Source organism: Lentzea sp. NBC_00516, from assembly GCF_036346835.1.
Taxonomy (GTDB): Bacteria; Actinomycetota; Actinomycetes; order Mycobacteriales; family Pseudonocardiaceae; genus Lentzea; species Lentzea sokolovensis.
Genome location: NZ_CP107840.1, coordinates 2,233,328 through 2,290,998, shown reverse-complemented (window position 1 = coordinate 2,290,998; position 57,671 = coordinate 2,233,328). Strand labels below are relative to the sequence as shown.

The 57,671-nt window shown below is 68.6% G+C and carries 45 protein-coding genes and 2 pseudogenes (2 of these 47 running past the window's edge); 30 read left to right on the top strand and 17 right to left on the bottom strand.

The window, feature by feature from the left end:
* From OG205_RS10390 to OG205_RS10320, 15 genes are all read left to right on the top strand, one after another.
* Nucleotides 1-1,109, top strand: the 3' portion of a protein-coding gene (locus OG205_RS10390) for an ROK family transcriptional regulator (protein ID WP_330275984.1). Its footprint begins 94 nt before the window's first position; 1,109 of the gene's 1,203 nt are visible here — the last part of the coding sequence; its start codon lies beyond the left edge, outside the window; the stop codon is at nucleotides 1,107-1,109.
* A 90-nt stretch (nucleotides 1,110-1,199) separates the two neighbouring features.
* Nucleotides 1,200-2,051, top strand: a complete 852-nt coding sequence (locus OG205_RS10385; RefSeq protein WP_330275983.1) for a sugar phosphate isomerase/epimerase family protein — start codon at nucleotides 1,200-1,202, stop codon at nucleotides 2,049-2,051.
* Between the two features lie 32 nt (nucleotides 2,052-2,083).
* On the top strand, nucleotides 2,084-5,572 hold the full coding sequence (locus OG205_RS10380) for a ThuA domain-containing protein (RefSeq protein WP_330275982.1): 3,489 nt from the start codon (nucleotides 2,084-2,086) through the stop codon (nucleotides 5,570-5,572).
* 72 nt (nucleotides 5,573-5,644) lie between these two features.
* Nucleotides 5,645-6,331 carry a hypothetical protein gene (locus OG205_RS10375; protein WP_330275981.1) on the top strand — a complete coding sequence of 229 codons (687 nt, stop codon included), beginning with the start codon at nucleotides 5,645-5,647 and terminating at the stop codon, nucleotides 6,329-6,331.
* Between the two features lie 11 nt (nucleotides 6,332-6,342).
* Nucleotides 6,343-7,347 (top strand): polyprenyl synthetase family protein, encoded by a 1,005-nt coding sequence (locus tag OG205_RS10370; RefSeq protein ID WP_330275980.1) that lies wholly within the window; start codon nucleotides 6,343-6,345, stop codon nucleotides 7,345-7,347.
* A gap of 353 nt (nucleotides 7,348-7,700) precedes the next feature.
* Complete coding sequence (locus OG205_RS10365) at nucleotides 7,701-9,215, top strand: sugar ABC transporter ATP-binding protein (protein ID WP_330275979.1); 1,515 nt, start codon at nucleotides 7,701-7,703, stop codon at nucleotides 9,213-9,215.
* Nucleotides 9,216-9,253: 38 nt separating this feature from the next.
* Nucleotides 9,254-10,222: an ABC transporter permease gene (locus tag OG205_RS10360; protein WP_442916815.1), complete on the top strand. Its 969-nt coding sequence runs from the start codon at nucleotides 9,254-9,256 to the stop codon at nucleotides 10,220-10,222.
* Complete coding sequence (locus tag OG205_RS10355; protein ID WP_330275977.1) at nucleotides 10,219-11,202, top strand: ABC transporter permease; 984 nt, start codon at nucleotides 10,219-10,221, stop codon at nucleotides 11,200-11,202. Before OG205_RS10360 ends, OG205_RS10355 begins: the two co-directional genes overlap by 4 nt.
* A 42-nt stretch (nucleotides 11,203-11,244) precedes the next feature.
* Nucleotides 11,245-12,432, top strand: a complete 1,188-nt coding sequence (locus tag OG205_RS10350) for a substrate-binding domain-containing protein (protein ID WP_330275976.1) — start codon at nucleotides 11,245-11,247, stop codon at nucleotides 12,430-12,432.
* Between the two features lie 8 nt (nucleotides 12,433-12,440).
* The gene (locus OG205_RS10345) at nucleotides 12,441-13,220 is read left to right on the top strand and encodes an SCO3242 family prenyltransferase (RefSeq protein WP_330278138.1); all 780 of its coding nucleotides are present in this window, start codon (nucleotides 12,441-12,443) and stop codon (nucleotides 13,218-13,220) included.
* Nucleotides 13,217-14,545 carry an EboA domain-containing protein gene (locus OG205_RS10340; protein ID WP_330275975.1) on the top strand — a complete coding sequence of 443 codons (1,329 nt, stop codon included), beginning with the start codon at nucleotides 13,217-13,219 and terminating at the stop codon, nucleotides 14,543-14,545. Before OG205_RS10345 ends, OG205_RS10340 begins: the two co-directional genes overlap by 4 nt.
* Nucleotides 14,545-15,399 carry a TatD family hydrolase gene (locus OG205_RS10335; RefSeq protein WP_330275974.1) on the top strand — a complete coding sequence of 285 codons (855 nt, stop codon included), beginning with the start codon at nucleotides 14,545-14,547 and terminating at the stop codon, nucleotides 15,397-15,399. Before OG205_RS10340 ends, OG205_RS10335 begins: the two co-directional genes overlap by 1 nt.
* Nucleotides 15,396-16,487 carry a metabolite traffic protein EboE gene (gene eboE, locus OG205_RS10330; protein ID WP_330275973.1) on the top strand — a complete coding sequence of 364 codons (1,092 nt, stop codon included), beginning with the start codon at nucleotides 15,396-15,398 and terminating at the stop codon, nucleotides 16,485-16,487. Before OG205_RS10335 ends, eboE begins: the two co-directional genes overlap by 4 nt.
* A complete protein-coding gene (locus tag OG205_RS10325; RefSeq protein ID WP_330275972.1) occupies nucleotides 16,484-17,872 on the top strand; it encodes a nucleotide pyrophosphatase/phosphodiesterase family protein in 1,389 nt (462 codons plus the stop codon). Before eboE ends, OG205_RS10325 begins: the two co-directional genes overlap by 4 nt.
* Nucleotides 17,869-18,126, top strand: a complete 258-nt coding sequence (locus OG205_RS10320; RefSeq protein WP_330275971.1) for a helix-turn-helix domain-containing protein — start codon at nucleotides 17,869-17,871, stop codon at nucleotides 18,124-18,126. The genes OG205_RS10325 and OG205_RS10320 overlap by 4 nt, the downstream gene beginning before the upstream one ends.
* Before the next feature lie 26 nt (nucleotides 18,127-18,152).
* Here the strand turns inward: OG205_RS10320 and OG205_RS10315 are convergent, their stop codons facing one another.
* The 4 genes and pseudogenes from OG205_RS10315 to OG205_RS10300 form a co-directional block, all read right to left on the bottom strand.
* Nucleotides 18,153-18,893, bottom strand: coding sequence for a FadR/GntR family transcriptional regulator (locus tag OG205_RS10315; protein WP_330275970.1), 741 nt, complete (start codon nucleotides 18,891-18,893; stop codon nucleotides 18,153-18,155).
* A 604-nt stretch (nucleotides 18,894-19,497) separates the two neighbouring features.
* Nucleotides 19,498-19,974, bottom strand: coding sequence for an HIT family protein (locus OG205_RS10310; protein ID WP_330275969.1), 477 nt, complete (start codon nucleotides 19,972-19,974; stop codon nucleotides 19,498-19,500).
* Between the two features lie 252 nt (nucleotides 19,975-20,226).
* Nucleotides 20,227-20,895 carry a response regulator transcription factor gene (locus tag OG205_RS10305; protein WP_330278137.1) on the bottom strand — a complete coding sequence of 223 codons (669 nt, stop codon included), beginning with the start codon at nucleotides 20,893-20,895 and terminating at the stop codon, nucleotides 20,227-20,229.
* Nucleotides 20,896-21,330: 435 nt separating this feature from the next.
* Nucleotides 21,331-21,741: pseudogene (locus OG205_RS10300) on the bottom strand (histidine kinase); the annotation flags it as partial.
* A 526-nt stretch (nucleotides 21,742-22,267) separates the two neighbouring features.
* Here OG205_RS10300 and OG205_RS10295 point away from each other — a divergent pair.
* The 3 genes from OG205_RS10295 (at nucleotide 22,268) to OG205_RS46760 (ending at nucleotide 25,141) form a co-directional block, all read left to right on the top strand.
* On the top strand, nucleotides 22,268-23,707 hold the full coding sequence (locus OG205_RS10295) for an alpha/beta hydrolase (protein WP_330275968.1): 1,440 nt from the start codon (nucleotides 22,268-22,270) through the stop codon (nucleotides 23,705-23,707).
* A 26-nt stretch (nucleotides 23,708-23,733) separates the two neighbouring features.
* Nucleotides 23,734-24,375 (top strand): hypothetical protein, encoded by a 642-nt coding sequence (locus OG205_RS10290; protein ID WP_330275967.1) that lies wholly within the window; start codon nucleotides 23,734-23,736, stop codon nucleotides 24,373-24,375.
* Between the two features lie 568 nt (nucleotides 24,376-24,943).
* Nucleotides 24,944-25,141 carry a helix-turn-helix domain-containing protein gene (locus OG205_RS46760; protein ID WP_442916814.1) on the top strand — a complete coding sequence of 66 codons (198 nt, stop codon included), beginning with the start codon at nucleotides 24,944-24,946 and terminating at the stop codon, nucleotides 25,139-25,141.
* Nucleotides 25,142-25,161: 20 nt separating this feature from the next.
* On the opposite strand, the gene OG205_RS10285 is transcribed toward OG205_RS46760, so the two are convergent.
* Together OG205_RS10285 and OG205_RS10280 are read right to left on the bottom strand one after the other, a co-directional pair.
* Nucleotides 25,162-26,547, bottom strand: coding sequence for an alpha/beta hydrolase (locus tag OG205_RS10285; protein ID WP_330275966.1), 1,386 nt, complete (start codon nucleotides 26,545-26,547; stop codon nucleotides 25,162-25,164).
* A gap of 418 nt (nucleotides 26,548-26,965) precedes the next feature.
* Nucleotides 26,966-27,307 carry a hypothetical protein gene (locus tag OG205_RS10280; protein WP_330275965.1) on the bottom strand — a complete coding sequence of 114 codons (342 nt, stop codon included), beginning with the start codon at nucleotides 27,305-27,307 and terminating at the stop codon, nucleotides 26,966-26,968.
* Between the two features lie 224 nt (nucleotides 27,308-27,531).
* On the opposite strand from OG205_RS10280, the gene OG205_RS10275 reads away from it, so the two are divergent.
* From OG205_RS10275 to OG205_RS10260, 4 genes are read left to right on the top strand one after another with little or no spacing between them, the layout of a single operon-like run.
* Nucleotides 27,532-28,431, top strand: a complete 900-nt coding sequence (locus OG205_RS10275; RefSeq protein ID WP_330275964.1) for an MBL fold metallo-hydrolase — start codon at nucleotides 27,532-27,534, stop codon at nucleotides 28,429-28,431.
* Nucleotides 28,431-29,402 carry an alpha/beta hydrolase gene (locus tag OG205_RS10270; RefSeq protein ID WP_330275963.1) on the top strand — a complete coding sequence of 324 codons (972 nt, stop codon included), beginning with the start codon at nucleotides 28,431-28,433 and terminating at the stop codon, nucleotides 29,400-29,402. The genes OG205_RS10275 and OG205_RS10270 overlap by 1 nt, the downstream gene beginning before the upstream one ends.
* 21 nt (nucleotides 29,403-29,423) lie before the next feature.
* Entirely contained in the window at nucleotides 29,424-30,338 is a 915-nt protein-coding gene (locus tag OG205_RS10265; protein WP_330275962.1) for an AraC family transcriptional regulator, read from the top strand.
* Complete coding sequence (locus OG205_RS10260; protein ID WP_330275961.1) at nucleotides 30,335-31,402, top strand: DSD1 family PLP-dependent enzyme; 1,068 nt, start codon at nucleotides 30,335-30,337, stop codon at nucleotides 31,400-31,402. Before OG205_RS10265 ends, OG205_RS10260 begins: the two co-directional genes overlap by 4 nt.
* A gap of 467 nt (nucleotides 31,403-31,869) precedes the next feature.
* On the opposite strand, the gene OG205_RS10255 is transcribed toward OG205_RS10260, so the two are convergent.
* The 4 genes and pseudogenes from OG205_RS10255 to OG205_RS46755 all read right to left on the bottom strand — a co-directional run.
* The gene (locus OG205_RS10255; protein WP_330275960.1) at nucleotides 31,870-32,463 is read right to left on the bottom strand and encodes a TetR/AcrR family transcriptional regulator; all 594 of its coding nucleotides are present in this window, start codon (nucleotides 32,461-32,463) and stop codon (nucleotides 31,870-31,872) included.
* 107 nt (nucleotides 32,464-32,570) lie between these two features.
* Nucleotides 32,571-33,515, bottom strand: coding sequence for an SDR family NAD(P)-dependent oxidoreductase (locus OG205_RS10250; RefSeq protein ID WP_330275959.1), 945 nt, complete (start codon nucleotides 33,513-33,515; stop codon nucleotides 32,571-32,573).
* Between the two features lie 46 nt (nucleotides 33,516-33,561).
* Nucleotides 33,562-34,452: a patatin-like phospholipase family protein gene (locus OG205_RS10245; protein ID WP_330275958.1), complete on the bottom strand. Its 891-nt coding sequence runs from the start codon at nucleotides 34,450-34,452 to the stop codon at nucleotides 33,562-33,564.
* A 494-nt stretch (nucleotides 34,453-34,946) separates the two neighbouring features.
* Nucleotides 34,947-35,183, bottom strand: a pseudogene (locus OG205_RS46755) (IS3 family transposase); the annotation flags it as partial.
* 1,012 nt (nucleotides 35,184-36,195) lie between these two features.
* Here OG205_RS46755 and OG205_RS10235 point away from each other — a divergent pair.
* Entirely contained in the window at nucleotides 36,196-37,737 is a 1,542-nt protein-coding gene (locus OG205_RS10235; RefSeq protein ID WP_330275957.1) for a hypothetical protein, read from the top strand.
* 178 nt (nucleotides 37,738-37,915) lie between these two features.
* Here the strand turns inward: OG205_RS10235 and OG205_RS10230 are convergent, their stop codons facing one another.
* The 6 genes from OG205_RS10230 to OG205_RS10205 all read right to left on the bottom strand — a co-directional run bounded on the left by OG205_RS10230 (nucleotide 37,916) and on the right by OG205_RS10205 (nucleotide 47,159).
* Nucleotides 37,916-38,713, bottom strand: a complete 798-nt coding sequence (locus OG205_RS10230; protein ID WP_330275956.1) for a leucine-rich repeat domain-containing protein — start codon at nucleotides 38,711-38,713, stop codon at nucleotides 37,916-37,918.
* Between the two features lie 119 nt (nucleotides 38,714-38,832).
* Complete coding sequence (locus OG205_RS10225; RefSeq protein ID WP_330275955.1) at nucleotides 38,833-39,246, bottom strand: hypothetical protein; 414 nt, start codon at nucleotides 39,244-39,246, stop codon at nucleotides 38,833-38,835.
* A 145-nt stretch (nucleotides 39,247-39,391) separates the two neighbouring features.
* Nucleotides 39,392-39,619, bottom strand: a complete 228-nt coding sequence (locus OG205_RS10220) for a hypothetical protein (RefSeq protein ID WP_330275954.1) — start codon at nucleotides 39,617-39,619, stop codon at nucleotides 39,392-39,394.
* Between the two features lie 192 nt (nucleotides 39,620-39,811).
* The gene (locus tag OG205_RS10215) at nucleotides 39,812-40,363 is read right to left on the bottom strand and encodes an EF-hand domain-containing protein (RefSeq protein WP_330275953.1); all 552 of its coding nucleotides are present in this window, start codon (nucleotides 40,361-40,363) and stop codon (nucleotides 39,812-39,814) included.
* 64 nt (nucleotides 40,364-40,427) lie between these two features.
* On the bottom strand, nucleotides 40,428-42,779 hold the full coding sequence (locus OG205_RS10210) for a molybdopterin-dependent oxidoreductase (protein WP_330275952.1): 2,352 nt from the start codon (nucleotides 42,777-42,779) through the stop codon (nucleotides 40,428-40,430).
* Between the two features lie 1,119 nt (nucleotides 42,780-43,898).
* Nucleotides 43,899-47,159, bottom strand: a complete 3,261-nt coding sequence (locus tag OG205_RS10205) for an AfsR/SARP family transcriptional regulator (RefSeq protein ID WP_330275951.1) — start codon at nucleotides 47,157-47,159, stop codon at nucleotides 43,899-43,901.
* A 120-nt stretch (nucleotides 47,160-47,279) separates the two neighbouring features.
* Between OG205_RS10205 and OG205_RS10200 the strand changes: the two genes are divergently transcribed.
* The 3 genes from OG205_RS10200 to OG205_RS10190 all read left to right on the top strand — a co-directional run bounded on the left by OG205_RS10200 (nucleotide 47,280) and on the right by OG205_RS10190 (nucleotide 50,672).
* Nucleotides 47,280-48,440: an SGNH/GDSL hydrolase family protein gene (locus OG205_RS10200; RefSeq protein WP_330275950.1), complete on the top strand. Its 1,161-nt coding sequence runs from the start codon at nucleotides 47,280-47,282 to the stop codon at nucleotides 48,438-48,440.
* Entirely contained in the window at nucleotides 48,433-49,899 is a 1,467-nt protein-coding gene (locus OG205_RS10195; RefSeq protein WP_330275949.1) for an FAD-dependent monooxygenase, read from the top strand. Before OG205_RS10200 ends, OG205_RS10195 begins: the two co-directional genes overlap by 8 nt.
* 65 nt (nucleotides 49,900-49,964) lie before the next feature.
* Entirely contained in the window at nucleotides 49,965-50,672 is a 708-nt protein-coding gene (locus OG205_RS10190) for a DUF998 domain-containing protein (RefSeq protein WP_330275948.1), read from the top strand.
* 62 nt (nucleotides 50,673-50,734) lie between these two features.
* On the opposite strand, the gene OG205_RS10185 is transcribed toward OG205_RS10190, so the two are convergent.
* The gene (locus tag OG205_RS10185) at nucleotides 50,735-51,553 is read right to left on the bottom strand and encodes an ROK family protein (RefSeq protein WP_330275947.1); all 819 of its coding nucleotides are present in this window, start codon (nucleotides 51,551-51,553) and stop codon (nucleotides 50,735-50,737) included.
* A 44-nt stretch (nucleotides 51,554-51,597) separates the two neighbouring features.
* Between OG205_RS10185 and OG205_RS10180 the strand changes: the two genes are divergently transcribed.
* From OG205_RS10180 to OG205_RS10165, 4 genes are all read left to right on the top strand, one after another.
* Complete coding sequence (locus tag OG205_RS10180; RefSeq protein WP_330275946.1) at nucleotides 51,598-51,939, top strand: hypothetical protein; 342 nt, start codon at nucleotides 51,598-51,600, stop codon at nucleotides 51,937-51,939.
* 534 nt (nucleotides 51,940-52,473) lie between these two features.
* The gene (locus OG205_RS10175) at nucleotides 52,474-53,649 is read left to right on the top strand and encodes an ABC transporter substrate-binding protein (protein ID WP_330275945.1); all 1,176 of its coding nucleotides are present in this window, start codon (nucleotides 52,474-52,476) and stop codon (nucleotides 53,647-53,649) included.
* A gap of 155 nt (nucleotides 53,650-53,804) precedes the next feature.
* Nucleotides 53,805-56,588 (top strand): immunoglobulin-like domain-containing protein, encoded by a 2,784-nt coding sequence (locus OG205_RS10170; RefSeq protein WP_330275944.1) that lies wholly within the window; start codon nucleotides 53,805-53,807, stop codon nucleotides 56,586-56,588.
* Between the two features lie 206 nt (nucleotides 56,589-56,794).
* On the top strand, nucleotides 56,795-57,671 hold the 5' portion of the coding sequence (locus OG205_RS10165) for a cellulase family glycosylhydrolase (RefSeq protein ID WP_330275943.1). The gene runs 788 nt beyond the window's last position; 877 of the gene's 1,665 nt are visible here — the first part of the coding sequence; its start codon is at nucleotides 56,795-56,797; its stop codon lies off the right edge, out of view.

Genomic DNA, 57,671 nt, shown 5'->3' with positions numbered 1-57,671 from the left:
CCACGACCGGCCTCGCCCGCTCCACCGTGCGGGCCAAGTTGGACCTGCTCCTGGCCGCCGGACTGATGACCGGAGGCGGCACGGAGGAGTTCACCGGCGGGCGCCCCGCGAGCCGGTTCGTGTTCAACCCCGGCGCGCAGCTCGTGCTGGCGGCCGAGGTGGGCGCCACCCACGCCACGGTCGCCGTGGCCGACCTCGGGTGCCGGTTGCTTGCCGTCGAACAGGTCGGCCTCGACATCGCGGATGGACCGGAGGCGATCCTCGAGCTCCTGGTCACGACCTGGCGCGAGCTGCTGCGCGGGGTGGACACCGCGGAGATCGCCGGTGTGGGCATCGGCCTGCCGGGACCGGTCGAGCACTCCACCGGCCGGCTGAGCAACCCGCCGATCATGCCGGGCTGGGACGGGTTCGACGTGCCGGCGGTGATCGCGGCTGAGTTCGGCGCACCGGTGCTGGTCGACAACGAGGCCAACCTGATGGCGCTGGGAGAGCACGCCGCCTCGCACCCGGATGTGCGGCACATGATCGTGATCAAGGCGGCGACCGGCATCGGCGCGGGTCTGATCAGCAACGGCGTGCTGCACCGCGGCGCGGCGGGCGCGGCAGGGGACCTCGGGCACATCCGGGCGCCCGACGGTGGGGACGCGCTGTGCCGCTGCGGCAACACCGGGTGCCTGGAGGCGGTCGCCGGTGGACCGGCGCTCGCGGCGAAGCTGAGGGGACTGGGACTCCCCGCGCACTCGACGGCCGACGTGGTGCACCTGGTCCGGTCCGGCAACCTCGAGGCCAGCCGCGTCGTGCGGCAGGCGGGCAGGGACATCGGCGAGGTGCTCGCGGGCTGCGTGAGCATGTTCAACCCGTCGCTCGTGGTCATCGGCGGGCTGGTGGCGGAGGCGGGGGAGATGCTGCTGGCGGGGGTGCGCGAGTCGATCTACCGGCGTTCCCTGCCGCTGGCCACGGAGAACCTGAGGATCGTCGCGTCGACGGCGGGTTCGACAGCCGGAGTGCTGGGCGCCGCGGCGATGGTCGTGCAGCACGTGCTGTCGCCGGAGGTGCTGGACGCACGGCTCGGCGCGGTCGTCTCCGCGACCTCCGTCGGAGAGGTCTGAAGGCTTTTGGCAGGACCAGCCATAATTTAGTCCGTTTGCGACGGGCTTTTGCATTGACCCCGCCATATGGTCGGGCTTACGTTCAGCTGCATGTGGGACATCGGTGTCAACACATGGGTTTGGACGTCACCGCTCACCGATGACGGGTTGGCCGCGCTCGCGCCGAAGGTTCGCGAGTGGGGGTTCGACGTCATCGAACTGCCGGTGGAACAGCCGGGCGACTGGGACCCGCGCCGCGCCGCCGACCTGCTGGCCAAGTTGAACCTCAGGGCCACCGTCTGTCTCGTCATGCCGCCAGGCCGTGAGCTGGTCGCGGCGGACACGGTCGCGGAGACCCAGGACTACCTGCGGCAAGTCGTGGACGTCGCGGCGATCGTCGGCAGCCCCGTCGCGGCGGGCCCCGCGTACAGCTCGGTCGGCCGCACCTGGCGCATCGACGACCGGCCGCGGGTGTACCGCGAACTGCGCGCGAACCTGCGCCCCGTCGTCGAGTACGCGGCGCAGCGCGGTGTCCGCATCGCCGTGGAGCCGCTGAACCGGTACGAGACGAGCCTGCTGAACACCGTGGACCAAGCGCTGGAGGCGCTGGACGGGCTGCCTGCGCAGGGGTGCGGGCTGGCGCTCGACACCTACCACCTCAACATCGAGGAAGCGGCGCCGGTGAAGGCGATTCTCGCCGCCGGCTCGCACATCGCGCACGTTCAGGTGTGCGCGAACGACCGCGGTACGCCGGGTCGCGATCACCAGGACTGGCCCGCGTTGCTGGGCGCCCTGGGCGATGCCGGCTACCGCGGTCCGTTGTGCATCGAGTCTTTCACGCCGGACAACGCCGCCATCGCGACCGCCGCCTCGATCTGGCGTCCGCTGGCCGACTCCCCGGACGCCCTCGCCGTCGAAGGCCTGGCCTTCCTGCACGCTGCCGCCGCCGCTCTCGCCCGTTAGCCGACCGCGTCACCACCCCCGGAGGAGTGGCAATGCAACGCAGACTCAAGCGATTACTGGTGGTGTTGGCCGGTGTCCTGGTGGTGATGGGGCTCGTCACGCCGACCACCCCGGCACAGGCCCACGGCCTGCACGTCCTGCTGTTCACCAAGACCGCCGCAGGGGCGTACCGGCACGACTCCATTCCCGCGGGCATCACGATGATGGAGCAACTGGCCGCCCAACGCGGCTGGGAGATGACCAAGTCCGAGGACGCGTCGGTCTTCAACGACGCCACGCTCGCCACGTTCAACGTCGTCGTGATGCTCCAGACGTCGGGCATGGTGTGGGACACCGCCGCGCAGCGCACCGCGATGCAGACCTACATGCGCAAGGGCGGCGGCGTGGTGGCGATCCACAACGCCACGGACATGAACATCGAGCAGCAGTTCCCGTGGTGGGACCAGATGCTCGGCATGACCATGACCCAGCACTCGTCGATCGTGTCCGGCACCGCCAAGGTCGCGGACCGCAAGCACCCGTCCGGAGCGGGCCTTCCGGACCGGTGGACGCGGACCGAGGAGTGGTACAACTTCAGCCGCAACGCGCGCGGCGACGTGCACGTGCTGGCCACCGCGGACGAGTCGACCTACGACGCGGGACCGTCGAAGATGGGCATCGACCACCCGATCTCCTGGTGCCGCAACTTCGAGGGCGGCCGGGTCTGGGCCACCGGCATGGGGCACAACGCGTCGAGCTACTCGGAACCCCTGTTCCGCCAGCACATCACAGGTGGTGTGGAGTCGGCGGGCGGCATCGTGGGCGCGGACTGCGGTCCCACGGTGTGGAACAGCTTCCAGAAGGTGCAGCTCGACAACTCCGTCATCGCGCCGAGCACGCTCGACGTCGCTCCCGACGGCCGGGTGTTCTTCACCGAGTACAACGGCAACCTGAAGATCTACAAGCCGGACACCAGGACGACGGTCGTCGCGGGCACGCTCAGCGTCTACGGCCAGGGGCAGACCTCGGAGGACGGCCTGGTCGGCATGGCGCTCGACCCGGCGTTCGCCACCAACAGGTGGATATACCTGAACTACTCGCCGTCCGGGAGCCAGGAGATAGCCAGGGTCTCCCGCTTCACGATGAACGGCGACAGGCTGGACACGGCCAGTGAGAAGATCCTGCTCACCATTCCCGCGTCACGGCGCGAGGAGCCGGGCCACACCGGCGGCCAGCTGAACTTCGGGCCGAACGGCAACCTCTACATCAGCGTCGGGGACGACACCAACCCCAACGGCGACTCGGCGGGCTACGCGCCGATCGACGAGCGGTCCGGCCGCGCGCTGTACGACGCGCAGGGCACCGCGGCCAACACCAACGACCTGCGCGGCAAGATCCTGCGCATCCACCCCGAGGCCGACGGCACCTACACCGTCCCGTCGGGCAACATGTTCACGCCCGGCACGGCCAGGACCAAGCCCGAGATCTACGCGATGGGCTTCCGCAACGCGTTCCGGTTCAGCGTGCACCCGACCACCGGCGTCGTCTACGCGGCCGACTACGGCCCGGACGCGGGCGGCGACAACGCGAACCGCGGTCCCGCGGGCCTGGTCGAGTGGAACGTGATCAAGTCGCCCGGCAACTACGGCTGGCCGTACTGCGTGGCGAACAACCTCGCCTACAACGACTGGAACTTCGCCAACAACAGCTCCGGCCCGAAGTTCAACTGCGCCTCGCCGGTGAACAACTCTCCCAACAACACCGGCCTGACGACCCTGCCCGCCTCACGGGCCGCGGATGTCTGGTACGGCAACGGCGCGAACGGCAACGCCTTCCCGGAGATGGGCACGGGCGGCGAGGCGCCGATGGCGTTCCCCGCCTACCAGTACAACGCGAACAACCCGTCCACGACGAAGTTCCCCGCCTACTACGACCAGACGCCGATGTTCGGCGAGTGGTCGCGCAACCGGCTCTGGGAGTTCCGGCAGGATTCGTCCGGGAACTTGTTGAAAATCAACAACTTCCTGTCGAACATGTCGTTCGCCTCCCCGATGGACGCGAAGTTCGGTCCGGACGGGTCGATGTACCTGCTGACCTGGGGCACGGGCTGGGACGACAACAGGCCGCTGCCCGGCTCCGGGCTGTGGCGCATCGACTACACGACCACCGGTGAACGTCTTCCGGTGGCGCAGGCCTCCGGCACCCCCCTCACCGGTGCCTCGCCGCTGACGGTGCGCTTCTCCAGTGCGGGCTCCAACGACCCCGGTGGTCTCGCGTTGACCTACCGGTGGACGTTCGGCGACGGCGGCACGTCCACCGAGGCGAATCCCACGCACACCTACACCACGAGCGGCAAGTTCACCGCCCAGCTCACCGTCACCAACTCGGCGGGCAAGACCGGCACCGCGAACGTGACGGTGAGCGCGGGCAACACGGAGCCGGTCGTGCGGTTCACCGGTCCTGTCGACGGCGGCATGATCAACTTCGGTGACCCCGTCCCGTACACGCTGTCCGTGACCGACCAGGAGGACGGCACGATCGACTGCGGCAGGGTGTCCGTCCAGGCGAACATGGGCCACGACACGCACAAGCACCCGATCGGCTCGCCGATGGCAGGCTGTTCGGGGACCCTCCCGACCACCATCGACTCCGGCCATCAGGGTCTCGACGTGCACGTCATCGGCTCGGCCGAGTACACCGACGGTGGCGCGAACGGGCAGCCCGCCCTGACCGGCAGCGGCCAGGTCGTGCTGCAGCCCAAGCAGAAGCAGGCCGAGTTCTTCAACGGCTCGTCCGGCGTCAACGTCGTGTCGCAGGCGGGTGCCGAGTCGGGTGCCAGGGTCGGCGACATCGGCAACAACGACTGGATCTCTTTCAAGCCGGTCAACTTCGCCGGGATCAACCAGGTGTCGTTCCGGGTGTCGGCGCCGTCGGGCGGCGGGGGCACGATCGAGCTGCGCGCCGGTTCGCCGACGGGCACGCTCATCGCGTCGTCGCCGGTCACCAGCACCGGTGGCTCGGACACCTACGCCAGCACGCCCGCGGTGAACGTGACCGCGCCTGCCGGCACCATCGAGCTGTTCGCGGTGTTCAAGACGTCGTCGTCGACCAGCTTCGACCTCGACTCGATCACCTACGTCGGACCGGGCGCGGGCCAGCCCGGTGGTGGCACCGCGAAGGAGATCGTCGGCGCCAGTGGCAAGTGCGTCGACGTCAACGGAGCCAGCTCGACCGACGGTGCGAAGGTGCAGCTCTGGACCTGCAACAGCGGCACCAACCAGAAGTGGACGCAGAACGGCACCACGCTGCGGTCGCTCGACAAGTGCATGGAGGTCAGCGGCAACAGCCAGACCGACGGCGCGATCGTCCGGTTGTGGTCGTGCAACGGCTCGTCCGGGCAGAACTGGACCGCGCAGGCCGACGGCTCGATTCGCAACGGCACGAAGTGCCTGGACGCCAACGGTGCCGGTTCGGCGGACGGAACCCAGCTCATCATCTGGTCCTGCCACGGCGGAACCAACCAGAGGTGGAGCTTCCGGTAGGCGAGGAGCCGGTCAGCGGTCCTTCGAGGCCGCTGACCGGTTTTCGCGGGTATCGGCGTCGAGGAGGAAACGTTGACCAGGACCGTTCGGTCGCGCGCGACCAAGGCCGCCGTCTGGGGCACTCCGCCGCCCAGGCCGACAGGGCGGGTGTGGGCCGGTTTCCTCACCGCTTTCCTGCTCGGCCTGGCGGTCGCCTTCCTGATCGCCTCGGGGACCGGGCCGGACGCGACCCAGCGGCGAATCGCAGAACTGGAAAGGGAGGACGCCGCACGCGACGCCGCGCAACTCGGACCGCTGACCGACCAGGCCAAGGACACCAGGGACCGTCTCGCACCGGTGCTCGCGGCCATGGCGCAGGCGGCTCCGCTCGACGGGTCGGCCCCTCAGGCCCCGCTTACCGCGGACGTCATGAACGGGTGGAACGACGTCCTCTCGGCGGCGGAGAAGTCGTACGAGCAGGCGCCTTCGGCCGGCAACGGGATCAACGTGGCGCGCGCCGGTCTGCGCACGGCCGTGCAACAGCTCGCCGCGGCGGTCAGGGGGTTCGAGACGGCACTCGGCGTGGCCGAGCCGGTCAGGAGCACCCTCGTGACGCTGGCGGGCGAGCAGCGCACGCTGGCGCTGCGCACGTGGTCGGTGGCCGCCGTCCAGCTCGACGTGATCAACATCGACGCGGGGAGGGGACACGTGCACGTCCAGCTCTCCACCGGCGCCGACACGGGTGCGATCGCCCCTGACGGTGCGCCGGAGGGACGGTGATGGTGGGTCACGTGGTGCTGCCGACGTCCGGCCCCGTCCGCCTCCTGGTCGACGCGCGCACGCTGATCGAGCCCGTGCACCGCGCCGCCGTCGACGAGCTCGGCCCGGCGCTGCGTCGCGTCGCCGGCTACCACATCGGGTGGTGGGACGCGGACGGCAGACCTTCACCGCCGGGCGGCAAAGCGCTGCGGCCCGCTCTCACCCTCGCCTGTGCCCGCGCGTTCGCCCACGGGCCTCCGGCGCCGGACGTGATCGCGGCCGCGACAGCGGTGGAGCTGATCCACGACTTCTCGCTCCTGCACGACGACGTCATGGACGGCGACGAAACGCGGCGGCACCGTCCCTCGGGCTGGGCGGCGTTCGGGACCACGGCGGCGATCCTCACCGGGGATGTCCTGGTGGCGCTCGCGCTGCGCCTGATGCCGCCGTCCTTGACCGGCGTGCTCGCCGACGTACTGGTCGATCTGTGCGAAGGGCAGGCGGCCGACGTGGCGGCCGAGACCGCGGCGTCGGCCGACGTCGAGCAGTGCCTCACCACCGCGGCGAGGAAGACCGGTGCCCTGCTGGGCGCGGCCTGCCGCCTCGGTGCTCTCGCGGCCGGAGCCGACCCTGCCGCCGCTGACCACTGCCGGTGGTTCGGGGTGCACCTCGGCGTCGCCTTCCAGCTGGTCGACGACATCCTCGGCATCTGGGGGGACCCGGCGAGGACAGGCAAGCCGGCCCACTCCGACATCAGGGCCCGACGGAGAACCCTGCCCGTCGTGGCGGCACTCGCCTCGGACACGCCGGCGGGGCGCCGGCTCGGACGGATCTACCTCTCCGACCGCGGCGCGGACGAACCCGTCCAGCGCATCGCCGAGCTCGCCGCGGAAGCGGGCGGCCGGGCGTGGGCCGAAGCCGAGGCGGACCGCCGCGTGCGGCTGGCGTTCGGCTGCCTGGACCGGGCGGACCCGCGTCCGGCCGCAGCCCTGGATCTGCGCGGTCTGGCCCGGCTGGTCACGAGCAGGGACCGCTGAATCGGGATGAAGGGCCCTTCATCGACCTCACGCAAATGAAGGCGCCCTCATCCTGGGCTGGGGCTTAACGCCGTTGCTGGTCCACGATGCCGGGTGACAGCACGTGCTGGACCACCCGTGGCCGCCGCCCCGATCACGCCTGCCGCCTCGCCCGCACGGGACGGCACGGTATCGACGTCGCCCGCGCGCCCGCGCGCCCGCCGCACCGACCGCGCCGCGGTGCAGGACGCCGTTGCCGATGAAGCCCAAGCCGTCCCCGGTCTCCACCTTCACGACGATCAGGTGGTCGATATTTGGCGGAGGAGTGTCAACTTTTGATTGACACTCGCCATTAGTCGCCCTACGTTCGCATCATGGCTGTGACCCACGTAACACAGGGGGTGGAACACCCCGTGGCCGTCGTGCGACTGGAGGGCATCGAGAAGAGCTTCTTCGGCGTACGGGTGCTGCGCGGCGTCGATCTCTCGTTGCGTGCGGGAGAGGTGCATGCGCTGGTGGGGGAGAACGGCGCGGGCAAGTCGACGCTGCTGAAGGTGCTGGCCGGCGTCCACCGGCCGGACTCGGGCCGGATCGTGGTGCGGGACGAGGAGGTCTCGTTCGCCGCGCCGCGCGACGCGCAGGCGGCGGGCATCGCGATCATCCACCAGGAGTTCACCCTGCTCGAGCACCGCACGGTGGCCGAGAACGTCTTCCTGGGCCGGGAACCGGTGCGGCGCGGTCAGGTGGACCGGCGCGCGCTGGAGACGGAGACCCGGCGGCTGCTCGACTGGCTGGGCGAGGACGGCATCGAGCCCGGCACCGAGGTGGCCCGGTTGTCCGTGGCCCGCAAGCAGGTGGTGGAGATCGTCAAGGCGCTGTCGGCGGACGCCAGGGTCCTCGCGATGGACGAGCCCACCGCGGCGTTGGCGGACAACGAGGTCGAGCTGCTGTACGGCTTGGTGCGCAGACTTCGGGATCGTGGGATCGCGATCCTCTACGTGTCGCACCGGATGCGTGAAGTGTTCGACCTCAGCTCACGGATCACGGTGTTGAAGGACGGTGCGTTGGTCACCTGTGCGCCGACCGCCGATCTGGACGCCGATCAGGTCGTGCGGCACATGGTCGGTCGTCCGCTGGAGGCGCTGTACCCCGAACGTGCGAGCCACCCCGGTGCGGTGCGGATCGCGTTGCGGGGAGCGGGAAACGAGCGGGTGCGGAACCTGACGTTCGACGTGCGGGCGGGGGAGATCGTGGGCCTCGCGGGGTTGCAGGGCTCTGGTCGTTCCGCGATCGCGCGGGCGATCTGGGGAGTCGAGCCGTTCACCACCGGCACCGTGGAGCTCGACGGCGTGCCGACCCGCGTCACCGGTCCGCGCACAGCCGTTCGCAAGGGCATCGGATACGTCACCGAGGACCGCAAGGGCGAGGGCCTGGCGCTGCGGCAGTCGGTGCGGGACAACACCTTGCTGGTCCGCCGTGCGGCGTGCCGCGGTGCGGTGGCTCGTCAGACCGCGGATCTGACGCGACTGCTCGGCGAGGTGGGTGTCATCGCGCGCGGGCCGCATCAGGAAGTGCGCTACCTCTCCGGCGGCAACCAGCAGAAGGTGGTGCTGGGCAAATGGCTTGCCGTCCGTCCGCGCGTGCTGATCGTGGACGAGCCGACCCGCGGCGTCGACGTGGGCGCGAAACAGACCCTGTACCGGTTGCTGCGCGACCTGGCGGACGACGGCATGGCGATCCTCATGGTCTCCTCGGAGTTGCCGGAGCTGATCGGCATGAGCGACCGGATCCTCGTCATGCACGAAGGCGCTCTGGCAGGTGTTCTGCCCGCCGGTGCTGACGAGGAAGCCGTGATGGGACTGGCCACCGGGCACGGGGCAGTGGCGTGAGCGCCGTGAGCGAGCGGGTCCGTCGGCGCGGCGAGGCGCTGGTGCGGACGAGGACGCTCGTGATCACCCCGGTCCTGGTCGTATATCTCGCGCTGGCCGTGCTGCTGGTGGCCGGCAGTGTGCTGGTGGGTGTCCAGGGAGGCGTGCTTCTCGACCACGGCGGCGTTCTCAACATCCTGACGCGCGGCACGGTGCTCGGACTGGTCGCGATCGGGCAGACCCTGGTGATCGTCACCGGTTCTCTCGACCTGTCGGTGGCCTACCTGATCGGCCTGTGCTCCCTGGTGGCCGCCGAGACGATGGCGGGCAGCCCAGGGATGATCGTGCCGGGTGTGCTGGCGGCGCTGGGGGTCGCGGCGGTGGTCGGGCTGGTCAACGGACTGGTCATCACCGTGCTGAAGGCCAACGCGTTCATCGCCACGCTGGGCGTCGCGCTGGTGCTGCGCGGCTACCTGGAGCACAACTACACCGGTCCGGCGGGCAGCGTGCCGCGCGCGTTCCAGCACATCGGCTACGACCGGATCGGGCCGGTTCCGGTGGCGGCGCTGCTGATGTTGCTGCTCGCGGCGGCGGCATGGTGGTACCTGCGGCGCACCCGCACCGGGTACCACATGTACGCGGTCGGCGGGGATGTCGACGTGGCCCGGCTGTCCGGCGTGCGCACCGGGCGGACGATCGTCACCGCGCACGTGCTGTGCGCGGTCATGGCCGGCCTCGCCGGGGTGTTCCTGGCCGGACGGCTGGGTTCGGGCGCTCCGTACGTCGGTGCCGACGCCGGGTACGACCTGGAGTCGATCGCCGCCGTCGTGCTCGGCGGCACGGCCCTCGCGGGTGGACGCGGTGGTGTGGCCGGCACCATCGGCGGTGTGCTGATCCTGTCCACATTGGACACGATCTTCGACGACCTCGGGCTGGAGTCCTTCTTCAAGGACGTCGTGCGCGGCGTCGTGCTCATCGCGGCGGTGGCGCTGTACGCCCGTAGCAGGACCGCCGGGCGGCCGGCATGAGGGCGCGGCCACGCCTGGCCGACGGCACCGGGCCAGTGCTGGTCGTGTTGCTGATGCTGTTGGTGGCACTGGCGTTCGCCGGTCCCGCGTATGCCGAGCCCAGCGGCTATCTCGCGCTGCTCAAACGTGCGGCGCCGCTCGTGGTGCTGGCCGTCGGGCAGTACTTCGTGATCGCGTCCGGTGGTTTCGACCTCTCCGTCGGCTCGCTGGTCACGGCCGAGGTGGTCGTCGCCGCCCGGCTGGTCGACGGTGACGACGCGAACACCTGGTGGGTGATCGCGTCGCTGCTGGGCTGCGGAATCCTCGTGGGTCTGGTCAACGGGCTGATCACGACGAAACTGCTGGTGCCGTCGTTCATCGTGACCCTGGGGATGCTGCTCGTGCTCGACGGCGCGGTGTTCCTGTGGTCGGGCGGAGCACCGCGCGGCGCCCTGTCCCCGTCGTTTCGCGTCCTCGGCCGGGGCAGTGCCGACGTTCCGGTCCTCGGCCAGGTGCCGTGGTCGGTGATCGTGCTGCTGGTGGTGGTCGTCGCGGCGGCGTGGTTCATGCGCGGCGGAACCGGACGCATGCTGCTCGCGGTGGGGGACAACGAGAACGTGGTCCGGCTCGCGGGCGGCCGAGTGGATCGGCTGCGCCTGCTCGCGTTCGTGCTGTCGGCGCTGCTCGCGTCGGTCGCCGCGATCCTGCTCGCCGGGTTCGCGGGGGTGTCGGCGCAGGTCGGCGACGGCCTGGAGTTCCGAGCCATCACCGCGGTGGTCCTCGGCGGTGTCCTGCTCGGCGGTGGCCGCGGTTCGGTGGTCGCCGCGGCCGCGGGCGCGCTGTCGCTCGAAGCGCTCTTCTCCCTGTTGAACCTGCTGGGTGTCTCGGGCGCGCTCGAGTCCGCCGTGCAGGGCGTGATCATCATCGCGGCCGTGGCCTATGCCGCTCACGGAGCCGGTCTTCGGCGGATGCTGCGCCGGCCCGTTCCCCGCCCCGCCTGAACCCTGCCTGTACCCCCGTCGACGAAGCCGAGGAGCAAGCTCATGAACAGGAAATGGTCCGCCGCGGCCTTGGCGGGCGCTCTCACCCTGGCCGGCTGTTCCAGCGACCTTCCCTCCGCCCCGGCCCCAGGCGGCACGTCGGAATCCGCCAAGACTAAGTCGGAGTTCTTCGACCAGAACGAGTTCGAGCGCCAGCGGCGGTTCCGCGTCGCGAAGGCGGTCGGGCTGGACTCGCAGGACGGTGCCGCGAAGCCCTGGGAGCAGGCGCTCGAACCGCAACTGGTCGACACGGCCAAGTACGCCAAGCCGGGTGGCGGCTACCACCTCTGCTTCTCCAACGCCTCGGTGGACAACCCGTGGCGGCAGGTGGGGTTCAAGACCATGAAGGAGGAGGTGAAGCTGCACCCGGAGATCACCAAGTTCACCGTGCTGGACGCGGAGGCCAAGGACGACAAGCAGATCAGCGACATCCAGTCGCTGGCGTCGCAGGGGTGCAGCGCGCTGATCGTCTCGCCGAACACGACCGCCACGCTCACCCCGGCCGTGGAGGCCGCCTGCGCGACGGGCGTGCCCGTGATCGTCTTCGACCGCGGCGTCAAGACCAGCTGCCCGGTGACGTTCATCCACCCGATCGGCGGGTTCGCGTTCGGCGCGGACGGGGCCGAGTTCCTCAAGGACAAGGTGAAGCCGGGTGGCAAGGTCCTCGCGTTGCGCATCCTGCCCGGGGTCGACGTCCTGGAACAGCGCTGGGCGGCGGCGAACGAGATCTTCTCCGGCAGCCAGGTGAAGGTCGTGGGGGTCGAGTTCACCAACGGCGACGCGGCCAAGACCAAGAGCATCGTCAACGAGTACGTCCAGCGCGAAGGCAAGATCGACGGTGTCTGGATGGACGCGGGCGCCACCGCGGTCGCGGCCGTGGAGGCGTTTCAGGACGCCGGCGCGGCGATCCCGCCGTTCGTCGGTGAGGACCAGCAGGACTTCCTGCGGATGTGGGCCGACGAGAAGATGACCGCGGTCGCCCCGACCTATCCGACCTACCAGTGGCGCACCCCGATCATCGCAGCCCTGCGCGTCCTCGGCGGCAAGCAGGTGCCGCGGGAGTGGGTGCTGCCGCAGCCGAAGGTCACCCAGGACACCCTCGAGGACTTCATCAAACAGGACATGCCGCCGCTGCACTACGCCATGTGCGGCTGCGAGGCCATGCCCGGCTACCCGGCGCCCTGGAAGTAGCCGTGATGATCAAGGCGTACGTGGACCTGGTGCGGGCACCGGCGGCACTCACGGTGCTGGGTGACACGCTGGTCGGCGCGGGGAAACCTCTGCGGGGCAGGGGCTTGTTGCTTCCGCTGGCGTCCGTGTCGTTGTACTGGGCGGGAATGGCGCTCAACGACTGGGCCGACCGCGACCTGGACGCGGACGAACGGCCGGAACGGCCGATCCCGTCCGGCCGGATCAGCCCGGACGCCGCCCTGGCCGCCGCGGCCGGACTCACCGCGCTCGGCGTCGGTCTCGCCGCGGCGGCCGGCCGCAACGCGCTGCCGCTCGCCGCGGCGGTGTGGGCCTACGACACCGTGCTGAAGGCCACGCCAGCCGGGCCGTTCGCCATGGCCGCCTGCCGGGCGTTCGACGTCCTGCTGGGTGGCCGGGCCGTCCTGCCCGCCGGACTGATGGCCGCGCACACCCTCGGCGTGACCGTGTTGTCACGAGGCGAGGTGCACGGGACCTCACCTGGCACGGCGAAAGCAGTGCTGGCGGGCACGGTGCTGACGGCGGTCGCGGCGGGCGCCTGCACCCGGCGGTTCACCGGGATCGCGGCGGCGCTGGGCTACGCGGTCACGGTGGGGCGTGCGCAGTGGCAGGTGGTCCGGCAGCCGTCGGCCGAGTCCGTCCGCGCCGCGACGAAGGAGGGCATCCACGGCATGGTGCTGCTCCAGTCCGCGCTGGCCGAGCACGGTGCCGCGCTGCCGCTGGTACTGCCGCTCGCTCAGGCGCTGAGCAGGAAGGTGAGTCCCACATGACGTTCCACCTCGGCTACGGCACCAACGGGTTCGCCAACCACCGGCTCGACGACGCGCTCGCCGTGATCGCCGATCTCGGCTACACGGCGGTGGCGCTCACCCTCGATCACCACCACCTGGACCCGTTCGCCGACGACGTCGTCAAACAGACCGAACGGGCTGCCGCGCGTCTGCAGGAACTGGGACTGCGCGTCGTCGTGGAGACCGGCGCGCGGTACCTGCTCGACCCGTGCCGCAAGCACCACCCGACGCTGGTGAGCGAGGGCCAGGCGGTACGGGTCGATTTCCTGGTGCGTGCCAAGCAGATCGCGCTGGATCTCGGCGCGGACTGCGTGTCGTTCTGGTCGGGTGTGGGATCCGCGGACGCCTGGGACCACCTGAAGTCGGGCGTCGCCGCGGTGCTGGAGAGCGGGCCATCCGTCCCACTGGGACTGGAGCCGGAGCCGGGAATGGTCGTGGAACGGCTGGACCAGGCACTGCGGCTGCGGACCGAGCTCGGGAACCCGGACCTGCTGCGGATCACCCTCGACGTCGGGCACTGCGTCGCGGTCGAGCCGCAGGACGCGGCGGCGTGCATCAGGCAAGCCGGCGAGCTGCTCGTCAACGTGCAGCTCGACGACATGCTGCCGGATGTGCACGAGCACCTGGAGTTCGGTGAGGGACAGCTGGACCTGCCCGCCACACTCGCCGCACTGACCGGCATCGGCTACACCGGCGTCGCCGCGGTGGAGCTGCCCCGGCACAGCCACGCCGCACCGGACGTGGCGGCGCGGGCACTGCGAGCGCTGCGCGCGGCGGAGTGGCTGGCCGACGCGGAACGGGCGGTCCGCGCCGATCCCGGCGTGATCGACACCCTCTTCCCCGCGGCGGGAAGGGCGGTCGGAGCGGGACAGGACGCCGCACGGGTTCGCCTGCTCACCGCATTCGCCGACGTGTCCGACGATCCGGTCGACGGCTTCACGAGGCTCTACCGGTACGGCACGTCCGCGGAACGGCGAGGTGTCCTGCGCGGGCTCGCCGAGATGGGGGACCGTGCTCCGGCCGCCGGGATCACGTTGGTCGAGGACGCCCTGCGCAGCAACGAGACCGGCCTGGTCGCGGCGGCGCTCGGCCCGTTCGCCACCAGGCACCTCGGCCGGCACGCGTGGCGGCACGGCGTGCTCAAGTGCCTGTTCATGGGCATTCCACTGGCCGTGGTCGACGGTCTCGACCGGCACTCGGACGCGGAGCTGCTGCGCATGGTGGCCGCGTTCGCCGACGAACGCCGCGCGGCCGGCCGTCCCGTGCCCGCCGACGCTCTCGCCCTGCTCGGAAAGGCATCGTGATGCGCATCTTCGACCCGCACATCCACATGACGTCCCGCACCACCGACGACTACGAGGCCATGCGCGACGCCGGCGTGCGAGCGCTGGTCGAGCCCGCGTTCTGGCTCGGCCAGCCCCGGACGAACGTCGGCTCGTTCGTCGACTACTTCGACAGCCTGCTCGGGTGGGAGCGGTTCCGCGCCGCCCAGTTCGGCATCGCACACCACTGCGCGCTCGCCCTGAACCCCAAGGAGGCCAACGACCCCCGGTGCGCCGAGGTGCTGGACGTGCTGCCGCGCTATCTGGCCAAGGACGGTGTGGTCGCGGTCGGCGAGGTCGGGTACGACTCGATGACGCCGGAGGAGGACGACGCGTTCGCGCGCCAACTGGAACTGGCACTGCGGTACGACCTGCCGGTCCTCGTGCACACACCGCACCGGGACAAGCAGGAGGGCACGAAGCGAACGCTGGACGTGGTCCGCGAGTCGGGCCTGGCACCGCACCGCGTCCTGGTCGACCACCTCAACGAGACCACCGTCGCGATGGTGGCGGACGCGGGCTGCTGGATGGGGTTCTCCGTCTACCCGGACACCAAGATGGACGAGGCGCGGATGGTGGCGCTGCTCGCCGAGTACGGCACCGGGCGGATGCTGGTCAACTCCGCTGCCGACTGGGGCCGGTCCGATCCGCTGAAGACCCGCAAGACCGGGTTGGCGATGCTGGACGCCGGGTTCGCCGAGTCCGAAGTGGACACGGTGTTGTGGCGCAACCCGGTCGAGTTCTACGGCCAGAGCGGCAGGCTGGCGCTCGAACCGGTGGCGGCGGGCGCGGTCGACGTGGCCACCGGCAGCTCGGTGCTGCGGGGTGAACGGTGATCGCCTACTGCACCAACGTCCACCCCGCTCCCGACCTCGCGGGCATCCTGGCCCAGCTCGACCGGTACGCGGTCCGGGTGAGAGAGGCGCTGGAGGCGGACACGCTCGCACTGGGACTGTGGCTGCCCGCGCCGGTCGCACGAGGACTCGCGGAGGACGGCACCGCACGGCAGCACTTCCGCGCCGAGCTCGCGAGCAGAGGGCTGACGGTCTCGACGCTCAACGCGTTCCCGTACGGCGACTTCCACGACGAGGTGGTCAAATACGCGGTGTACTTCCCGACGTGGACCGATCCGCGCCGCCTGCGGTACACGGTGGACTGTGCGGCCGTGCTGGCCGACCTGCTGCCCGATTCCGCGTCGTACGGCAGCATCTCGACCCTGCCGCTGGCCTGGCGGGAGCCGTGGACGGGCCGCGACGACGACCGTGCCGCTGAGGCTCTCGCCGAACTCACCCTGTCCTTGCGCGCCGAGACCCACCGGCACGGCAGGCCGATCAGGCTGGCCGTCGAGCCGGAACCGGGCTGTGTGCTGGACACCGTCGCCGACGCGGTCGGCTGGCTGGCCGGCCGGGTCGATCCCGCCCACGTCGGGATCTGCCTGGACACCTGTCACCTCGCGGTGTCGTTCGCCGATCCGGCCGAGGCGGTCGCGTCGATCCGCGCAGCGGGGCTGGACGTGGTCAAGGTGCAGGCGTCGGCGGCACTGGAGGTGGCGGAGCCGGGTACCGCGGCGGGCAGGAGGGCGGTCGCCGCGTACAGCGAACCCCGCTACCTGCACCAGGTCCGGGAGAACACCCCCGGCGGTGTCCTGGCGGCGGACGACCTGCCGGAGGCGTTCGAGACCCTGCCGGCCGAGCACCCGTGGCGCGTGCACTTCCACGTGCCGCTGCACGCTGTTCCGCCCGCACCGCTCACGTCGACCACGGACGTGCTCGTGGCCGCGGTGGCGGCGGTGGACCCCGGCACCCACGTCGAAGTGGAGACCTACACCTGGACCGTACTGCCTGGTGCGGGTGATCTCGCCGACGGCATCGCGGCGGAACTGCGCTGGGCGAAGCAGCACTTGCGGACGGGGGTGGCGGTGTGAAACCACTGGTGGTCCTCAACGTCGTCGGCATGACCCCTGCGCTCCTCGAACACATGCCCACTCTGTCCCGGCTGGGCTGGCAGGCGGAACTGGGCACGGTGCTGCCCGCCGTGACGTGCAGCGCGCAGGCCACGCTGCTCACCGGCCTCACCCCGGCACAGCACGGGATCGTCGGCAACGGCTGGTACTTCCGCGACCTGGGCGAGATTCACCTGTGGCGTCAGCACAACCGCCTCGTCGGCGGAGAGAAGCTCTGGGAGACCGCGCGTCGCGCCCATCCCGGCTACACCGCCGCCAACATCTGCTGGTGGTACGCGATGGGCGCCTCGACCGACATCACCGTGACCCCTCGGCCGATCTACCACGCGGACGGGCGCAAGTCCCCGGACTGCTACGTCCGCCCACCCGGCCTGCACGACGAACTCACCGAAGCCCTGGGCGAGTTCCCGCTCTTCCAGTACTGGGGGCCCACAGCGGCACTGGCGTCGAGCGAGTGGATCATCGGCGCCGCGCGGAAGGTCCTCGTCGAGAAGCGGCCCGACCTGTTGCTGGTCTACGTGCCACATCTGGACTACGACCTGCAGCGGTTCGGACCGTCCTCACCGCAGGCGGTCAAGGCGGCGGCAGACGTGGACCGGGCGCTGGCACCTCTGCTGGCCGACGCGTCGGACGCCACCATCGTGGCGTTGTCGGAGTACGGCATCACCGACGCACGCCGCCCAGTCGACATCAACCGGGCGTTGCGAGCCGCAGGCCTGCTCGAGGTCTACGCACAGGCGGGCATGGAGTACCTGGATCCGTGGACGTCACGGGCGTTCGCGGTGGCCGACCACCAGATCGCGCACGTGTACGTCGCCGATCCCGCAGACCTCCCGAGGACGAGGGCGGTCCTCGCGGACCTTCCCGGTGTCGACGTGCTGTACGACCGGGACGCGCAGGCGTCCGTCGGGCTGGACCACGAGCGGTCCGGTGAACTGGTGGCGGTGGCCGAACCGGACGCCTGGTTCACCTACTACTACTGGACCGACGACCACCGCGCACCGGACTTCGCCCGTGGCGTGGACATCCACCGCAAACCCGGCTACGACCCCGCGGAACTGTTCTTCGACCCGGCCGACCCGTTCGTCAAGGCCAGAGCCGGGGTGAACCTGGCCCGCAAGAAGCTGGGGCTGAGATACACGATGAACGTTGTGCCTCTGAACCCTTCCTGCGTGCGCGGCACGCACGGCAGGCTGCCCGACCGGGCGGCGGACGGGCCGGTGCTGTTGTGCTCGGATCCGGTGGTACCGCGATCGGTCGAGCACACCGGCAGGATCACCGCGACCGAAGTCCACACTCTCCTGCTCGAGCTGCAGGGGATTACAGCGAAGGACCTCAGCCGATGATCAGCTCCCCGATCGAGGCGCACCCAAATCGCGACTTCTCCGTGATGGTGGCCGAGGAGCCCACGGCGGCGACCCAGCGCCTGCTGAGGCTCATGCGAACGGGCGCGTCCGACCCCGCGATCGCCCGCGAACTCGGTATCAGCCTGCGCACCCTGTACCGGCGCATCGCCCGCCTGCAGTCGTTGCTCGGCGTGCAGTCGCGGTTCCAGCTCGGCGTGCTCGCAGCCGAGCTGGGGTGGCTCCATCCGGGTTGAACGAGACGCCAGTCCTGAGCAGGCGGTCACCCGAACACGCGGCGCTGGATCTCCCGCCGGTAGTCCTCGAGGGTCCTGTCGACGTGCACGGCGGCGGCCGCCGCAGCAGCGTCCTCGTTCCCCTCACGGATGGCCCGGTAGATCGCGGCGTGCTCCTCCACCGCCTCCGCGGTGTGACTGCCGACCTCGCCGTTCATCCCGATGACGTTGGACTGGCGCTGCAAGCGGCGCGCCTCACGCACCGCCGCGAGGAGGAACTGGTTGTGTGACGCGGCCGCGATGCCCAGGTGGAAGTCGTCGTCGCCGCGATCGAACAACGCCGCCTGCCCGGTGACATGCCCTTCCCGGCACAGCTCGGCGGCGACCTCGATGGCGCGCAGCTCGGCAGGCGTCGCGCGGGTGGCCGCGATCCTCGCGGCCGCGGCCTCCTGGACCCGGCGGAACTCGAAGAGCATGTAGACGTGGTCGAGGTCGGTGGGTATGAAGGAGCCACCCCACCGGGACGAACTCAGCATCCCGTCGTCGTCGGCCACGTAGAGCCCGCGCCCCCTGTGCGCACGCACCCTGCCGAGCGCCGAGAGAATCTTCACCGCCTCCCGGACCACCGTCCGGCTGGTCCCCATCCGCCCGGCGAGCTCGTTCTCGGTCGGCATGCGATCGCCGGGACGCAACTCCAGCTCCGCGATGAGCTGCAGGATCCGCTCCGCCACCAGCTCGTAGCCCGGCCGGTAGGCGGTGGGCAGTGCGTAAGCGGCTTCAGCGTCCACCGAGGGACTCCTCGTCATGAGTACGAGTTTGCTTCTGGCAACGAGAGTACAGACGCCCTGGACGAGCAGGACCATCCATCGGACGAGGAATCAAAGCTGGAAATGCCGGCGTTCGAACGTCGTTTCAGTACGCGGACAAGTGTGCTCATTCGATGGCGTCGAGCTCACCGGTGCATGGTCGGTGGTGTCGTCGTTGGCTCGTGAGCTCAACGAGCGTGGGGTGGTGTGCCCGTCGGGTGCCGATCAGGTGTGGAATCGAAGCAGCACAACCGGCCACGGGCTGGGAGAAGGGCCATGCGCGTCAAGTACTCGCGACTTACCAAGCGCACTACAACGAGCATCGGCCTCACCGCCCAGGCTTCCCGAGTGCTGACGTTCCCTTCAAAGTGACCACAAGCCGCGCCACGAAAGCGGAAACTGTTATTCATGCGCGGAAGCTACGGCGGTTCCAGCTCCGCTGGGCTGGGACGCCGGAAGCTAGTCGCCGCCGTCCCAGCGGTACGGGCCGACCTGGACGGATTGGCCGAAAGTCGGAGCGTGCACCATCTTTCCGGCGTCGAGGTACAGGCCGACTTGTGCGGGTGATCGAGTCAAGCGCAGTGCGCTATTGCTCTGTGTTGGCGGGCGCTGCTGGTGCGTCGGCGTCGATGACGTCCAGCCCCTGGCGAACGGCACTGGCTTCTTCGTCGAGCAGATGGCGAGCACGGGTGGCCCAGTCCGCGTCGATGCGGAAGCTGTCGCCGCGGAAGCGTGGAAAGACGTGCAGATGGAAGTGGAAGATCTCCTGGAAGGCGGCTTCTCCATCTGCGAGGAACACGTTGACGCCCTCGCAGCGCAGACCAGAGCGTCGAAGGGCGCGGCCGACGCGGTGGCCGATCCTCCAGACGTGTGTGCTCGTCTCCTCGTCCAGGTCTTCCAGCCCGACGGCATGCAGCCGTGGCACTACGAGGACGTGCCCCGGCGTCACCGCGCCGAGGTCCATGAACGCAACGACTCGATCATCTGCATATGCCACGCTCGCCTCGGCCTCTCCGGCGACGATGGCGCAGAAGACGCATTTCTCTGGCCTCTGGTCATTCACGTGCAAAGCGTTGCAGCTGCGTCGTGGGCGACGCGAGCGAGTTTCACTCGGTCTGAACGCATGGTCAGGGTCTGTCAAACGAACGGTGTAACTCGAGTTGAAGAAGACTACTTGCGTCCGGCGGCCAGACGAACCTGCAGCAGCTTGATCCTCAGGTCAGACCCGTTGGGCCATGTTTTGGCACACCACAGGCTACGACACCATGATCCTTCTTGCTGGACGACGCTGGACTGTCGCCACGGTCTGACTATCTCAGTTCTCCGCGTCGCGGACCACAAGTGCAATCTGTACCCGGTTCTCCACCGCCAGCTTGGCGAACAGGTTGCCGGTGTGCGCTTTCACCGTGGCAACACTGATGTGCAGTCGTTCGGCGATCTCCGGGTTGCTCAGTCCGTCCGCGATGGCCCGTGCGGTGTCGAGCTCGCGTTCGGTCAAAGTGGACAGTCTCGCTCGCGCGGCCTCACGGCGGGGTTTGGAGGGCCGTGGCCCGGTGGCGGCGGCGATCACCCGCGCTGTGGCAGCCGGGGACAGCACAGGGTTGCCCTCGGCGACTGTGCGCACCGCGTCCACGATGCGCGCGGGTGGGGTGTCCTTGAACACGAAGCCGAGTGCTCCGGCTTCCAGAGCGCTGAGCACCAGGTCGTCGGAGTCGAAGGTGGTCAGCATGAGCACCTTGGGCGGTGACGGGCGGGTGAGCAGTTCCCTGGTGGCGCTGAGTCCGTCGCGGCCGGGCATGCGCACGTCCATCAGCACCACGTCCGGCCGTTGCTGTTCGACGACGGTGAGCGCGACCTCTCCGTCGGCTGCTTCCGCGACCACGGTCAGGTCCGGCTCGCCGTCGAGGAGCAGCCGCAGGGCCATCCGCACCAACTGGTCGTCGTCGACGATGACCACCCGCGTCGGTTCGTGCTCGCTGTCCACTCGGCCTCTCCCAGTCCGGTTCTGCCAGGGTAGTCGCGCGGCGAGGAGATAGCCGTTGGGCGTCGGGCGGTGGTTCAGGGTGCCTCCGGCGAGGGCGACGCGCTCGGTGAGTCCTGGCAGCCCGAATCCGGAGGATGGTGGCCGGGCGCTGGTCTTGGTGGCTGGTGAGTTGTGGACGCTCACGCGCAGTTCGTCGCCGGCCGTTCCCTCCAGGGTGACCTGTACTTCGGCTCCAGGAGCGTGTTTGGCGGCGTTGGTCAGTCCTTCTTGGACGATGCGGTAGCAGGTTCGCCCGATGAGCTCAGGTGGTTCGCCGACCACGGTGCTCGTCAGCGTGACGTCCATTCCGGAGGCGCGGGAGTCGGCGATCAGGGCGGGCAGGCGGTCGAGCGAGGGTTGCGGTGGTTCCGGGCGGTCAGGATCGCCGCGGAGCACACCGAGCACGTCCCGCAGTTCTTCCAGTGCGAGCTGGGAACCGTCGGCGATGCCGCGGACCAGCAGACGGGTGTCCTCTGCCGTCAGGTCGGCGCGGTGGTCCAGCACACCGGCCTGCATGGCCACCAGCGAGATCCGGTGTGCGAGCACGTCGTGCATCTCCCGGGCGATCCGGTTCCGCTCCTGGGCGCGGGCCTGCGCGGCTCGTGCGTGCTGTTCCCGTTCCGCGCTTTCGGCTCGTTCCAGCAGGGATCGCGCTTCGACCCGCTGGGCGCCAACAGCCACGCCGATGGCCACTGCGGTGCCCGCGCACAGCAGCGGAAAAACGAGCGCGAGCCACACCGGAACCGATGGGACGCCGATCGGGTAGATGCCCGCGAGCACCTGCGAGGCGGTCACGAAGGCCAGCATCACCACGCCGATCTCGACCGGGCGGCGGCGGGTGGAGAGCGAGCACAGGGCCAGCAGCGCCGCGCCCGCGGCCAGCGTCGACGCGCTGGAAGCGACCGTGACCGCGGTGGCCACCGCGAGCGGGAAACGCTGTCGCCACGGCAGCAGCGCCAGGCAGGCGAGCGCGACCAGCGGATCACCGGTGACCAGCCAGGAACACGTGTTCGCCGCGCATCCCGGCGGTACCAGCACCGCGGTGGCGAACCAGAAGGGGATGCCCAGCAGCGCGGCCACCACCAGCCGCCACGCCTGCCCCCACCACCTCGCCGACCGTGGTGCCGAATCCGTGCTCACCTGGTCATTGTCACGAAAGTCCGAGGCCGTCGCAGGAGCCCCAGGTCCAGTCCACCTCCGACCTTGGTCGCATCGGCGCACTCGACCCAGGTCGGGGGTGGCCGAGCCGCAGGACCGATGTGGTCGCGGAGCGGAATGGACAGAGTTGTTCCCAGCCGGGCACGTACCCGCGAGCTTCGACAGGAGGACAAAGATGCGCAGGACCTTGCCGGTCGCCCTCGTCGTGACCGCCCTGCTGGCCACCGCCGTTCCCGCCGGCTCCGCAGCGGCGCAGACCTTGACGTGGGGTGCCTGCCCAGAGGGCGCGGCCGCACCACGGCTCGAGTGCTCGACCCTCGAAGTCCCGCTGGACCACCACAACCCCGGCGGCGAGCGGATCGAGATCGCGATCTCCCGCCTGGCCAGCGAGAACCCGGCCAAGCGACGTGGTGTGTTGCTGACCAATCCGGGCGGCCCTGGCGGAGGAGGGCTCGGCTATCCCGCCTTGCTCGCCAGTTCCGGCCTGCCGCAGGAAGTGCTGGACTCCTACGACATCATCGGGTTCGACCCGCGCGGTGTCGGCCGCAGCACGCCGGTGACCTGCGAGCTGACCCCGGAGCAGCAGGCACGAGGCGCCTTCGCGTCCTACGCGCACACCTCGGCCGATGTCACCCGCGAAGCCGGCTATGCGCGCTCCATCGCCCAGCAGTGCACCACTTCGCCGACCGGCAGGATGCTGCCGCACACCACCACCGCGAACACCGCTCGCGACATGGAGCGGATCCGGAAGGCGTTGGGCGAACAGAAGATCTCCTTCCTCGGCGCGTCTTACGGCACCTACCTCGGTGCCGTGTACGCGACGATGTTCCCCGACCGCGGCGATCGCGTCGTGCTCGACAGCAACCTGGGGCCCGGCGGGTACGACGTCACAGCCATGCGCAGGTTCGCCCGCGGGTTTCAGGACCGGTTCCCGGACTTCGCCGCCTATGCCGCGGCGCACCCCGAACACGGGCTGGGCACGACCCCGGAGCAGGTGACCGCCAAGTACTTCGACCTGGCGAAGCGGCTGGACGCCAAGCCGGTCCAGGGCGTGAACGGGATGGCGTTCCGCGGGATCACCTTCGAGTACCTCTACAGCGACGCCGCCCTGCCCGCTCTGGCCAAGACCTGGCAGGCGATCGAGGCGAACCAGCCGGTGCCCCTGCCGCCGACGACCGACCGCGACAACTCCATGTCCGCCCGGCTGTACGTGATCTGCGGTGACTCACGCTGGCCGGACTCGGTCCACGACTACCAGCGCGCGGTCGCCGTCGACCGGGTGAAGTACCCGATGCTCGGCGCGGTCACGGCCAACATCGGGCCCTGCGCGTTCTGGCCGGACCAGCACACCGAGCCGCCGGTGCGCATCGGGGACCGAGGCCCGTCGAACGTGCTGCTGCTGCAGAACGAGCGCGACCCCGGCACGCCGTTGACCGGTGCGCAGGAACTCCGGCGGGCACTCGGAAATCGGGCCACGCTGGTGACCGCCGATGAGGGCGGGCACGGCATCTACCCGTGGGGTGACAACCACTGCGCCAAAGACGCGGCGACGAAGTTCCTGACCACCGGCCAACGCCCGCAGGACCTCGCCTGCGCCGCGGCACCGGGCCGATGAGCGGGAGGCCGGCCGTGTTCGAAGAAATGCGAAACCGCCGAGCCGCCCGCCGGATCAAGTCCGGTGACGGGCACGCGCTGCCGCGGTTCCGGTGGTGGCAGCTGCTCGGCCGCTCCCTGTTCTACCTCCGGCTGCCCGACGGCGACGGTGGCCACACCGTCTACTCCGTCGACGTCCGGCACAACCGCACCGACGACTCCGGTTTCGCCAACGCCGACCTGTACGTCGACGGCAGGCACCACGCCCGGTCCCGGCTACCGGCCGCGTTTCCCGTCCCAGGCGGCAAGATCGAGGTGAGGAAGAGCGCTTTCGGGCTCAAGCGGTGCCACTACGTCACCGCCGACGGGTCCGAGCACCGGCTCCAACCGGACCGCTCCTCGGCGGAAGGGCGCCGGGAGCACCTCGACCGCGCCCACCCGGCGCTCAGCCGCGGGATCAGCTACTCCTCGACGATCGTGCTCCTCGTCTCGCTGGCAGTCCTGGTCATGCAACTGCTCGAAAAGCTGACCCAGCCGGCACCGATCGCGGCGCAGATCGGAGTCTTCACCTCACCGATCGACCTGCCGACGTGGCTCAACATCGCGTTGGGGGTCGTGGCCGCACTGGCCAGCACGGAACGGGCGTTGAGGCTGCGCTTCAACTGGCTGCTCGACGGCGGGGCCGGATAGTTCTGTTGTTCGGTCACACGGATGTCGAGAACAGCGAGAGGGTTCCACCGTTCGCGGATGCAGGCCGCAGGGCCTGGTCAACTGGCGATCGAGGGACGACTCCTCTTTCGTGAAGTGTCGATGATCGGGGTGGCGTTTGGGTTTCTGGTCAGTGCGTGCGCTGGTGTTCCTCGCACGTCTGGATCGGGATCCGGGGCCGTAGTCGGGGCGGTGGTTGCCGAGGCCGTTGAAGCCGAGGTAGTAGTCACCGACCTGGTTCTGGGCCTGGTTGATCACGTGGGTGATGGTGAACCGGTACGTGGCGGCTGTACGAGGCGCCAGGTCAGCACCGGAGGTTGGTCAATGCGATGGTTGTTGTTCCCTTTGTTCTGGCAGTGGGACAGCGCGAGCGCAGTGCCTTTGGCCAAGGCTCGGACATGGCTGACAAAGCTCTGACACAGCGATGAGCAGAGACGGTTCCTTCTGCCAGCAGGAGTTGACGGGCCCTGTTCTCTTCTGCCGTTGCGCTTCATCCCTGCCCGACATCGGCCGTCCTGGATTTGTCCTCGGATGGCCGACACCTTGAGTCCTGACAGCGTGTGCTGTTGGGCGAAAGGAGGCGTCCCGCCGGGATGCGGTGGACTTGATGCTGGCCGATGATCGGCCGATCCGACAGATCGCGGAGCAACTGGGGTTCTCGCACGAGACGTTGCGGTCGTGGGTGCGGGATGCGCGGCGGGCGGGAGACCCGAAGCTACTGATTGATCTCCGAGCACCGTGCCGTTGAAATCTATGCGCATCCTCGGGTCAGCCCACGCACATCTGCCCGGCCGGAGGCAGTGTGCCGTCGACGAAGAACCGGTCGACGGCTGAGGTGATGCAGTCGGTTTTGCCGTAGGCGCCGTGGTCGGTGGCCTGGCGCGTCAACAGCCTGCCCGCGCCCAGGTTCTCGGCCGTGCGCACCGCCCAGTCGTACGGGGTGGCGGTGTCGTGCGTCGTGCCGACGACCAGGACCGGAACCGGCGAGGTGATCCGGTGTGGTCGGTAGGTGGCGGGCGCGGGCCACTGGTTGCACACCGTGGTGGCGGCGAACAACCTGCCGAAGAGCGGATAGCGGGCCGCCGCGACCTCGCTGTCGTCGATGACCTGCTGTGCCGACCGGTGATCGGGCAGGTCGAGGCAGTTCACGTTGTTGTTGAGCACTTCGCCGGAGACGTCGGGTCCTTTGTCCGGCTGGTAGGTGCCCGCGAGGACCTTGGTGAGGTGCTCGTCGATCTTCGGCCAGGACGAGGGGGAGGTCAGGTTGCCGACGATCTCGCCGCCGACGGCGGGTTCCTCGGCGATGAGCGGGGCCAGCCGGGACTGCACGTCCGGCAACGTCATACCGGTCAGCGGGCAGCCTGCGCGATCCGCGCAGGTCGTGACGTAGTCGGTGAACGCCTCTTCCCTGGCGCGGGTCGCGCCGTCGATGAACTCGCCGTTCTCACTGGTGGTGTCGACCACCGAGTCGATCGTCATGCGACCGACCCGGTGCGGGAAGAGGTCGGCGTAGAACTGCCCGATCCGGGTGCCGTAGGAACCGCCGTAGTAGTTGAGCTTCTTCTCGCCCAGCTGTGTGCGCAGGTGGTCCAGGTCCCGCGCGTTGCTCATGGTGTCGACGGTGTCGAACAGCGGTCCCACGGCTTTGCGGCACGCGGTGGCCCAGGCGGCGGTGATCTGTTCGAACTGCTCCCGTTCGCTGACCGATGTGGGGATGCCATCGGAGTTCTTGGCGATGCCGGGGCATCTGATCGGCGCCGAGCCGCCGACTCCTCGCGGATCCCACGAGACGATGTCGAAGGACGACCGCAGCGCGCTGCCGAACCTGCTCGCGAAACCGATCAGGAACTGCGTGCCGGGGATGCCGGGGCCGCCGGGGTTGACCACGACCGACCCGCGCCGCTCACCCGTCGCGGGGAGCCGGGCGACCTTGAGTGAAATGCTGTCGTCGTTGGGTTTCTGCCAGTGGACGGGCACCTGCACCTGGCCGCACTCGAGGGCGACGTTGCCCGCGGGGCAGGGCTGCCAGGTGATGGCGCCCGTGTGGTGCTCCACGGTGCTGGCGGTGTCCGTGCCGGCTAAGGCCACTCCGGCTGCCGCTGCGGCGGCAGCGGTGACGCCGGCGACGATCAGCGCCGTCGTTCTGCGGATCATGATGCTCCTTGGAATTGCTTGCAGGACAAGACGAGGATCGAAGGCCACGGCCGGACCGAGGACTGCTGGCGACTAGCGGTGGTGAACCGGCGAGGAGTCCTGCCCGCCGCCGAACCCTTCCGGGACAACAGTTCCGGGGTGTCCGTGATGAACGTTGTCGGCCAGTGGAAGGTGACGGTCTGTACGGGACAGACAGTGCTTGCCGGACGGATCGTCGAGCGTCCGACTGTGGTCGCGTTCTCACGTACGACTTCAGGATGATTTTGAATGGGTTGTTGACCCGCGCGACCTCCGCCTCACGTTCGGTGTCGCTGTGCCGATCGCATGCCCGCCTCAGCACATCGCCGGCACCCCACGTCTGCACCACACTCACGGCCTCGTGTAGCGCGGCACGTTCGCGATCGCGTCGACGAAGTGGTCACGTAGCCGGGGGCGCCATTCCCGTGGTGGTGAACGGGAAGCTCGGCGTGGTGCGGTATGAGCCGGGTGGTCCGTTGGGAGTGGTGAGCACGCTGTTGCTCGTCGAGGTTGGCGCTTGCAGGGACGGGCCGGGATCCACGGGCGTGCTGGGTGTGACGGGCTGTAATGCCAGTGCCAGCACCAGGATCCCCGCGGTGGCGATGACACTTCCCATCACCGCGTCGTTGCGGCGCCGCGCTCGGCTGCGCCGGATCAGGTCGGCGGCGGAGCTGGAACCCGGCGGCGATGTCCGTGACCGCAGTACGGAGAAGATCGCTCTCAGTTCGTCCTCGTGCACCATCAGGCCTCCAGCCTCGACCGGCAGAACCCGGGGCCGAGCTTGCGCCGCAACGTCACCCGGAAGGCCAAGCCGAAGAACACGTCCGTCTGCTACGAAGAGGCCGCTCAGGGCGTCGACTGGCCCCGCTCACGGTGGAAGGCTCTCTGTCGTGGGTGAGACGCTGGATTAACCAGCGGAGACGACAGAGCATTTCCCGTCTCACTCGAGCTGCCTACTTTGGTGTCATGAACAAGTTGACTCTAGGAGACGTCGAGGTCTCCCGCGTAGTCGAATGGCAGGGCCAGTTCGCTCCTGCGGACGTCCTTTTCCCGTCCGTCCCCGACGAACTCTGGCTGGAGCACGAGTCCTGGCTGGACCCGGAGTTCCGGGACGCGACCACCGGGTTCTACTGCGCGTACATGCAGACCTGGGTCCTGCGCAGTGAGGGCCTTACGGTTCTGATCGACACCGGCATCGGCAACGACAAGCCGCGCGAGCACCCGGCTTTGGACCGGCGTGACGGCGACTTCCTCGCCCAGTTGGCCGAAACGGGGGTGCGTCCGGAGGACGTCGACATCGTCGTCAACACCCATCTGCACGCGGACCACGTGGGATGGAACACGCGACTGGTCAACGGCGAATGGGTACCGACCTTCCCCAACGCCCAGTACGTCATGAACAAGATCGACTACGACTACTGGAACCCGGTCAACGGTCACACCCGTCAGGCCACGTTCGGTTCGGTCATCGACGACCGCGCCACGTTCGCCGACAGCATTCTGCCGGTGCACCAGGCGGGGCAGGTGGTGCTGTGGGAGGGAGAGAACTACCGCATCGACGGCGATCTGTCGCTCGAGCTCGCGCCGGGTCACACTCCCGGATCGGCGGTGCTGCGGCTCGAGTCGGGCACGGACCGGGCGTTGTTCGTCGGCGACGTCGTCCACATTCCGATCCAGTTGATCGAACCGGACCACGACACTTGCCTCAGCGAGGACCAGGTCGTGGCTTCGCGCACCCGGCACCGCGTCCTCGAGCAGGCGGCCGCCACGAACAGCCTGGTGGTGCCGGCGCACATGGGCGGAGCGGGTGCGGCTGAGGTCGCGCGGGAGAACGGCCGGTACTCGATCAAGAGGTGGGCTTCCTGATGACCGGCGGCACGAACCAGTGGCAGTTGGATCGCGAGCTCTTCTCGGACGCGGCGGTGAGCCCGGCAACCCGTGAACTCAACCAGAAGGTCGCCGCCGCGGCGGCGCTGCGTCCACACCGGACCGAGCTGACCGTCGAGCAGGAACGGGCGTTGCCTCCCGGAGGTGGTGTGATTCCCATTGCGACCAACTCTGCCAGGGCGTCGACGATCGAAGCGGCGTTCGGGAACGCACCTGCGGTGCCGGTCAGGGTTGTGCCTCCCCAGGGGCAGTCTCGCGGGGTCTATGTGCACTTCCACGGTGGTGGCTGGGCGTTCGGTTCGGCCGCGAACCACGACGACGTCCTCGAACGCATCGCGGACACCGCCGGTGTCACCTGTCTCAGCATCGACTACCGGCTGGCGCCCGACCACGTCTTCCCAGCACCTGTGCAGGACGGGCAGACCGTGTTGAGCTGGCTGCTCCACGGGACGGCATCCGTGGAGCATCACGATCGTGTGATTCTGGGCGGAGAGTCGGCAGGTGCTCACCTGGCGTGCTTGACGGCGTTGTGGTTACGCGATCGCGGTGGGCACGGTGTCCTACGCGGGTTGAACCTCTCCCAAGGGATGTACGACCTCCGTCTGACCCCAGGGGCTCGTCTGTACGGCCGCGGTTCACACGTCATCGACACGCCGACATTGGTGCAGATGACCACGCGATTCCTCGCCGATGCCGACGCCGCGAGCCCGCAGGTGTCCCCGCTGCTGGCAGATTTGCGCGACCTGCCACCGGCGCTGTTCACGGTCGGCACGCTGGACCCGTTGCTCGAGGACAGCCTGTTCATGTACGCGCGGTGGGTCGCCGCAGGCAACGCCGCGGAGCTGAAGATCGCCCCCGGAGCCATCCACGGCTACACGTTCATGGACTACCCGCAAGGCCGCGAGGCCGCCACGCGGATCGAGCGGTTCGTAGCGAGTTGCGCTTCCTGATCTGAAGGGAATGATTCCGTCATGGACGTGCTCAGCGACGCGATCGGCGCCATGCGCACAGGCAGGCCCTATTCAGCGCTGACGAAGGCGGAGCCGTCGTGGGCGATGGAGTTCCCCGCGTTCCAAGGCGCCCGGTTCCACGTCGTCACCGCCGGTGTGTGCCACGTGATCCGGGAGAACGGCCCGACGGTGACGCTGGGGCCCGGCGACGCGGTCCTCTTCCCGCGTGGAGCGGCGCACGCCCTGGAAAACGCGATCAACGGCGACGGCCAGCTCGTGTGCGGTGCGTATCAGCTCGACCAAGCCCGTCCTCACCCGCTCATCGATGATCTTCCCGAGCTGGTGCACCTGCCGGCACACGCCGGCCGCTACGCCGGCCTTGAGTCCTCGATCGCCCTGTTGCGGAATGAACTCACCGAACAGGAACCGGGGAAGGACGTGCTGGTGCCGGCATTGCTCGACGTACTGCTCGTGCACCTGATCCGTGCCTGGTTCACCGAGCGCGCGGGCCAGCAGCACACAGGTTGGTGTGTCGCCCTCGGCGACAACCTGATCGCTCCAGCACTGCGGGCGATCCACGACAGCCCCGACGACGCGTGGACAGTGCAGTCCTTGGGCGAGCGCGCCGGAATGTCGCGAGCCGCTTTCGCGCGACGGTTCGTCGCGTTGGTCGGCATGCCGCCACTGACGTACTTGACCTGGTGGCGGTTGACCAGTGCCGCTCGCTTGCTCCGTACGACCGACGCGCCGTTGGGAGCGATTGCACGACACAGCGGTTACGGCTCCGTCTACGCCTTCGCCAACGCCTTCAAGCGCGAATACGGCATCGCCGCCGGCCAGTACCGGCGTCAGCGAGCAACCGATCACCACCACATCTCCGAGTGGACCCCCGCGTCAGCCGACCTCCCGCCCGAACTCGTCCAGGAGGCGCAGTGAGCTCCGAGCTGGCCTCTCTTTCCACGCCTGCGCTGGTGCTGGACCTCGACCGGCTGCTGGAGAACTTGCGGGGCATGCAGGAATGGGCTGACGAGAACGGGATCGCGCTACGACCGCACGCGAAGACGCACAAGAGTCCGTGGATCGCCGCGCAGCAGATCGCGCTGGGCGCGACCGGGATCTGCGTCACGAAGCTGGGCGAAGCTGAGAAGATGGTGCAGGCAGGCATCCTGGACGTGCTGATCACCTGTCCCGTTCCGCGAAGCAAGATCGAGCGTTTGCTGGACCTCGCGCTGCTGGGTGAACTGACCGTCGTTGTCGATGACCGAGACGCTGCGGCGTTCCTCAGCCAGGCCTGTACGCGTCGCGGCGTGGAACTGGCGGTGCTCGTCGACATCGATGTGGGACAGGGACGGACCGGCGTTCGCAGCACCGTCCAGGCGCGAGAGCTCGCCGAGCTCTGCGTCCGCAGCCCAGCCCTGCGCTTCAGGGGAATCCAAGGCTACGGCGGGCACAACCAGCACATCCGCGACATCGCCGAGCGCGAAGCGGCAGCTTCGGCGGTGTACGAGAGACTGCGGGAGATCGTGGCAGATCTGAAGGCTCACGGCTTGCCCGTCGAGGTCGTGACCGGGGACGGCACGGGAACGTGCTCCTTCGCACCAGGGGCGGACGTGCTCACGGAAGTGCAGCCAGGCTCGTACGCGGTGATGGACTGGCACTACTCGTCGGTCCGCGGACTCGGTCACCTCCCGGCTCTGCATGTCGTGTCCCAGGTGGTCAGCAGGCCTGAGCCGAACATGGCTGTAGTGGACGCCGGCTGGAAGGCGGTGAGCACCGAGGACGGGATGCCACAGGTCGCGGGGGAACAAGACTTCACCTTCCAGGTGGCCGGTGACGAACACGGCGTCGTCCGCAGTGCGGGCCGCCCGATCGACGACCTCGTCTGGCTCTCTCCAAGTCATTGCGACACGACGGTCAACCTGTACGACACCTTCCACCTGACCAGTGGAGGCAGGCTGGTCGGCACGCTTCCGGTGGTGGCTCGCGGCGCAGTGACGTGATCTCACCGTCGAAAGTGGTCACCGCGCGACGGGCGCCTGCGGTGTGGGGCCCTGTCTCAACGCGGTCGTGACTCCAGTTGATCGACGGATGACGCGGTGAGTACGGCGAAAGGCCACCGTCGGCGTCGGCAAGAGCGCGACCAGCTGGCCAGTTGAGTCGTGCCTGTACGTGAGCTTGCCGTCCATCTGGGACGGTCGAGAAGCTGCCGATCCATGACGCGATCCCGTGCCGGTCCGCTTGGCCTCGCGCAGCAACAGATCGGTGATGAGCTAACCGGAAAGTGCGAAGAACATGTCCACGCCGAGGAAACCGCCCGGTACGAGGCGTCCGGTGTGGAACAGCAGCACACCGATGATCGCGATCCCGCGCAGAGCGGCACCCGGACACGACGAAGTCGGCGATCCTCAAGATCGTCGGCGCCGTACGGTCGCCTTGACGTCGTCGATGGCCGGCGCGTCGGAAGGCTTCACGTGGTCCGGGTGCTGAGCCCGTCGACGAAGAGAGTCAGCAGGAGTTGTGCGCGTGAGCCGTGGTCATCTTCTGGTGGGGTCGTGCTGAGAAGGGCGCAGATGCCCATCACGACGTCCATCGGTTCGACACCACTACGAATGCTGTGGTCGTCCCGGCCCTCGCGCAGGAACTGGTCGATGACGTCGGCGATCCTGGCGGCGGTGTCCGAGGTCGTGATCGTCCCGGACTGCCACCCCTGCCGGAGGGTGTCCATCATGCCGCGCTTCGAAAGCATGAACGATGCGAACTCCTGCACCCAGGTGCGCAACGCCGTATGCGCGTTCTGCGTATGGGTGCGTTCGGCCACCCGTGCCGTCAACTCGTCGAGTTTGCTCTGGTAGACGGCCTCTGCCAGGTCATCGCGAGTGGGAAAGTGGCGGTAGAGGGTGGCGACGCCCACCTGGGCGGCACGCGCGATGCCGTTCATGGACACCGGCACACCCTTTTCGTCTGCTTCGACGAACGCTCGCCTCGCGGCGGCGACGATGATGTCGCGGTTCCGCTCGCGGTCCGCGCGGGGGCGTTGTGCGGGACGGGAACCGGTGGACACGAAGAGCGCGCTCCTTACGGGACAGTACAAACGGAAGGCAATCCGTTTTCACTGTTGCACGTGGTGAACCACGGGTCAACCGCACGATCACGGAGGCGCGTCCGTCGTCAGTCCTGCTTCCTGGACGGGGCGAAGATGGTCTCCGCATCGCTCAAGCCGGACAGTTCCATGCTGCCTGTCCACAGCTCCCTGGCCTTGTCCATGTCGTAGGACAGGGCGGACGAGGGCACTTCCACGCCCCGGTCGAAGTACTTCCCGGTAGCCGTCCCGAACGACGGCTCGGTGACGAGCGAAGCCAGCACCGGTCCCGACTCGGCCGCTGTGCTCGCCTTCCCGATGACAGTGCCCATGATGCCGCCGACCACCTTCACTGCGCCTCGCACGAGAACATTCCCCGTCGGCCTGGTGAAGCCGGTGTCCGACATGGCGCCGGGGTTGAAGGAGTTGACGGTGATGCGGCGATCGGTGTGTTCGGCCAGCAGGCGTGCCATCTCGTGGCAGCAGTAGATGTTGCACAGCTTCGACGTGCAGTACTGGGTCATCCCCGACTTTCGGTTCGCGATGGAGCGCGCGTTGTCGTAGGCGGGTTTGGCAGGAAAGAACCGTGGGGGATCGTGCAAGTCGCTGGTCACGAAGACGATACGTCCGTCGTCCCCCATGTGATTCAACAGCAGGTTGGTCAGCAGGAAGTGCCCCAGGTGGTTCACGCCGAAGATCATCTCGATGCCGTCCGTCGTACGAGGTGTGCCGGGTGTGCCAGCGGCGCTGAGGCCGGCATTGCAGACCACGGCATGCAAAGGGGGCAGGTCCGCTCGGGAGAAGCTGTCGCAGAAGCCGCGGACCGATGACAGGGAGGCCAAGTCCAGTTTCATGGCCGAGATGTTCGGATTGCCCGTCACGGTCCTGAGGGTTTCGGCCGCAGCGTCGGCCTTCGGCAGGTTCCGGCAGGCCAGCACGACGTGGTACGCGTGATCGCGTTCGGCGACGCTCTTGGCGCAGTGGTACCCCAGCCCGGTGTTTCCGCCCGTGACGATCGCGGTCTTGTGCTGCATGTTCGCCTTTCGCGGAATCGTTCTTCCGTCTTGTTGAGCAATCGATTCAACGCGCGAGGACCGCATGGACGCGAGGAGCGCACTCGCGCCCCCACCGCTGTCCTGCGGAATGCGCCTCGCTCATGAGGCCGATGTCCATCGCGGCGGCACCGCCTCGGCTGAGGGTCGCGAAAGCCGCGTCCGGTTCGATCAGTTCCACGATGGGAACACTGGTACGGATCCTGTGCAGCGCGGCTCGTGCGGCGTCGAGTCCGATCTGCAACTGCTGTCCCTCGTCATCCCCGGTGAGCGAGAAACAGGACACAGCGATGACCGCGTCGTGCCCGGTCGCCAGGTCGAGGTTGAGCGAGTCGATCACGCCACCGTCGAAGTACGGCATCCCCCGAACCCTCACAGAGGGAAAGACCATCGGGATCGCGGCGCTTGCGGCGACGGCGACGAACAACGGCACGCCCGTCGACGCGTTCAGCGCGCGTACGCGGCCGGTTGCCACCTCCGTGCTGGCGCAGCAGAACCCGACGGGCCATTCCCGACCTACTAGTGCCTCGAACGCCGCGCAGTAGGTGTTTTCGGGAATAGTGGCCGCCAGCAGAGCCTCTTCGCCGAGACGACGGGCACTCATGTGCGGGTCGGTCGTGTCGACTGCCGCCATTGCGTTCAGCAGAACGGCAACGGGATCCCGGCCAGGATGTGTGCCACCGGCCGGTGCCTGACTGGCCGCCAGAGATGCGGCGCTGGCCTGCAACCGCTCCACGAGTTCCGGTCCCAAATGGACACCGGTTCGGAGCAGCGCTCCGACGATCGAACCGGCCGACGTTCCGATGACGGCGTCGACCGCGGCAAGGCTGACACCGCTTTCCTGTATCCCGTGCAGGAGCCCGGCTTGCCATGCTGTGCCGAGCATCCCTCCACCTCCCAGTGTCATGACGACGCTCATCGTGTTTCCTTCCCGGTCGGCGAACGCCCAGGTGCGCGCGATGCGTTCTGGTGGATGCAGGTCCTCTGCGAGGGGAGGCGGCTGCGTCTGTCTCGATGCAGGTGGAGCACGCCCCTTCCGGTGCGTGGCGCGAGATGACCTGGGTTGGCTTGATCTGTTGCAGCTGCACCGCGCAACGAAACGGAATGCATTCCGTTTCGGGCTCAGCCTAAGCGAAGCGCACTTCGTTTGTCCAGGGCGCACCCTTGACAGGCTGATGCCAAGCAGTTTGGTCAGCTCGTCGATGGTCATCGAGCGTGCCGTGGTGGCTCTTCTCGCTGTGGTAGCGCGACCGTGAACAGCCGAGCATCCAGGCCACCGACAACGTCGGCGGCGGCCCGCCCACGATTCACCGCCGTCGCCGGAGATTCCTTGCCTAGGCCAGGGAGACCGTGGTGATCTCGATCCTGGCCGCAGCGGCGGGACCGGCGGTCTGGGACCCCTGTCGGATCGGCGATTCGGTTGGAACATACGTCCTTGACCGCACACAGATGCAACTTTCCTTCTGTGGTGCGGTGTTCGGTGATGTCGGCCAGCCACGGCCGGTTCGCCGCGGTGGCGGTGAAGTCGCGGCGGACCAGATCGTCGTGGACAGGCGGGCCGGACTTCTTCTCGTTGCGGCCGCGTTTCTTGCCGAAGCCGATGTCGCGCGCCTCGTCGGCCAGGAACCGATAACCGAACTCCGGATCGTCGCGGTGCGCGTCGAACAACGCGTTCGCCCGATGAGCCCGCTTGAGTTCCGTGACGTCACCGGCCTGTCACGCCATCGGTAGTGCGGCTGTCGAGCGATGTTCAAGACCCGGCGCGTCGCCGTGACGGGGATGTCGTCGGCGGCGAACTCGTTCACGAGGGTAGGGCCTTGTCCCGGCGGGTTCGCCTGCGACAAGTACGCCGTCGCGCGGCGCAGGACCTCGTTCTCCTGTTCCAGCAGCTTGATCCGCTTGCGCGCCTCGCGCAACTCGGCCGAGTCGCTGCGGCTCACACCGGGTTTGCTGCCCTCGTCGGCGTCGGCCTGGCGCATCCTGGGGGTAGGGCTGGGCACAGCGACATCGCCCAGCCCACCGTCACGGCAAGCCACCTCGGATGAGCTGGCTTGCCGTGATGGCGAGGCTGCGAGACAAGCGTCGACGCTCTGTCTTGTAGTTCTCGTGGTGCTCACGGCTATCGTTAAGTGCCAACAAGTTCTCCGAAGTCAACGTAGTGCGCGCGCGCTCAGGATGGACGCGACCACCGCAGCGGGATGCGCCACCAGTACTGCGTGTTGGGGGAGTGGATGAGAAGTAGACGGTCGCCCGCGTGGAGGTTGAAGTGCGCTTGGGCTCCTGCCGGTATGAGGACTTGTCGCCGTGGGTCGATCGGCGAGTTTGGCTGTTCGTGGCGTGCTTTGCGGATGATGATGGCGTCAGCGGCTACGGACGTGTGGGTGTGGTCGCAGGTGTTCCAGTCCAGCAGTGTGAGTAGATCCCTCAGCCCCTGAAGGCTTCGGCTGGCAGGGGCGAGCCTGCCGTCTGTTCTCGCAGCATCAGCGAGAGATGGGAGCACCATCGTCCGGCTTACCCAGCGAGGACGCGCCTCGCGGCATGAGCGCGTCTTCGTTCGGCACACGATCAGCGGTAGGACAGGATGTTCTTCGGCTGGCCTGGCAAGGGCGCCGCAGGTTCATTTCGGATGACCGTTGGACGCGAAGCCGTCAGAATCGTCTGCATGCTGACCCCGCCGCAGATCCGCCGCCGACTGAGTGAGGGTGCCGTAGCGGCCGCACAGGGCGGCCGGCTTGTTCTGGACGAGACCGCGTCCTGGCTCACCTCGGTGACCGCACGTGAGTTCTTGCGGATCGACCACGATGCTCGTCAGTTCCGGTACGAACGGCCGGCGCTGGGAAAGCCGGAGAAGTGGACGAGTGAGGTTCTGGCGAGTCCGTTGCCCGTCGTCGCGGTACTGGCCAGCATGCACCCCGACGGATACGTGCGTGAGCGCGCCGTTCGGTCCTTGGTCACCTCTCTCCACGCGTTGAGCGATCGTGCCCTGGCAGTCCGAGTCAACGACCACGTTCGAGTGATCCGCGAGGTGGCTGCGGGCGAGGTGCTGCGACGACGGACGTTGGATCACGCCGACCAGTTGGTGCCACTCCTGCGTCGGATCGAGCAGCGCGGCCGGGGCTTCGAGGTCTTGGCGCTGTACCTGCACGCACTGGTGACCGAGCACGGCGAGGCGGACGTGTGGGCCCGCTTCCGCAGGTCCACGGACTACGACCTCCGGCGCGCCGCCTTCCAGCACAGCTTCGACTCCGGACTGCTCGGTTTGCCGGACGCGGTCGTGCTGCTGCCCGGAGAGAGGGACCAAGTGGTCCGCCGGCGGCTCATCGAGGTCATCGCCGACTCGGCGACTCCTGATGTGATCACCAGGGTGCTGCTTCGCGACCGGTCCGCCGAGAGCCGCACCCTGGCATTGGTGAAGCTGACGGCTGCGCGGCTCGACCCCGCCGACGTGGAGCGGCTTCTGCTCGACTCCTCCGTGCTCACCCGGTTGTGGGCTCGTCGCCGCTGGCAGGAGATGGGACGCGATCCAGCCGTTGTCTATGCCGCGTGCGCACATTCCACCGCCAAACCCATCGTGCGCGCTCGCGCCTACACCGGGCTCGCCGAGACTGGCACCGCCATCGAACGGCAGGAGATCGTCGGCCTGGTCCGCAGCACGGAGCTTCCGCTGCGGAAAGTAGGCCTGTCGTTGCTCCGGGGCGGTGCCACCGCCGAGGACATCCCGCTGTTGCTCCGGTCGGTAGCCGGCGACCACTCGCGAGTGGCCCGGCTGGCCGGCGAGGTCCTCATCGGCAGCCCTCGGTTGTGGTCTCTCACCGACCTGGCCCCGCTCAAGGCAGCGAAGGATCCGGAACGTCGCCGCCGGGCATGGTGGCTCCACCGCCGCCGCGGCGGGTGGGAAGCAGTCATCGCTGATCTCGAGCTCCTCCACGACTCAGACCCGCGGTTTGCCGCCTTGGGCCGGCAGCGCGAGTTGCCGATGTACCTGCAGCCGACCGTCACCCAGCAGCGCCGCATCACGGAGCTGCTCTCCACCGTCCCCATCGGGCGCGATCAACGCAGCTCCATCGCGTTCGCTGCCGGACTTCCCGACCTGCCCCGCTCCTCTGCAGCGCAGGACTGCGTACCGGTCCCGCACTCCGAATCGATACCAGTCACGTCTCACAGGCAGTGGTGGCGCATCTGGAACCGGCCGTCGAGCAGGTGACAGACGCAGGAACTGACTGTGCTCTGGGTTGAGCCATCCCGCCGCACGGGGGCCATGCTCACCGACAGCGAGCGGTGCCTGGTCGCGCGCATCCAATGATCAAAGCCTCCCGCTGCGATTCGGCGCCCACGACCAGCGGCATGAGAGTGCGTCGTGCGGGTTGCCGGCTGTTGCTCCGCTACCTGCCGACGGGCTGGACGATGTCCGGGCCGCCGGTGTGCGGCGTCGGGACGTAGCCTTGTGCCGGTTCCGGTAGTGCGGCCACGCAGTTCGCGGAGCAGGCGTTCACCAGCAGTGGCAGCACGTCTGTGCCGACCCAGCGGGAAATCCATACCTGGTGCAGTTCTTGGTCGACCGGCCCGTCACAGACGCTGCAAATCCGTACGGCGGTGGTGCCCCACACACCCGGATCGAGCGCGGCGAAGTCCACCTGGTCGGCGTAGGTGACCGGCCGCAATGCCGGAAACGGCGGCCGGAACTTGACGTTGCCGTACAGGACGCGGGTACTCACCGTGCTATCGGCGACCTTCGCGCACTTGGTGAGTTCGTACGGGTACCAGTGCAACCGGTGCGAGGTATAGGGCTCGAACAGCTCGAGATTGGTCATCGCTCCGATCTCGGGTGGCAAGCGCACCAAATTCGTGCCGTAAAGGACCAGGCGCGTGACTGCGGTCAGCTTCGCGATCGTGGACGGCAGGGTGATGACCTGCCGCCGTTCCGCGCCGCTCATCTCCCTGAACGGGGCGAACTCCGTCCGCTCATCCGCGGCGGCCTCGTCGACCAGTGCCAGCAGGTGCCGCCAGCCCGCTGCCGCGTGGTCCTGCTTGTCCTGGTGGAAGGAGACGGTCAGCGGTCGGGTCGACTTCGAGTAGCCGACGCACCGGCATGGATCCCGGTCGGGTCCACCTGACGGGGGTCCGATCGCGTCGGCGAACCGATTGTGGAATACCTGCGGTGTGCTCTCGTCGGTCGACACCTGTGAAGCGTATCGATGATGATCGGTGACCGGTGCGCACCGCGACGACCCACGGTGCGCAACCTCCTGTCATCGGCATGAGCGCGCTCGGGCAACGCGATCAGCGGCATGAGAGCAAGTCAAGCCGTTGGTTCGGGGGTTCGGCGTGCTTGTGCCAGAGCATCAGTCCACGCGTTGGTGTACTCATCTGCCACGACCCAGTGCAGGCTGTGGAACAGTTTTTCGCCGTTGCACTCCGCGATGTACACCCGATCTGCTTGGCGCCAGATCAGGATGCCCCAGCCCTGGTCGAGGTCCGTGTACGGCTGCGGGATGTTGCCCAGAGGGATGTTTTCCACAGTCCACCTACGGAGATCCTGGTCGACGTCGTCCCACCAGGGGAAGCTGGCGATCTCCTGGCCTTGGTCATCGGTGAACCGCAGCGCAGTACTGCTGCTGTTGCGCTGAAACAGCTTGATCTTGAATCCGTCAACACGCGTGAAGAGTTCGAGATTGCTCTCCGCGACCACCTCCTCGATGCTCAGTTCGAACATCGGACACCTCCAGTTCGATCGAGCCCCATCCTCGTGCAGCGGAGTCATCATCCGCCACCGCGACCGAGGTCGTACCTACGCTCCTTCGGGCGCACGCTCATCGGCATAAGCGCGCAGTGCGAACGAAACTGCCTTCGATACCTGATCAGATGGTCATCTGTGCACGGAGTTGGTCAAATGTGCAACCGATAACTGAGCCGACTTCTTGCGCTCGCAGGCTGAGGCGGTCCTGGCGATGGACTTCATCGAGACGGTCACACTTACCGGTCAGCGCCAGTACGTTCTCGCCGCCATCCACCACACGGCCGGCGTGACGCATCTTTGGTACCACCGCTACTTGGAAATCACCGCTCGCGACGTCCAGCAGCCTCACCGTCGACATGCGAGCGAAGGCATAGACGGTGAGGCTTACCGCCGGCCGCCAGCGGCGACGTTGGGCCGTGATCACACTGATGACACGACATCCCGCTCGGCCGGCCGGTGGTCCGGGAACCACGGCGGCGGCGCCGCGTAACCCACCGCCGGTGCGCGACGGCACGGTCGGTCAATCGGAGAGCACGGCCGGTCAGCTGGCGATCTTGCCGAACAGATGCGTGGCGGGGGCGTCAGGGTCGTCGCCGTAGAAGAACTCCGTGAGCGCCTGGTGGAACTCGGTGCGATCCAGCCCGCCCGAGCCGTTCAGGTCCAGCGCGTCGAAGACCGCGACACAGTCCTCGGAGGGCACGTTGCCGGCCAGGCTGAAGATCTCCTTGAACTCCTCCTGGTCGACCCTGTCGTCACCGTCGAGGTCGATCAGGTCGAAGTAGCAGTCGGCCACCGGTCCGACCTGCTGCGGGTACAGGGTGGGATCGGCCAGCGCCTGCCTGAACCCCTCGGTCATCTCCCGCAGGTCGACCTTCCCGTCACCGTCGTGGTCCATCGGCGCGATCACGTTGGCCCAGAACGCGTCCAACCCGTCGGTGAGTCGGCGGGCGGTCGTGGACTCCGGTGCGGCACCGCGGGCTGCGATGTAGCGCTCGCCCATCATTCGGACGTCTCGACGGGTGATCACCCCGTCGCCGTCGGCGTCCGCGCCGTTGAACCACTGGCGGTACTTGAGATCCTGAACTGCAGTCATGATCGCGCAACGTATTCAAGCCAGTACGTGGGGTCCAGCGGCGTGACCCGAAGGGGAGATCGGATCATTCGTTCGGGTGGTGCCGATCACTGTGCCGGACTTCTGTTGGCGGTACGAGGCTTGGTGGCGCGAACGCGAGCACGTCGGGAAGGGGGCCGTCGTAGCGCTCGACGTCGACCAGCGCGCTGTGGGCGCTCGGTCCTTGGGACAGGCGCGAGCACGGCCGGTCCGCGGTGAGAACGTTCGGGTTGCCGTGGCGGTCCATCGTCCCGCTCATGCCCGGCTGGATCGGATCCCACCACGCTCCCGTGGACAGCTGTACGACGCCTGGCATGACAGCGTCCGACAGGACCGCACCCGCGAGACAGCTGCCGCGGTCGTTGTGGACTCGCACGATCATGCCGCTCTCGATGCCGCGTGCCGCGGCGTCCGACGGGTTGAGCGTCACGGGCTCGCGATCACGGATCTTCGAACTGAGGCTGTGGTCACCGTTGTCGTACTGGCTGTGCAGGCGTGAGGCGGGCTGGTTCGAGATCAGGTGCAGCGGGAACCGGTCCGCGAGATCGGCATGAAGCCACTCCGCCGGTTCGAACCACTTCGGGTGTCCGGCGCAGTCGTCGTAGCCGAACGAGTCGATCTCCTCGGAGAAGATCTCGATCCGGCCCGACGGTGTCGACAGGCGAAAACCCTGCGGGTCAGAGCGGAGGTCCTCGAAGCTGCCGGGAAACGGTCCGGTCGACGCCGGCAGCTCGGCGGTGGAGCTGTGCCAGAAGTCGTCGAAGCTCGGCAAGGCGTCATCACCGCCGAGATCGGCCCTCGTCTGCTCGTAGAGGTGCCGGACCCATTCGATCTCGGAGCGCGACTCCGTGAACTCCTGCTCGAACCCGAGCCGGGAGGCCAGGGCGGCGAAGATATGGTGATCGGTACGCGATTCGCCCGCCGGTTCGCGGACCTTCGGCATCGCGACGATGTGGGGGTCGGAAAATCCGGCGGCGAAGTCGTCGCGCTCGAGGCTGGTAGCGACGGGCAGGACGATGTCCGCGAACTTGGCCGTCGTGTTCCACCAGGCTTCGTGAACCACCACCGTGTCAGGGGCCTGCCAGGCGCGGGTCAATCGGTGGAGGTCCTGGTGGTGGTGGAACGGGTTCCCTCCGCACCAGTAGATCAGGCGGAGCTCCGGCAAGGTGAGGCGCTTGCCGTCGTAGTCGATGACCTCGCCCGGACGCAGCAGAGTGTCGGCGATCCTCGCGACGGGGATGAAGTCCGGAACCGGGTTGGGAACCGCCGGTATCGTCGCCACGGAGGCGCGGTCCGGGGCGACGCCCGTCGCGTCCATCGTCGCGTAACCCGCACCCCAGCCGCACCCAGGCCGACCCATCGAGCCCGTCATGGCGGCCAGCACCACGGACATCCAGATCGGTTGTTCGCCGTGGTCCGCCCGTTGCACCGCGTAGTTGACCATGATGAGAGATCGTTGAGTGGTGAGGCGGCGAGCGAGGTCGGTGATCGCGTCGCGGCTGATGCCCGTGATCTTCGCCGCCCAAGCCGCGTTCTTCGGAACGCCGTCGAGCTCGCCGGTCAGGTAGGAGGCGAAGCGGTCGAACCCGACGCAGCACCGGCGGAGGAAGTCCTCGTCGTGCCACCCGTTGACCAGCATCGTGTGTGCGATGCCGAGCATCGCGGCGGTGTCGGTGTTGGGCACGACGGGCAGCCATTCGGCGTCGAGGAAGTCGGCGACGTCGCTGCGGATGGGGCTGATGTTCACGAACCGCACTCCGGCCTCACGGCACCGGCGTTGCAGGTTCTCCGTCTGGTGCTTGGCCAGTCCACCGGGGTTGATCTGGCTGTTCTTGAGGGCCAGCCCTCCGAACGCCACCACGAGCTCACAGTTCTCGGCGATCTCGTCCCACATGGGCATCCGGCTCTGGTAGCTCCACGGATGACCACCGATCACGTGGGGGAGGATGACCTCCAAAGCTGCGGTGCTGTAAGTGTTGCGGGAGTCGGTGTAACCGCCGCCCAACGCCAGGAACCGGTGGAGTTGTCCCTGCGCGTGGTGGAATCTGCCCGCACTCGCCCAACCGTAGGATCCGCCGAACACCGCGCTGTCTCCGTGCTGTGAACGGACTCGGCGGAGTTGATCGCTCACCAGCGTGATCGCATGGTCCCAGCTCACCTCCACGAAGGTGTCCGAGCCTCTGGCCGCGCCGTGGGCGCGAGGCTCGCCGTTCAGCCAGCCCTTGCGCACAGCGGGATGCAAGACGCGAGCGCTGTCGTCGGCGGCTGTCACCATTCCGGGGCCGATGGGCGATGGCACTGGGTCGTCGTGCCGAGGTTCGATTCGTACCAGCCGGCCGGAATCGACTACGGCGACGAAACTTCCCCAGTGCGTCGCGACCGACACGCGTCGTTCCATCGCACATCAACTCCAGCTCTGAGAGTCCTTGATCTGGGACAACAGTCGCTCACACCGCCAGGGTGATGTGTCGTTGCGGGAGCCTGCCCTTCGCCTTCGTTCGGTCGAGGCGCATTCCTCGACCAGCGGCCGCCAACTCGAACATGGTGGCACGGAGCGGTCATGGTTTCCCGCACTCGATGCCACCTTCATCAAGCTGGCGTAGCGCCTGCAGGCCATCAGGCTGCCAACCTCCGTCACCAGTTCCGCGATCGTGATGACAGCGGCGACCATTGCTCCGTCCCCAGGAAGTGCTCGTTGCCTGATCACCTTCGAGTGGTCTCGGGTCGCCTGCGCCGAGATGGATCTGGTGACGTGATCGCCGTGGTGGTCGAGACGATTGCCGCTGTCGAGAACGCGGCCGGCTGAAGTTGCTCCGCCAGACCGTTGCGGGTCAGCGCGCGGAGGGCGAACTCGCCTTCCGGGGTCGTCGAGGACGGCGTGCGCGAGACCGCCGCCTCGCTGGCCGGTAGCGCCGACCACGGTGATGGTCTGCTTGCCGGGCATCGGGACTCGTGGCAGCAATCGCCGGCAACGTCGACCCGGTCACCGAGTCGACCGGACATCGCGGTCCGGTGAGGGCCTGCGACGTCGCGCTGGTTCACGGGTGCCGCAGCGGGAGGATCCCCACGTGGTAGGCCAGTGCGACCGCGTGTGCGCGGTCGTGGGCGCCGAGGCGTCGTCGGACCTGCTGGACATGGGTTCTCACCGTGGCCACGGTGCGTTCAGGTTCAGCGCTATGTCCTGGTCGTTCTTTCCTTCGGAGACGAGTGCGAGTGCCTGGCGTTGCCGCGGGGTGAGCACGGGATCCGATCTCCGATCATCCGCTTTAGGTGGCAGGTGGCTGTGAGCGGGGAGCGGGGAGCGCATCTGATGTCGCCTCAGGCGCGTGCGGTCTCCTGACAACCTGCTGCGTCGTGCAGGTCGACGCGAAACCACGTTGATGCCGGGAGTTCCAGATGTTGGCATGCTGGCTGATGGGCAGCCGGTCGTGTTCGCCAGGGGATTCTGGCCTGCTCACCGCGGAGGAGTTGAGTGGTGAACCGGACCACAGCGCACGGGCCGGGTGACATCCCTGCCTCACAGGCCTGCGGTCATGCCGTGCGGATCGGCCGCGCTCAAAGCACTCGTCGCGTCCAGCTCCCAGCCTTTCGCGTACGCCGCGGCGAATTCCTCGCCCAGCGCGGCTTCTCCTTCGCGGGTGAGTGCGCGGATCTGCGGATCGGTGGTGTCGTGAGCGCCGCGGAGCCGGGCCGCGACGCCGAGGAGAAACGCTGATCGGTGTTGTTGTCCGCACGTCGCGGCAAAGGCGGCCGTGTGCACGGTCACCGAGGACAGGACCGGCAGTTCGTTCGTCGTCAGTGCGGCCGCGTACGCCCGGCGCAGTGCCTGGTCTGCGCCGGGCAGGTCGCCTGATGCGAGGCAGAGTGCGGCCCGCGCGTTGCCGGCCTGCGTTCGTGCGTGGCCGGAGGGAGAGGCGGCGTCGGCCAGGGCCCGTTCGGCGCCGTCGAGCAGGCCGGCCGCCTGGACGAGGTCGCCGAGCCGGATCTGGAGGTGCGCCTCCCAGACGTCGAGCAGGACCGGCATCTCCGCCGAGGACGCGCGCAGCGCACGCTCACGGGCGGCGCGGATCAACGCCGCGGCCTCTTGGATGTCGTCACGCCGCAGGTGCAGGTCGATCCAGCGCAGGTCGCGGTAGAGCTGGTCGCCGACGCTGAGTGATCCCAGCTCATCGGCCAGCGTCCAGGCCTCCCGCAGGTCGGTCAGCGCACCGTCGAGGTCGTCGTAGCGCCGCAGTTGGGCGCGCATCGGCAGGACGGCGGCCTGGGCCCAGCCGTCGCCGGCTTGCCGGAAGCGCGTCAGGGAGGCCTCGACGTGGGCTCGCATCCGGTCGAGCGCGCCCGCGTTCTCGGCGAACTCGGCGAGGAGCATGTGGGCCAGCCCGGACAGCCACACGTCCTCTCCTTCCGCCAGGTTCCGCAGGATCGCGGGTGCGGTCTCCTCCTCCAGCAGGAACAGCAGGACCGGGCCGTACACGCGGTGGTGGGCGGGCAACTGCTCATGTCCGAGCAGGCGGTGGGCGAGCTCCAGCATCTCCGCCTGGTCGTCGGCGGCCTGCGTGGCGGCGTCTCCCGACATGGCGTCCGCGCGGTTGAGCAGCTGGACGGCTCGTGCGCAGTCCCGTTCGGGCGTCGTGTCGCCACCGGGCACGGCCAGCGCCTTGCCCAGCCAGTGGGCGCCGTCCAGCTGGCGGCCGAACACCTGCCAGTACCAGACCAGGCTCAGAGCCAACGTGATCGCGCCGCTGGAGTCGTGGGTGGCGCACCGGTGTCGCAGGGCTGCGAGCGTGTTGTCGTACTCGGCGCTGAGGACCTCCATGGTCGCCAGCTGGTCGTGCCCGCGCAGCAACGGATCGTGGTGTGCCGTGAGTTCGGTGAAGTGGGCGGCGGCGAGGTCACGGGCGGTGCCCAGTTCCTCGGCGGCGGTCAGGCGTTCGATGCCGTACTCGCGGAGGGTCTCCAGCATGCGGTAGCGGCCGGTGCCGGGATCGAGTTGGAGCAGGGACCTGTCGACGAGTGCGGCGAGCAGGTCGGGGACCTCGGCTGTGGGCACGGTGGTGCCGGAGCAGACCGCCGCCGCGGAGGCGGGCGTGACGCCACCCGGCAGGACGGAGATCCGTTGTGCGACAGTGCGTTCGCGCTCGTCGAGCAGTTCCCAGCTCCAGGCGATGACCGCGCGCAGGGTGCGGTGCCGGGGTGATGCGGTGCGGCTGCCGGTGGTGAGTAGCCGGAACCTGTCGGAGAGTCCGGCGGACAGGTCACGCAACGACAACGTCCGCAGCCGGGCGGCGGCCAGCTCGAGCGCCAGGGGCATGCCGTCCAGGCCGCGGACGATGTCCTTGATCAGCGGCAACGTGGACGGATCGACCTGGATGCCTGGCCGGACGGCGGCGGCCCGGTCGACGAACAGGTGCACCGAAGCCGTACGACGGGACTCGTCGACGTCGTCGCCGGGGTCGGGCAGTTCGAGCGGTCCGAGCGGCACGAGCGCCTCGCCGTCGACCGCGAGCGGCTCGCGGCTGGTGGCGAGCACGTGCAGGCTGGGGCAGCGCGTCAGCAACGCGGTGACCAGGTGGGCGACGGCGTCGACCAGGTGCTCGCAGTTGTCGACCAGCAGCAGGACCTGCGTGCCGCCCAGCTCACCGGCCAGGACGTCGAGCTCGTCACCGTCGGCCCGCCTGCGCGGGGCGAGCGCCCCGCCCCGGGACCCGATCGCGGCGAGCACGGCCGCCGCGATCTTCGCGGGTTCGGTGACGGACGCGAGATCCACGAACCACACGCCGTCGCGGTACTGGTCGCGGTGACGACGGGCGGCCTCCAGCGCCAGCCGCGTCTTTCCCGCACCGCCGGGGCCGAGGACGGTCACCAGGCGGCCGGTGGCGAAGAGGGCTCCGATGCGGGTGAGGTCCTCGGTCCGGCCGATGAAGCTGGTCAACGGAGCCGGTAGGTGCGCGGGTCGGACCGGAGCGGGTTCCGCCCGGCGGTGCGTCTCTGCCGATACCGCAGTTGCCGCGCCCGTTTCAGGTCGCAGCAGGCGCAGATGCCGTTCCCGCAGGGCGGATCCCGGCTCGGCGCCGAACACCTCCGCGAGGGCTTGGCGGATCTTCTCGTAGACGGCCAGCGCCTCGGCCTGACGCCCGGCGACGGCGAGTGCGTCCAGCAGCAGCGCGGCGGCCCGTTCGTGGACGGGGTGCTCGGCCAGCAGCGCGGTCAGCCGGGCGACGGCCGCCTCGGTGCGTCCCAGCGCCAGTTCCGCCTCGGCGAGGTCCGTGACCGCCTCGATCGACACCTGTGCCAGCCGGGTCGCGACCGCGGGTGCGACCGCGGCGATGACCACCTGCTCGGCGCCGGGGTGAGCACCCCACAACGCCACGGCCTCGGCGAGAACGGTGCCCGCGGCCTCCGGGGCCTCTGTCCGCAGCCTCTCCCGGCCGGCGGCGGCGAGCTGTTCGAAGCGCGACACGTCCACGTCCGCCGCGTTCACCGCCAGCCGGTAACCGCCCGCGACCTGCACGATCACGCCACCGGCCGGGTCTGCCGGGCTGAGCGCGCGGCGCAGCCGGGTGACGAGGGTCTGCAGGGCGGAGGCGGTGCCTGCGGGCGGGTCCTCGCCCCAGATCGCGTCGACCAGCACGCCGGGTTCGACGGGGCGGCCTCCGGCGAGTGCCAGGCGGACGAGCAGGCCACGCAGTCGCGCGCCCGGCACGGACAGGATGTCCTCGCCGCGCGACACCTGGAACTCGCCGAGGAGCGAGACGCGAAGCCGTCCACCTGCGTCCATTCCGCGATCTTCGCGTGCCCGTCCGCCCAGGCCAAATCTGGGTGGGCTTGTCAGCGCATGTGCGCGCGATGTCAGCGCCGTGTGCGTCCCGTGCAAGCGACGCGCCGCACTCTTCGCCCCATGACCGAGATCGAGAACGCCGGCTGGGTCCGGACCTGGGGCACGTCCCCACAGATGACCGACGCCGTGTTCGCCGACGTGACGCTGCGCCAGGAAGTGCGCATCAGCGGCGGTGGGCGGCGGGTGCGAGTCCGCTTCACCAACGAGTACGGCACCGCCCCTCTGACCATCGGTGCGGCGCGGCTGGGCGTCGCGGTGCCCGGCGGAAGCGTCGCACCGGGCAGCGACCGGGTGCTGACCTTCGGCGGCCGGGCTGCCACCACCATCCCGGCGGGGGCGCCGGTCCTCAGCGATCCGGTGGACCTGCCCCTCGACGCGCTCACCCGGTTGTCCATCAGCCTCCACCTGCCGGGCAGGGTCGAGGCCTGCACCGGCCACGACATGCCGCTGGAAGTCGGCTGGGCGATCCCGGGCAACGCCGTGGCCGACGCCGTTCTGCCCGCGAACGCCGAGCCACTGGAGGTACGTGCCCTGATCTCGGCGGTCGAGGTGGTGCCCGACGGCCCGGCGAAGGTGGTTGTGGCGCTGGGCGACTCCCGGGTCGACGGCGCCGGCTCGACCGTCGGAGGCGCCCGCAGTTGGCCGGACCGGCTGGCCGAGCGCGGTCTGTTCGTCTCCAACCAGGGGATCAGCGGCAACCGGCTGCTGAACGACGGGCTGGGCGCGTCAGGTCTGGCCCGCTTCGACCGCGACGTGCTGGCGACGCCGGGCCTCACCCACGTGGTGGTGTCCATCGGCGGCAACGACCTCGCCATCTCCCTCGCTCCGCGCGACGACGGGCCGCTCGCCGAGTTCCTCGCGATGTTCCCCGGCGATCCGGTGACGGTGGACGACGTCATCGCAGGCCATCGGCAGTTGATCGCCCGAGCGCACGACCGGGGGGTGAAGGTCTACGCCGCCACGATGGCGCCCTACGAGGGCGACGACATCTTCAGCCCGGAAGGCGACGCCGCGCGTCACGCGGTCAACGACTGGATCCGGACGAGCGGCGCCTTCGACGCGGTCCTCGACTTCGACGCCGTGTGGCGTGACCCGGCACGGCCGAGCCGGATCCGGGACGACCTGCACGCGGGCGACCACCTGCACGGCAACGACGCCGGCTACCGGGCGTTGGCGGACTCCATCGACTTGTCGCTGTTCAAGGAGCTCTCGCATGCATGACGTGGTGATCGTGGGCGCCGGCCCGGTGGGCCTGTTCCTGGCGTGTGAGCTCGGCCTGGCCGGCTGCGACGTGCTGGTGCTCGAACGGGAGCCGGACCCGCGCACCGCCTGGAAAGCACTCCCGCTCGGGATGCGCGGCCTGAACGCGGGATCCGTCGAGGCGTTCTACCGCCGGGGCATGCTGTCCGCCCTGGGCGTCCCCGACGACCCGCACACCTCTCCGCGCGCTCTGAGCCATTTCGCCGGTATGACGCTCGATCCGGCGAAGGTCGACGTCACGACGCTGGCCAGCCCGGCGCTGGAAGGAGTGATGACGAGCCTCGAAGCGGTCGAGTCGATCCTGTCCGAGAGGGCGGTTGCGCTCGGCGTGCGGATCGAACGCGGCGTGGTGGTCGACGCCGTCGTGCAGGACGACGAGGGCGTGGAAGCGAGAGCGGGCGAGCAGGTCTACCCGGCTCGCTGGCTCGTCGGTTGCGACGGCGGCCGCAGCGCGGTGCGCGGCCTCGCGGGCTTCGGCTTCGCCGGCACCGAACCGCAGCTGACCGGCTACACCGCCCTCACCACGATCGCCGACCCGGAGAAGCTGAACGGCGGCTTCTCCCTGACGCCGCAAGGGATGTACCTGCGGACACCGATCGAGGGACACATCGGCATCATGGACTTCGACGGCGGGGTGTTCGACCGCTCGCAGCCGCCGACGCGCGATCACCTGCAGGAGGTGCTGCGCCGGGTCTCGGGCACCGACGTGACGCTGAGCGAGGTCCACCTGGCCTCCAGCTTCACCGACCGCGCCATGCAGACCACCACCTACCGGCAGGGCCGGGTGCTGCTCGCCGGCGACGCCGCGCACGTCCACTCGCCGCTCGGCGGGCAGGGACTGAACCTGGGCATCGGCGATGCGCTGAACCTGGGGTGGAAGCTGGCCGCGACCGTGCACGGGCACGCCCCAGAAGGCCTCCTGGACACCTACACCGGCGAACGCCACCCGGTCGGCGCGCGCGTGCTCGACTGGTCACGCGCCCAGGTGGCGGTCATGCGACCGGGCGAGAACGCCCCGGCGCTGCAGAGGCTGGTCCGTTCTCTGCTCGAGACCGGCCACGGGACGACCTACGTGTTCGAGCAGACCTCAGGCCTGTCGAACCGGTACGACGTGGGCTCCGGGCATCCGCTGGCCGGCCGGAACGCCCCGGACTTCCGCCTCGAGGACGGCACTCGGCTGGGAGAGCTCCTCGCAGGTGGACAAGGTGTCTTGCTCGACTTCCGCGGCGAGCTGGACCGTGTCGCGCGGGGGTGGGAGGACCGGATCCGTCATGTGGCCGGGCGAGCTCAGGACGACCTCGGACTCGACGCCGTACTGGTCCGGCCGGACGGCGTCGTGGCCTGGGCCGGTGAGCCCGGGGAGTTCGAGCGGGTCGCTGAGCGCTGGTTCGGCACGTCGCTGCTGTCGCTGTTCAGCTGACTCGACCACGTCCGCCCGGCCAGACCGCAACTGTTCCAGATCGATTCGGACCACAGGAGAGAACCGTGAACGCCACCGAGCCTGAAACCGCTGTCCAGCAACCACTTCACCCACCCTCGGTCCCGCAGCGCCGGGGCGCCGGGGCGCTGTTCATGGCCAGCGGCGGGATCTACCTCACCGCGGAGTTCATCGCCGCCGCGGCGTGGACTGATCCGGCGTACAGCTACACCCACCACTTCACGAGCAACCTCGGGGTCCGCGGCCCTGTGACCGCGTTCGGGCAGTTCATGTACTCACCCCTCTGGTGGGTGATGAACACCGGCTTCTTCCTTTTCGGACTCGTCGCCCTGGCCGGTGTCATCGCGCTGAGGGGACTGCCCGCGAAGCGTCGCGTGCCGGCGGTCCTCATGGCCGCACTGCTGGCCATCGGCGGCATCTTGCTGTCACTCTTCCCCGGATCCGGGGAATCGGCGGACAGCGGCGGGACCGACTACCACGCACTGGGTGCCTTCGTGGGGTTCTTCAGCGCCAACGTCCTCATCATCCTTCTCGGCAGGATGCACGGACACCTGGGAATCACCCGCAGGCTGGGGAGGACCCTGGTGGGGGCTGGAACCTTCGGCTTCGTCTCGCTGGCGGTCCACATGGCCGTCCTCGCATCGGAAACCGGCGTCCTCATCGGACTCACCCAGCGCGGCATCATCTACCCGTTCCTGATCAGCATGATCATTGTGGGGGTGGCACTGCGGAAGCGCCGGCTTCCGGCAGCGTAGAAGCGAATTTCAACCACTGACAAACGACGTCGACCACGCCGTGAGCGCGTTCGTGCCAACCGTCAGCGAAGGTTCGCGTTCTGGGACGGCGGACCGCTGACGGCCACGTTCCACTTCGGACGCCGCCGGGTCCCGGCTGGTGCAGTATCGGATTCGTTCACCCTCGGTCGCGCACGGGGTGGGAGGCCGGCGCCGGTTCGTCCACGGTGAGACTCTCCGGCAGCCGCTGGACCGCGTGCAGGGGCACGAGCTCGGACTGCAGCACCATGGCGGCGGCGCCGATCGCAGGGTGCCGTCGCAGCCGTGTGGGAAAGCCGCACCTCGACCTTGTGGACGCCGCGTGCGAAGAAGCCTCGGTCGAGTTCTTCACGCACGATCGGCAGGTACACCGATCCCGCGATGGCGAAGCCCGGTCCGGTGAGCACGAGGAACTCGACGTCCATGACGTTCGCCAGGGTGCGGGTGGCCACCGCGACGTACCGGGCGGAGCGTTCGAGGATCGCGGTGGCCTGTGGTTCGCCCCGGCGGGCTGCACGGCTCACCGCGGCGAACTCCGCTGTCAGGGAGTTGCGGGATCCGCCGGCGCCGACCAGATGCGCCAGTGCCCGGTTCGCGCGCGCGGCCGCGACGACGGCGACGGGTCCGGCAAGTGCCTCGACGCATCCGCGAGCCCCGCACCAGCACTCGGGACCCGTGATGTCGACGCACATGTGTCCGATCTCGCCGGCGTTGCCGCTGCTGCCGCGATAGGTGATGCCGCCGATCACGATGCCCGCGCCGATGCCGCTTCCCATGTAGAGCGCGGCAGAGGTCGAGGCACTTCCCATGCCGCCCGACCAGTGCTCGCCGAGCACCGCGGCCGTGGCGTCGTTGTCCAGCACGACGGGCAGGCCGGTCGCGGATCAGCGGACGGGCGCGGTTCGACGTGGTGCTGTGGGTGCCGGCGTGGGCAGGGGAGTTCACGGTCACGGTCAACGGTGAGAAGCAGCGGCTGAACGCCTTGCCCGGCACCTACGTGACCTTGTACTTCCGCCGGGTAGAGCCGAAAATCATGTTCGCGGGCGTCGACTCCGGTGTCGCGAACCCCGTGCGCGCGGACGGGTCCACGCTCCTCGACGAGGTGTGGGTGGCCGCGCCGTTCTCCGCCAAGAACGTGTTCGTGGACCGGGTGAACGCCGTGGCACGGCGGTGGGTGGGGGAGGGCCTGATGTCCGTCGCCGACCACGACGGCGTGATCCGCACGGCACGCAACGCGCCGATCCGATAGCGCTCCTGGGTGGTTCGGCCGCTGGCACCGCGCAATATGAGCGTGCGCGCGCATACGGCACCCAGATTGCGCCTATAGCGTCGATTCGACTACCCCCGTCGAATCGACGTCGAATTCGACACTGGCGGAGGTTGGTCTCCGTCATTCATTGTCAAGTCAGGTCCGCCGCACACGCGGTGTTGCCTGTTCAGGGCCACCCAAGATCATGGTTGATTGTGCAAACACACTGGTGAGCGAGGGTTTATTACATTTGCGCTGACCATGGGAAGAACTACTTCAAAAGCGAATTAAGATCACGTACTGTGCCCGATCGGAGCGCGGTACGGGGAACAGGTTCATACGACTGAGTGCGCTCGTGACCTCTTTCGAGGCGGCGACCACGCACGTCTTCGAAACCGACCTGTTCGACTGAACATCCGAGGGGATCCATCCATGGGGCAACGCCGCTCGTTCAGAGCCGTGTCCGCGGTAGTGGCGTGTCTGGTCGCGTCCGCATGTTCCGCCGCAAAGCCTGCGCCGACGCCAGAACGCGAGGTGACGGTCGCGGTGTGGGGCAGCGACCTGGACGCCAGGACCTACCAGCAGCGCGTCGACCTCGCGAGCGACCGCGTCGACGGGGTGACTGTCAAGCTGGTGCACATGAAGGACGGCGACTACGGCGCGAAGATCCAGAAGATGATCTCGGAGGGCGACCCGCCCGACATCATCCAGGTCGCCGAGTCCGTGCACAGCTACAGCAGCAAGAACCAGTTGCTGCCGCTGAACCCCTTCATCGACGCGGAGAAGCTCGACCTCGTCGGGAGGTTCGGCGAGCGGGCCGCGCGCTCCTACGACCGCGAGGGCAAGACGTGGGCGCTGCCGGACCGCAACGGCCCGATGGTCCTGTACTACAACAAAGATCTCTTCGACAAGGACGGTGTCGCCTACCCGACAGCCGACTGGACGTGGCCTGACTTTCTGGCTGCGGCGCAGAAGCTGACGGTCAAGAACGGCGAGAAGGTCATGCGGTACGGCTTCGCCGCCGGCGACTGGTGGCCGTGGTGGATGGCCTTCATGCTGCAGAACGGTGGCAGGATCCTCGACGACGCGGGCAAACCGGTGATCAACTCGCCGGAGAACGTCAGGGCGATGCAGTTCTACGTCGACCTGGTGCACAAGCACCACGTCGCGCCATCCAAAGTGGACTACGAGGCGCTCAAGGTCGGGAACCCCGACGAGCTCTTCGCCCAGGGCAACGCCGCCATGATCATGACCGGCTTCTGGAACATCGCCTCGCTCAAGGACGCTCCGCAGGTGCGGTGGGGCATCTCGCCGCTGTTCAAGAACACCAAGCAGGCGACGATCTCGTTCCAAAGCGGCTTCGCGATCACGAAGTCGAGCACGCGTCCCGAGCTCGCGTTCAAGGTGCTCGACTTCCTGACGAGCCCGGAGGGGCAGAAGCCCATCGCCACCAACGGCCAGGACGCTCCCGCCAACCGGGAGGTGCAGGACGGTGAGGACTTCCTGCGCCCGGCGTGGGCCATCGGCGACGTGAACATGGACGCCTTCAAGCAGTCGGCCGAGTTCGCCTACGCGCCACCGATGACGCCGGAGTGGGGCGGCATGCAGAAGGCGTTCGGGACGATCATCGGTGAGATCTGCGACGGCGTGGTCACGCCGAAGGACGGCTTGGCGGCGGCCCAGCGCTCACTGGAGAGCCTGGGCAAGTGACCGCTCGGAGGGCGGGCCTTCTCCCGCCCTCCGAGGTTGCATTGACCAGCTATCGAGTGCCAGCTATGTTGGCGCTCACATCAGGGACTGTCCGCGTGTTCCCCTTTGTCACCCGTGTTCTGGGCACCTTCGCGTGCCCGTCGGGAAAGGCCGGCATGTCCTTTCGTCCTCTCACTTTCACGTCGGCGCTCGTCGCCGTCGGCCTCACCGCGGCAGGGCTCGCGATCTCGGTCACGACCAGCTCCGCGGCCACGCTCGACGACGGTCTGGTCGTGCACTACGACCTGACCCAGGCCTCCGGTACCACGGTGGTCGACACCTCGGGCACCGGCGGTGACGGCACCGTCAGCGGTGACACCACCTGGCTGGGCGCCGAGGGCCTCCGTCTCGGTGGCGTCAACGGCCACGTTCGCCTGCCGGACAACGTGATCCGCGGGCTCACCGACGTCACCGTGTCGGTTCAGGTCGACCTCGCCGCCGATCAGTCCCTTCCGTACTTCCTCTGGGGCCTCGGCAACACCCGCGGCAGCAGCGGCAACGGCTACCTGTTCGCGACCGGGGACCAGTTCCGAGCGTCGATCGCGAGCGGTGACTGGTCGACCGGGCAGACCGTCGACAGTGGACGGAACCTCGCCAGGGGCGGCTGGCGCACGATCACCTACACGCTCGGCGGCGGCACCGCGATCCTCTACGAGGACGGTGTCGCGGTCGCCAGGAAGACCGGCGTGACCACCACTCCCGGTTCGATCGGCGACGGCGCCACCACGGCCAACTACCTCGGCCGGTCGGTCTACCCGTCCGACCGGTTCCTCAAAGGCAAGGTCCGCGACTTCCGCCTCTACGGCCGTGCGCTAGGTGCCGGCGAAGCGCGCGAGCTCGGAAAGCAGACGGCATCGGCCAGGCCTGCCACCGACGTCGCGAGGCTCGCCCTGGGCGACACCACCGCCGTGACCGCGGACATCGCACTGCCCACCAAGGCCTCGGGCGGATCCGCGATCTCCTGGGCGTCGAGCAGGCCTTCGGTGGTGTCGGCGACCGGCGTCGTGACCCGGCCGGCGCCGCGGACGGGCAACGCGACGGTGACGCTCACCGCGACTGCCACGTACGCCGGCTACACCGCCACGCGCGACTTCACCGCGACGGTGCTGGAGGACATCACCGACCAGCAGAAGGTCGACAACGCCCTGAAGGACGTCGTGATCCACGACGAGAACGCGATCCGGGGCAACATCACGCTGCCGGCCAACGGTGACCGTGACGTCAGGTTCGCCTGGCGCAGCAGCGATCCCCGGGTTGTCACGGCAACCGGCGAGGTGATCAGGCCGCCGTACGGGTCGAAACCGCGCATCGCTCGTCTTTCGGTCACGGCGACGAAGGGCTACGTAAGCGGCACCCGCTACTTCACACTCACCGTCCTCCCACTGCCGAAGAAGGCGGCGATGGAGGGGTACCTGTTCGCCTACTTCACCGGCGAGGCCGACCAGGACACCGAGCAGGTGCACTTCGCGGCCAGCCGGGGCGACGACCCGTTGCACTGGGACGAGCTCAACGGCGGCCGCCCGGTGCTGAGGTCGGAGCACGGCGAGACCGGCGTGCGCGACCCGTTCGTCATCCGCAGCCCGGAAGGGGACAGGTTCTTCCTCGTCGCGACCGACCTGCAGATCAACGACGGCCGCGGCTGGGACGCGGCGATGCGACACGGCAGCAGGTACCTGGAGATCTGGGAGTCGACCGACCTCGTCACGTGGTCGGACCAGCGGCACGTCCCGGTGTCGGACGCGACCGCCGGCATGACGTGGGCTCCTGAAGCGACCTACGACCCGTTGATCGGCGCCTACGTCGTCTACTGGGCGTCCACTGTGTACTCGTCGGCGGATCCGGACCACACCGGCTCGACCTACCCGAGGATGATGTACTCGACCACCCGCGACTTCCGCACGTTCACCACCCCGCAGGTCTGGAACGACCCAGGCCGTGGCGTGATCGACTCGACGGTTCTCAGGGACGGCGAGTACTACTACCGCCTCACCACCGACGAGAAGGTCATCGGTTCGTGCCAGCGGGACATCGTGCTCGAACGCTCGAAGGACCTGCGCGCGGTCGACCTGCCGGGCGCCGGACCGCGCAACTGGGAGCTCGTCGACGACTGCGTCCGCACCGGGCTCGGCACCGACTGGGTCGAGGGCCCGACCGCGTTCAAGTCCAATGACGGCAAGAAGTTCTACGTCTTCCTGGACGAGACGCCACGCCGCGGCTACATCCCGTTCGTGACCGACTCGCTGGCGAACCCGAACTGGTCGATCCCGGCGGACTACCAGCTTCCGGCGAAGCCTCGGCACGGCACGGTGCTGCCGGTGTCGAAGGCCGAGCTCGAACGGCTGCGGCAGGGCCCGCCACCGGCGCGTGCCGACAAGAACGGCGTGATCGCCGACTACGACCTGACCGGCGGAGGGGGCCAGGTGGTGGCGGACCTGTCCGGGAACGGCCGCAAGGCGACGATCCAGGGTGATGTCACCCGCTCGTCGGCCGGGCTCGTGTTCGGCGGTGCGGACGGTCACCTCCTGCTGCCGGACGACCTCACGGCCGGGCTCGACGGGATCACCGTCTCCGCGCAGGTGCGGGTCGATTCCGCGCAGCAGGACCAGTACTCGCTCTGGGACATCGGCGACGTGGAAATCGGCGGCACACGTGCTTTGCGGCAGGGCAATTGGCACACCATCACCTATACGTTGTCGAATGGAGTGGCTCGAATGTTCGACGACGCCGTCGAATTCGCGCGCCTGGACGGCGTCACGACGAAACCGCGTGAACTCTGGGGCGGCAGCACGACACCGAACTCGGCCGGCAGGCACCTCAAGGGCAAAATGCGCAGGTTGACGGTGTGGAACCGGGCTCTCGCACCACCGGAGATCGCCGCCGTGCAGCGCGGTCAGCGGTAAGGCAGAGGTCTTCCCCGGCATCCCGATGGCCGGGGAAGACCTCGATTTCTGTGCACGTTCCCGATCAAGACCTCAATCAAGGGCTTGATTCGATCACGGATCTGCTGTTCCATCTGAACTTGTCGCCGCACGCTCCTGTACGTTCACAGATCTCCGATCTGTGACGCATTGACAACGTTGTCAAATCTGGTGCCGATGGAGGACTCGTGGCCACAAGAACAAGCCTCGCGAGCGTGCTCGCACTGATCGCGTCATTGCTGTTCGTCGCGGCTCCGGCTGCTTCCGCTGCTCCCGCCTCCGCTGACACCACCGCGGCGGCACCCACGCGGATCATGACGCTGGGCGACTCGATCACCGGCTCGCCCGGCTGCTGGCGGGCGTTGCTCTGGCGGCACCTGCGCGACACCGGGTACACCAACGTGGACTTCGTCGGCACGCTGCGGGCACCTGGCTGCGGGTTCGCCTACGACGGTGAGAACGAGGGCCACGGTGGCTACCTGGCCACGAACATCGCGCGGGACAACCAGCTTCCTGGCTGGTTGAACGCCACCCGGCCGAACGTCGTGCTGATGCACCTGGGCACCAACGACGTGTGGAGCAACATCCCGGCTCAGACGATCCTCAACGCCTACAGCAAGTTGCTCGGGCAGATGCGGGCCGGCAACCCGGCGATGAAGCTCGTCGTCGCGAAGATCATCCCGATGACCCCGGCCAACTGCTCGGCCTGCGCGCAGAGGGTCGTCGCGCTGAACAACGCGATTCCCGGCTGGGCACGGGCGAACAGCACCGCGGCCTCCCCGATCACCGTGGTCGACCAGTGGGCCGGGTTCAACACCGCCACGGACACCACCGACGGCGTGCACCCCAACGGCACCAGCGGCATCCAGAAGATGGAGAAGCGCTGGTACCCCGCCGTTGTCTCGGCGCTGCGCGGCGTGCGGTCCGAAGACGTCTCGGCGGCTGCCGTCGGTCTGCGCGTGAACGGCACGCGGGTCGTCGAGGCGAACGGTTCCAACTTCGTCATGCGCGGTGTGAACCACCCGTACGCCTGGTACCAGAGCCAGTCGAGTGCCTGGGCGAACA

Excerpts from the sequence above, each read along its gene's own strand:
- OG205_RS10320 (WP_330275971.1), top strand. The coding sequence starts at position 17,869 with ATGATCAGCTCCCCGATCGAGGCGCACCCAAATCGCGACTTCTCCGTG.
- OG205_RS10385 (WP_330275983.1), top strand. The coding sequence starts at position 1,200 with ATGTGGGACATCGGTGTCAACACATGGGTTTGGACGTCACCGCTCACC.
- OG205_RS10235 (WP_330275957.1), top strand. The coding sequence starts at position 36,196 with ATGCTGACCCCGCCGCAGATCCGCCGCCGACTGAGTGAGGGTGCCGTA.
- OG205_RS10200 (WP_330275950.1), top strand. The coding sequence starts at position 47,280 with ATGACCGAGATCGAGAACGCCGGCTGGGTCCGGACCTGGGGCACGTCC.
- OG205_RS10245 (WP_330275958.1), bottom strand. The coding sequence starts at position 34,452 with ATGAGCGTCGTCATGACACTGGGAGGTGGAGGGATGCTCGGCACAGCA.
- OG205_RS10365 (WP_330275979.1), top strand. The coding sequence starts at position 7,701 with ATGGCTGTGACCCACGTAACACAGGGGGTGGAACACCCCGTGGCCGTC.
- OG205_RS10350 (WP_330275976.1), top strand. The coding sequence starts at position 11,245 with ATGAACAGGAAATGGTCCGCCGCGGCCTTGGCGGGCGCTCTCACCCTG.
- OG205_RS10335 (WP_330275974.1), top strand. The coding sequence starts at position 14,545 with ATGCGCATCTTCGACCCGCACATCCACATGACGTCCCGCACCACCGAC.
- OG205_RS10380 (WP_330275982.1), top strand. The coding sequence starts at position 2,084 with ATGCAACGCAGACTCAAGCGATTACTGGTGGTGTTGGCCGGTGTCCTG.
- OG205_RS10265 (WP_330275962.1), top strand. The coding sequence starts at position 29,424 with ATGGACGTGCTCAGCGACGCGATCGGCGCCATGCGCACAGGCAGGCCC.
- OG205_RS10295 (WP_330275968.1), top strand. The coding sequence starts at position 22,268 with ATGCGCAGGACCTTGCCGGTCGCCCTCGTCGTGACCGCCCTGCTGGCC.
- OG205_RS10280 (WP_330275965.1), bottom strand. The coding sequence starts at position 27,307 with ATGGTGCACGAGGACGAACTGAGAGCGATCTTCTCCGTACTGCGGTCA.
- OG205_RS10290 (WP_330275967.1), top strand. The coding sequence starts at position 23,734 with ATGCGAAACCGCCGAGCCGCCCGCCGGATCAAGTCCGGTGACGGGCAC.
- OG205_RS10285 (WP_330275966.1), bottom strand. The coding sequence starts at position 26,547 with ATGATCCGCAGAACGACGGCGCTGATCGTCGCCGGCGTCACCGCTGCC.
- OG205_RS10355 (WP_330275977.1), top strand. The coding sequence starts at position 10,219 with ATGAGGGCGCGGCCACGCCTGGCCGACGGCACCGGGCCAGTGCTGGTC.
- OG205_RS10205 (WP_330275951.1), bottom strand. The coding sequence starts at position 47,159 with ATGGACGCAGGTGGACGGCTTCGCGTCTCGCTCCTCGGCGAGTTCCAG.
- OG205_RS10275 (WP_330275964.1), top strand. The coding sequence starts at position 27,532 with ATGAACAAGTTGACTCTAGGAGACGTCGAGGTCTCCCGCGTAGTCGAA.
- OG205_RS10215 (WP_330275953.1), bottom strand. The coding sequence starts at position 40,363 with ATGACTGCAGTTCAGGATCTCAAGTACCGCCAGTGGTTCAACGGCGCG.
- OG205_RS10170 (WP_330275944.1), top strand. The coding sequence starts at position 53,805 with ATGTCCTTTCGTCCTCTCACTTTCACGTCGGCGCTCGTCGCCGTCGGC.
- OG205_RS10225 (WP_330275955.1), bottom strand. The coding sequence starts at position 39,246 with ATGTTCGAACTGAGCATCGAGGAGGTGGTCGCGGAGAGCAATCTCGAA.
- OG205_RS10195 (WP_330275949.1), top strand. The coding sequence starts at position 48,433 with ATGCATGACGTGGTGATCGTGGGCGCCGGCCCGGTGGGCCTGTTCCTG.
- OG205_RS10210 (WP_330275952.1), bottom strand. The coding sequence starts at position 42,779 with ATGGAACGACGCGTGTCGGTCGCGACGCACTGGGGAAGTTTCGTCGCC.
- OG205_RS10270 (WP_330275963.1), top strand. The coding sequence starts at position 28,431 with ATGACCGGCGGCACGAACCAGTGGCAGTTGGATCGCGAGCTCTTCTCG.
- OG205_RS10340 (WP_330275975.1), top strand. The coding sequence starts at position 13,217 with ATGACGTTCCACCTCGGCTACGGCACCAACGGGTTCGCCAACCACCGG.
- OG205_RS10250 (WP_330275959.1), bottom strand. The coding sequence starts at position 33,515 with ATGCAGCACAAGACCGCGATCGTCACGGGCGGAAACACCGGGCTGGGG.